A 55,761-nucleotide genomic window follows, 5' to 3' on the forward strand; every position below is an offset into this window, starting at 1 on the left:
ACGTCGGCCAGCGCCGCCGGCAAGCGATAGGCCAGGCCATCGCGTTCCAGCAGCCCCAGGTCCTGCAGCGATTGCAGGAAGGCCCCCAGGTGCGCGCCGCGCAGGCCGGTGGCTTCGGCGATGGCCGCGCGCTCGGCCGGGCCATGGTCCCGCAGCCAGTCGAACACGCCGCTGCGGAAACCGGCGCGCAGCACCTGGAAGTGCTTGTAGCCGTCGATGACGCGGGCGACCGCGGCCGTTTCCGGCGGCGGCACCGCGCTGGCGAGGGAGAGGGGCGTGCTGCTGGCTTGCAGGAGGTTCATGGCCGTTGCTCCGGTTCGGGTGGGTTCATGGCAGGAGTGGCGCCGCCTGCGGGCCGCCGGCCAGGATTTCTCCTGCCTGGGCGCGCGACAGCGCGACGCCGAAAAGGTCGCGGTAGAAATCCCGGGTGCGCTCGACCAGGTCGATGTGGCGCACCGCCTGCGGATGGAACTGGTGCGCGGCCCACAGCGCCATCAGCGGCTGCTCGGCGGTGCGGTTCCCCCAGCTGTGGGCACCGCAGGGCGCAACCAGCACGCGGCCCGTGCGCACCGCGCGCAGGCGGGCGAAACGCCGGTCGCGATGCACGCTTTCGAGTTCTTCCGACCCGGAGACGATCAGGATGTCCGGGTCCCAGGCCAACAGCTGTTCCAGGCCGAAGGCGCCGGCATGCGCGCCGCGGTCGGCGGTCACGCTGTCGCCGCCGCCGGTGCGGATCCACCACTCGGCGATCAGGTGCGGCCGGCTCAGCGTCTTCGGGTTGAAATAGAGCACGCGCGGGCGGGGCAGCGGCTGCGCGTGCAGTGCCGTCTCGACCTCGCCGACCAGGGCGTCGAAGCGCGCCACATAGCGCTCGGCGGCGGCGGGGTTGTCCAGCAGTCCGCCCAGCAGCGTGATCGCGGTCTTGACCTCGTCCGGTTGCGACCACGACAGCTGGAAGGCCGGCAGCCCGAGCCTGCGCAGGCTCTGCGCGGAGCTGCGGTCCATGGTCAGGACCAGGTCCGGGGCGGCGCCGAGCAGCGCTTCCAGGTTGGGAGTGCGGCCGACGTTGGACAGCGAAGGCCGCCCGATCAGGTGCGGCGCGAACCGGTACTGGTACCCCCAGCGCGGCTGGCGTGCGAATCCGGGCAGGCCGTTGACGATGTGCTCGCCGCGGCCCACCGCGAACACCAGGCTGTTGAGTACCGGCGTCGCGCCGAGGGTGACCACCCGCTCGATGCGTTGCGGCACCCGCACCGGATCGCCGGCCATGTCGTGCACCACCCGCGTCGGCGTCGCCCAGGCCGGGGCGGCGAGGGACAGCAGCAGGAGCAGCAGGCAGCGCCATCGCATGGGCAGGGTCCGCTTCACAGGCGGGGAACGCAGGCGACCGGTATGCCGTGCCGCGACAGCACGTCGATGGGCGTGCCGTACAGCGCCGAAAGTGCAGGGCCCTGGAGCACCTCGGCGGCACGTCCGCTGGCATGTACCCGGCCACCGTGCAGGGTGACCACGCCTGCATCCAGCAGCAGCGCGTGGTCGGGCTGGTGGCTGGTGACCAGCAGCGACAGGCCGTCGCCGGCAAGCCCGCGCAACACGCCCAGCACCCGCGTCTGGTTGCCCAGGTCCAGGCTGGCGGTGGGTTCGTCCATCAGGAACAGCCGTGCCTGCTGGGCCAGCGCGCGCGCGATCAACGCCAGCTGCCGTTCGCCGCCGCTGACCCGGTTGAATGCTCGCCCGGCGAGATGGGCGATGCCCACGCGTTCCAGTGCCTCCCAGGCGATGCGGCGGTCGCGCGTGCCGGGCATGGCCAGCGGGCGCAGGTGCGGGGTGCGTCCCATCAAGGCGATGTCCAGCAGGCTCAGCCCGCTGTCGCCGGCCGCCTGCGGGACGTAGGCGAGCTGGAGCGCACCGGCGCGGGTCGCGAGAGGAGGGGCGCCATCGATGCGCACGCGGCCGCTTTCCGGGCGCAAGGCGCCGATCAGGCAGCGCAGCAGCGTGGTCTTGCCGGTGCCGTTGGGGCCGAGCAGGCACAGGATCCGGCCTGCCTCCAGTTCCAGGTCGATGCCGTCGAGGACCGGCGCCTGTCCGGCGGCATGGCGGTACACCAGGCTTTCCACGCTCAGGACCATTGCCGTTTCCTCGACCGGGCCAGCAGCGCCACGAACAACGGCGCTCCCAGCAGCGCGGTGACGATGCCCAGCGGCAGTTCGGCGGCGAACGCGCCGCGGCACAGGTCGTCCACCAGCAGCAGGAACACCGCGCCGAGCAGTGCGGAGGCCGGAAGCAGCCGGGCATAACCCGGACCGACCAGCATCCGCGCCAGGTGCGGAACCAGCAGGCCGATCCAGCCGATGACGCCGGACAGGCTCACCGCCGCGGCGGTCATCAAGGTGGCGGCGGCGATCAGCAGCAGGCGCAGGCGGCGCACCGGCACGCCGAGGGTCGCGGCTTCGTCGTCGCCGGCTTCCATCACCTGCGTGGGCCAGCGCAGCAGGAACAGCAGCACGCTGCCGAGCAGCGAGAACGGCACGGCGAATGCCAGGTCGGGCAGGGTGACGCGACCGAGGCTGCCGAGCAGCCAGAACACGATGGCCGGCAGCGTGTCGAGCGGGTCGGCCAGGTACTTCAGCGCCGAGGTCATGGCCTGGAACAGTGCGGAGACCACCAGTCCGGCCAGTACCAGCACCAGCGTCGAATGCCGGCCCAGGTGGCCGGCGACGAAGATCGCCGCGGCCACCGCCAGCACGCCGCCGGCGAAGGCCAGGCCCTGCACGGCCAGCGCACCGCCGCCGAGCAGCATCGCCAGCGCCGCGCCGAATCCTGCGCCCGAGGTGACGCCGAGGATGCCGGGCGAGGCCAGCGGATTGCGGAACAGGGTCTGGTACGCGGCACCTGCCGCGGCGAGGTTGGCGCCGACCAGCATCGCCGCCAGCACCCGCGGCAGCCGCACCGACAGCACCACGTTCTCGACCATCGCCGGCTGCGAGGAGGGCCGCTCGAGCAGCGCCGACCACAACACCTCCAGGACCTGTGCCGGGGACAGCGGGTAATGGCCCAGCCCCATCGAGGCGACCGCCGCGCAAGCGGCCATCGCACCCAGCAGGACGATCGAAGCGCGGGCGCGTCGCTCGCCGGGGAACAGGTGCAGGCCGCCCTGTGCGGCGTTCATGGCGCGGCGCCCGCCGCGTGTCCGGCCCGTTGCGACCGCCTCGGGCGCAAGCTCGTGCCCGGCGGCATTGCGGCCGGAGCTGCCGTCAGCGGTTGCGAAGGGGCGCGCATGGTCGTGGAGATGTCCTTGGCCTTTCGGATCTGCCCGGGGGCGCTTGGGCCGGCGTTGCCACGATCCCCGGGAACGGATCGTGCGCGGCCTTCCATCCGGGAAGCGGTGGGGGGCGCACCGGAATGGTGTCGACTTTATAGCGGGGCGGTTGCATCGGCTTTGACCTGGGTCAAGCGAGGCGGCGAGCGCGCCGACGATGCCGGCATGGCAGCGCGTTGCCGGAAAGACCTTCCGGTGCTCCGCGGGCAGAAGAACACGCACGGGCTGCCGCCGGCAGCGGTGGACGCACGGCAGAGCGGCAACACCGGCCTGTCCGGTCGGCGGACGTCGCGATTGCGTGCCGGGCTTCCTTTGCTTTTCCGGAGCCACCGGCGATGCTGCTCGCCGGCGAGGAAGGAGCAACGATGGAGCGACGCAAAGTATTTTCCGCAGCGGTCGCGCTGGCCGCGGCCGGGGCGATCGCAGGCGCGTGGCTGGGCGGCGGCTGGCTGCCGCTGCACTACGCCTGCAAGCCGCTGGCCACGCTGCTGATCCTGTGGATGGCGGCGGTGGTGCCGGCGGACGATGCGCGCTATCGGCGGCGGGTACTGGCCGGGCTGGTGTGTTCGCTGGCCGGCGACGTGCTGCTGATGCTGCCGGGCGACCATTTCGTGGCGGGACTGGTGGCGTTCCTGCTGGCGCACCTGTGCTACATCGCCGCGTTCGTGCCGGGCATGCGCCGGCGCGATGCGGCATGGGCGGCGCTGCCGCTGCTGCTTTATGCCGGGATCAACCTTGCCGGCCTGTGGCCGTACCTGCCGCCGGCATTGAAGGCGCCGGTGCTGGCCTACGTGCTGGTGCTGGCGGCGATGGCGATGGCAGCGATCGCGCGCTGGCGCGGTGCCGCGCGGACTTCGCCGCTGCGCGGGGCGGCGGGATCGGCGGCGGTCGGCGCGTTGCTGTTCGTCGCCAGCGACTCGCTGCTGGCCTGGGACCGTTTCGCCGGCACGGTGCCGGCGCCGGCGCTGGCGGTGCTGGCGACCTACTTCCTCGCGCAGTGGTGCATCGCCCGTTCGGTCTCAACCGGCGCGAATCCGGCACGCTAGAGTAGCGGCCCAGTCCCACACGGAACCCACGATGGCCAAGACCACGGGCAAGCCCCGCACCGCCTATGTCTGCAGCGAATGCGGCGCCGAGTACAGCAAGTGGCAGGGCCAGTGCGGCGAATGCGGCGTGTGGAACGCACTGGCCGAGATCGTGCTGGAAAGCGCGGTCGCGGCGAAGTCGCCGGCCTCGCGCCGCAGCGGCTGGGCCGGCAAGGTCGAGGCGCCGAAGATCACCGCGCTCAAGGACGTGCAGCAGAGCGAGCACGCCCGGGTTTCCACCGGCATCGGCGAATTCGACCGCGTGCTCGGCGGTGGCCTGGTCGAGGGTGCGGTGGTGCTGGTCGGCGGCGACCCGGGCATCGGCAAGTCCACGCTGCTGCTGCAGGCACTGGCGAGGATGGCCGCGCAGTTGCCGGTGCTGTACGTCACCGGCGAGGAATCGCTGGCGCAGGTGGCCGGCCGCGCGGTGCGGCTGGACCTGCCGCTGGAAGGCCTCAAAGCGCTGGCCGAGACCGGCATCGAGCACATCCTGCAGCACGCCGCCGCGGCGCGGCCGAAGCTGATCGTGGCCGATTCGGTGCAGACGCTGTGGACCGAGACCCTGACCGCCGCGCCCGGCTCGGTCAGCCAGGTGCGCGAGAGCGCGGCGCGGCTGGTGCGCTATGCCAAGGAAACCGGCACCGCGGTGTTCCTGGTCGGCCACGTCACCAAGGAGGGCGGCATCGCCGGCCCGCGCGTGCTCGAGCACATGGTCGATGCGGTGCTGTACTTCGAGGGCGAGAGCGGCAGCCGCTTCCGCGTGCTGCGCGCGTTCAAGAACCGCTTCGGCGCGGTCAACGAGCTGGGCGTGTTCGCGATGGGCGAGAAGGGGCTGAAGGAAGTGCCCAACCCGTCGGCGATCTTCCTGTCCGGCGGCAGTACCCGCCAGCCCGGCAGCTGCGTGATGGTCACCCGCGAGGGCACCCGGCCGCTGCTGGTGGAAGTGCAGGCGCTGGTCGATTCCTCGCCGCTGTCCAACCCGCGCCGGGTCGCGGTGGGGCTGGAGCAGAACCGGCTGGCGATGCTGCTGGCGGTGCTGCACCGCCATGGCGGGGTGGTGGTCGGCGACCAGGATGTGTTCGTGAACGTCGTCGGCGGCATCCGCGTGCAGGAAACCGCGGTCGACCTGCCGGTGCTGCTGGCGGTGCTGTCCTCGCTGCAGGACCGGCCGCTGGCGGAAAAGACCATTGCGTTCGGCGAGGTCGGGCTGTCCGGCGAGATCCGCCCGGTGCCCAACGGCGAGGAGCGCCTGCGCGAAGCGGCGACGCACGGCTTCAGGCGCGCCATCGTGCCCAAGGCCAATGCGCCCAAGGCCGGTACGGTGAAGGGCATGGAAGTGATCGCGGTGGAGCGCCTGTCGCAGGCGCTGGAAGCCGCGGAATGAGCCTGTTTGCCCGAGGCGGGTCAGCGGCCGGATGCGCCGGCAAGCCTTGGCAAGCGCATGCATCCTCGGCGATGATCGCGCGCTCTCAAACGTGAATAGGGAAACCCAATGGATTGGATGCTGTTGCCGTTCAAGCGTTACGTCGATTTCGAAGGGCGCTCGCGGCGGACGGAATACTGGATGTTCCAGCTGTTGCTGGCGGTGGTTTACATGGTGCTGCTGGGGCTGATGTTCTTGGGCGTGGCGATGGGCAGCGAGCAGGAACCCGGTGGCTTGTTCTGGGTGGGCCTGGTGCTGGTGGTGTTGTTTGCGCTGGGCACCTTTCTACCTGCGTTGGCGGTGCAGGTGCGGCGCTTTCACGATCAGGACAAGTCCGGTTGGTTCGTCCTGCTCGGCTTCATCCCGTGGGTGGGCGGATTGATCGTGCTCATCTTCATGTGCCTGCGCGGGACCATCGGCCCGAACCGTTTTGGCGAGGATCCGTTGACGGATTGACCGGCGAGGCTGCCGGCCAGCGGCCGGCACCGCCTTCAGCGGCTGCGCCCGAGCACCAGTTCGATGACGAACTGGCTGCCGAAGAACGCCAGCAGCAGCAGCGCCATTGCGGTCAGCGTCCAGTGCACCGCCTTGGCGCCACGCCAGCCATAGCGGCGGCGGCCGATCAGCAGGGTGCCGAACACGATCCACGACAGCACGCTGAGCACGGTCTTGTGCACCAGCTTCTGTTCCAGCAGGTCGTCCACGAACAGCACCCCGGTCACCAGGGTCAGGGTGAGCAGGCTGAAGCCGACGGTGATGGTGCGGAACAACAGCGATTCCAGGTCGTTCAGCGGCGGCAGCGCGCGCAGCCACGGGCGGAAGTCGCGCTGGCGCAGGGCGCGTTCCTGCAGCCACAGCATGATCGCCAGCAGCGCGGCGATGCTCAGCGTGGCGTAGGCCAGCAGCGCCAGCCAGGCGTGCGAGGCCAGTTGCCAGCCCAGCGCCTTGCTCGGTTCATGGCCATAGGCGTGGTACACCGCCAGCAGGGTCGCCGCCATCGGGAACACCACCACGCCGAGTGCGGCCATGCGGCCGCGCGCACCGACCAGCGCGGTGACGCCCGCCATGCCCAGGCCCACCAGCGACAGCGCCGCGAAGAAGTGCATGTCCGGGCCGCCGTCGGTGCGCAGCGCGACCAGCAGGTGGTAGATGCCGTGCATCGCCGCCGCGCCGGTGGCCGGCCACAGCCAGGCACGCGAAAGCGGCGCCTGTTCGCCGCTCACCGCGCGGATCAACAGGGCGGTGGCGAGCAGGTACAACAGGATGGCGATGAGAACGATTGTCATTTTTCCAGTGTCGCACAACGGGATGGTGACGGACCGCGCCGGGGCGGTCAGGGCCGCCGGGCTGCGGCCACGGTGCTATTCTGGCGTCATCATCGGCGGCAGAGGAAATCCATCATGCATGCTTCGAGTGTAATGGGCCCGGTCGGACACAGTCCCTTGTGGAAGGTGTTCTGGTTGTACGGTGTGATCCCCAGCAACCTGCTGTGGGGCGTGGTGCTGTGGATGCTCTCGCACGGCGGCTATCCCGGCGCGACCCTCGGCCTGCTGGCGTTCCTGCTGCTGTACACCGCCTGGATCGTGGTCGCGGTATGGCGCGCGGCACCCAACGCCGGCGACCCGCGCTATGGCGTGGTGGCGCGCACGCTCACCGTGGCGTGGGCGCTGAACACGGTGCTGATGGTGTTCTTCCTCGGCCTGCAGCTGCTGCGCTGAGCCTCAGCCGAACTGGACGATGCCGCCGTCGCGGTCGAAGACGGCAAAGTCGGCGACGCGGCCGTTGTTGATCGCATTGACCATGAACCGCAAGGGCTGCGCCGCTTCGTCGCTGCCGGGTGCGATACCGGCGCGGCCGCTCAGGCTGCTGACGAACAACAGGTCCCAGTCCAGCCCGGTATTGGCCGATTCGGCCGCCAGCGCCTCGAAACTGGCCACTTCCGACGGCGCCTTGTCCACGCACAGGCAGGGCGACAGGGTGCCGCCCTCGCGGCGTTCGAAACGCTCGCGCTGTTCGGCGGTGGCGGCTTCGGGCAGTTCGACGCGGGCAAAGACGAACAGCAGGCGTTGAGGCTCGGGCTGCTGGCGGGCGGCGCGGAGCAGGTCGTTGAAGCTGGAAAGCTGCATGGTGTCTGGCGGGTTGCGGAACGGTGGCCAGACGCTAGCACGGGTATCGCCGGTTCCGGGGCGCGGCTCCCGGGAATCGGACGATGGCTTGATGCGGATCAAGCAAAGTTGACGTGGGCAGGACTAAGCTGTGCCGCAAGCAGGGATGCTCCTGCGACGTCTCCAAGTCCACTCGCCTGGGTTCTCCGGAATATGGCGGATGGGCCGTGGCATCGGCCACCGGGTCGGCGAGGAAACGAGCCGGCCTCCCAATATCGGAATGGAGTGAAGATGAAGGCTCTAGCCGATCGCCACGGGCGGTCCTTCCCGTACCTGCGCCTGTCGCTGACGGAGGCCTGCAACTACCGCTGCAGCTATTGCCTTCCCGATGGCTACCAGGCCGATGGCCGCCCGCGCTTCCTTGAGCGCGACGAGGTGGTGCGGCTGGTCAAGGCCTTCGCCGCGCTGGGGATGCGCAAGATCCGCCTGACCGGCGGCGAACCCAGCCTGCGCAAGGATCTGCCGTCGATCATCGCCGCGGTATCGGCGGTGCCGGGCATCGCCAGGGTCGCGCTGACCACCAACGGCTGCCTGCTGCCGCGCCACGTGGGCGTATGGCGCCAGGCCGGGTTGACCGCGCTCAATGTCAGCCTCGACAGCCTCGATCCGGCGCGTTTCCACGCCATCACCGGGCATGACCGCTTCGCCGAGGTCAGCGAGGGCGTGGAGCAGGCGCTGCGGCTGGGGTTCGACTCGGTCAAGCTCAACGCGGTGCTGCTGCGCGGGGTCAACGACGACGAGCTGCCGGGCTGGTTCGACTACCTGCGCCAGCGCGACATCGCGGTGCGCTTCATCGAACTGATGCAGACCGGCGACAACGCCGAATTCTTCGCGCGCCACCACGTGCGTGCGCAGGCGCTGGAGCAGCGGCTGCTCGACGGCGGCTGGCGGCTGCGCGAGCGCGCATCCGATGCCGGCCCGGCGCGCGAATACGAGCACGCCGGCTACCGTGGCCGGATCGGCATCATCGCGCCGTATTCGCGCGATTTCTGCGCCGGCTGCAACCGCCTGCGGGTGACCGCGCGCGGCGACCTGCGGCTGTGCCTGTTCGGCGACTTCGGCATCCCGCTGCGGCCGTTGCTGCAGTCCGACGCCGACCAGGATGCGCTGGTCGCGCGCATCGCCACCCAACTCGGCCTCAAGGCCGCCGGCCACGGCCTGCACCAGGGCAACACCGGCATCACCCCGCACCTGGCTTCGATCGGAGGATGAACCGCAACATGAGCATGGAACCCGCCGCCGCCTTCCACATGGCCGACATCCGCAACAAGCGGCCCACCCGCCGCCGCGCGGTGGCGATCGGCGAACTGCTGGCCGGGCCGGTGGCCTGGCCGATGATCGTCGAGCGCCGGCTGCCCAAGGGCGATGCGCTGGTCATGGCCGAGATCGCCGGCCTGCAGGGCGCCAAGCAGGCCTCGGCATTGATGCCGCTGTGCCATCCGCTGCCGCTGGAACTGGTGCGCGTGCGCTGCGAGCCGATCCCCGAACGGCAGGCCATCCGTGTCTACTGCGAGTGCGCCACCGAGGCGCGCACCGGGGTGGAGATGGAAGCGCTGGCCGGCGCCAACGCGGCGCTGCTGACGCTGTACGACCTGAGCAAGCCGGTGGAGCCGGCGCTGGCCATCGGCGGCATCCGCCTGCTGTTCAAGGAAGGCGGCAAGAGCGGGTTGTGGATCCACCCCGACGGCATGAGCGAGGCCGACCGCGCGCACTACCGGCCGCGCGATCTGGCGCGGCTGGACGGCGTGCCGTGCGCGGTGGTCACGCTCAGCGACCGGGCCAGCCGCGGCGAATATGCAGACGAATCCGGCCCGGTGCTGCAGCAGGGGCTGCGCCGCCTGGGCGGCGAGGTGCGCGATACGCCGGTGCTGGCCGACGGCATCGAGCCGTTGGCCTCGCAGCTGCAGGCGCTGGCCGCCGCCGGCATCCGCCTGTGTCTGTGCACCGGCGGCACCGGGTTGGGACCGAACGACCTGACGCCCGAGGCGTTGCGGCAGGTGGGAGGACGCCGGGTCGAGGGACTGGCGGAGATGATCCGCAGCGAGAGTGCCCGGCATACGCCGCTGGCCTGGCTGAGCCGCGCCGAGGTGGTGCAGGTGGGCGGGATGCTGGTGGTCGCGCTGCCCGGCAGCCCGCGTGCGGCGCAGCAGGGCATGGACATCCTAGCCCCGCTGCTGGCGCATGCGCTGGCGATGATCGACGGCAGGCCGCACGCATGATCGGCTACGACGAAGCGCTGGCGATCATCGACGGCAACTGCGCGGTGCTGCCGCGCGAGCGCATCCCGGCCTCGCAGGCCATGGGACGGGTGCTGGCGATGGCGGTCGACAGCCCCGACGACCTGCCGCCGTTCGCCAACTCGGCCATGGACGGATTCGCGCTGCGGGCGGGGACCGGCATGTTGCCGGCAGGAAGCGAATTCATCGTCGCCGGTGCCTGCGCCGCCGGCGACGGCCAGGCGCAGGGCGGCGAGGGCGCCTGGGAAATCATGACCGGCGCCTGCGTGCCCGACGGGCTGGATACGGTGGTGCCGGTGGAACAGGTGGAAGTGCTCGGGCGCGATGCGCAGGAGCGTCCGCAGCGGATCCGGCTGCGGGCCGATGTCGCGCCGGGCCAGCACCTGCGCCGGCGCGGCGAGGACGTGCGGCAGGGCACGCAGGTCGTCGCCGCCGGCCAGTTGCTGCGGGCGCCGCACCTGGCGCTGCTGGCGGCGCTGGGCGTGGCCACGGTGGAAGTGGTGGCGCGGCCGCGGGTGGCGCTGATCAACACCGGCCGCGAACTGGTGGACAACCCGGTGCAACCGCTGGAGCCGGGCCAGATCCGCGACAGCAACGGCCCGCTGCTGGCCGCGCGGCTGGCGGCGGCCGGGGCCGAGCTGGTGCACCAGCAGGTGGTGGGCGACGAGCCGCAGGCGTTCGAGGCCGCGCTGCAGGCGGCGCTGGCCGCCGGCGCCAACGTGCTGCTCAGCACCGGCGCGGTGTCGATGGGGCGCTACGACTTCGTGCCCGATACCCTGCGCGGGCTGGGCGCGCGGATCCATTTCCACAAGGTGCGGGTGCGCCCCGGCAAGCCGCTGCTGTTCGCGCGGCTGGCCGGCGGGCAGCTGTACTTCGGCCTGCCCGGCAACCCGGTATCCAGCGCGGTGGGGCTGCGGTTCTTCGTTGAACCGGCGCTGCGCGGCCTGCTCGGGCTGCCGCCGGAGCGGCCGCTGCGGGTGCCGCTGGCCACCCCGGCCGGCAAGCCGGTGGCGCTGCGCCGGCACCTGAAGGCGCGGCTGGTCTGCGACGGGCAAGGGCAGCTGCAGGCGCAGGTGCTGGCCGGGCAGGAGTCGTTCCGGATCGCGCCGCTGCTGCAGAGCAACGCCTGGGCGGTGATCGCCGAGGATGCCGGCGAGGTGCCGGTGGGCGGCCTGGTGGACATCTATGGCCCCGGGCATCTGCAAGGGGCGCAACCGGAGGGGATGGCGGAATGAAGGTGGAAGTGAGTCTGTTCGGCGCGTTCCGTGACTACGAGCCGAGCGCGCAGGTGACGCTGGAACTGCACGACGGTGCGCAGGTGTCCGACCTGCGCGCGGCGCTCCATGAACATGCGCAAGCGCATTGGCCGGCATTCCGGCCGGGGTTGCTGCAGTACTCGGCGTTCGCCAGCGAAACCAGCGTGCTGCGCGAGAACGAACCGCTGCCGGCCGATGGCCGCATGGCGGTGCTGCCGCCGGTCAGCGGAGGCTGAGCATGTCCAGGCATCATTGCGCGGTGGTCGACGTGGCCCGGGGGAAACTCGATGTGGCCGCGGCCATCGAATTCGTCTCCGACCCGGGATTCGGCGGCATCAACCTGTTCGTCGGCCGGGTGCGCGACCTCAACCATGGCCGTGCCGTCACCGGCATCAGCTACGACATGTTCGACGCATTGGCGCTGAACGGATTCGCCGAGATCGCCGCGCGCGCCGAGGCCGAATTCGGCCCCGGGCTCAAGCTGTACATCGCCCACGCCAAGGGCCGGCTGGCGGTGGGCGACCTGGCGGTGGTGATCGCCGCCGGCACCCCGCATCGCGACGAGGCCTTCCGCGCCTGCCGCCAGGTGATCGAGGCGGTCAAGCACACCAGCCCGGTGTGGAAGCAGGAACACTACGAGGACGGCGACAGCGTCTGGAGCGAGGGCTGCTCCCTGTGCGGGCACGAAACCGTGGCGGTCGACGCCGGCCAGGACCCGCCCGGACATGCAGGCCATGACCGGCACTGACACGGCCTGGACCGGCGTGGTGCTGGCCGGCGGCCGCTCCTCGCGCATGGGCCGCGACAAGGCGCTGCTGCAGTGGCGCGGACGATCGCTGCTGCAGCACATGCAGGCGCTGCTGCGCGAGGCCGGCGCCGCGCGGGTAGTGGTCAGCGGCGACCATCCCGGCGACCACGAAAGCGTGCCCGACCGGATCCGCGACATCGGTCCGCTGGGCGGCGTGGCCAGCGTGGCCGAGGTGCTGCCCGATGGCGTGCTGCTGCTGGTGCCGGTGGACATGCCGCTGCTGACGCCGGCGCTGCTGGCGGCGCTGGCGGCGGCCGACGGCGATTGCGTCTGCCATGACGGCTACATGCTGCCGATGCGATTGCGTCTCGATAACCGCCTGCGCTCCCGGCTGGGGCAGATGCCGCAATGGCCATCGTCGGCACGGTCGTTGCGCGGGCTTCACGCCGCCATGGGTGGAATCCACCTTGCGCTGCCGGCGGACGGCAGCGGGCAATTGGCCAACTGCAATACCCCCGGGCAATGGCAGGAACTGGCGAGATGAAGATCCAGATGCAGCGGCAGAGCCTGCGGTTGCGGGTCAGCGAGCAGCAACTGGCGGCGCTGCGGGCCGGAGAGGCGGTGGAAAACCTCACCCGGCTGGCTCCCGGCGCCGTCTGCCGGCAGGTGGTGACGGCAACCGACGATGGGCCGGCATGCCTGGAGATTTCTCCGGTGGTATGGTCGCTGCGTCTGCCGCGCCAGGCGCTGGAGGCCTATGCCGCACGACTGCCATGCCGGGAAGGCCTGGGATTTGCGTTACCGACAGGTGACGAAGAAGTGCTGCAGGTCAGTTTCGAGGTCGATGTGCGCGACAGCGTACGCCATCGTGGAACGGCAAAGCGGAAACCGGCGCCCGATGGCGACGATGAAAGGACGGTTTGATTAACGTCAAGGACGATGGCTGCGGGGCTCCATAAGCTGTTGGCAAGCAATGCACGGACGGGGTGAATCCCCGGCGGAGTGGGCCTAGATGGCCTCCTCCAGGCGGTCGCCACGATCTCCGGCAGGATTGACAGAAGGCGGATTCCATGGGTACGCGACAGGACGGTATCGTTCGAAGTAGTGGCGCGGTCATCGACGACTGGAGGCCGGAGGATCCGGCGTTCTGGCAGGGCGGTGGGCAGCGTATCGCCACCCGCAACCTGGCCATCTCGGTGCCGGCGTTGATGTTCGCATTCTCGGTATGGATGCTGTTCTCCGCGGTGGCGATCAACCTGCCGCAGGTCGGGTTCGCCTTCACCACCGACCAGTTGTTCTGGCTGACGGCGCTGCCGTCGCTTTCCGGCGCGACCCTGCGCATCTTCTATTCCTTCATGATCTCGCTGGTCGGCGGCCGCCGCTGGACCGCGATTTCCACCGCCTCGCTGCTGATTCCCACGCTCTGGCTGGGATTCGCGGTGCAGGACACGTCCACGCCGTACTGGCACTTCGTCGCCATCGCCATCCTGTGCGGGCTGGGCGGCGGCAACTTCGCCTCGTCGATGTCCAACATCTCGTTCTTCTACCCAAAGAGCAAGCAGGGCATGGCGCTGGGCGTCAACGCCGGGCTGGGCAACGTCGGCGTGTCGGTGACCCAGTTCCTGGTGCCGCTGGTGATCGGTGCCGGCGTGTTCGGCGCCATCGCCGGGCAGCCGCAGCTCACCGCCGACGGCAAGCAGATCTTCCTGCAGAACGCGGGATTCGTCTGGGTGCCGCTGGTGGCCCTCTGCAGCATCGCCGCCTGGTTCGGCATGAACGACCTCAGCGCGGCCAAGTCCTCGTTCGCCGAGCAGGCGGCGATCTTCAAGGAAAAGCACAACTGGCTGATGTGCTGGCTGTACATCGGCACGTTCGGCTCGTTCATCGGCTTCTCGGCCGGCTTCCCGATGCTGATCAAGTCGCAGTTCCCCGAAGTGAACCCGATGACCTACGCCTTCCTCGGGCCGCTGGTCGGCGCGCTGATGCGCTCGGTCGGCGGCTGGATGGCCGACCGCTGGGGCGGGGCGCGGCTGACGTTCTGGGTGTTCGTGCTGATGATCTCCGCGGTGTTCGGCGTGCTGCACTACCTGCCGCACGGCGGCCAGGGCGGCAACTTCCACGGCTTCCTGGCCTGCTTCATGGCGCTGTTCGTGCTGACCGGCATCGGCAATGCCACCACGTTCCGGATGATCCCGGTGATCTTCCGCACGCTGCACGAGCGCCGCTCGGCCGGCGGCGACGACGAGGCCAGGACGCATGCGATGCGCCAGGCCGGCATCGAGTCGGCCGCGGTGATCGGGTTCAGCTCCGCCATCGGCGCCTACGGCGGCTTCTTCATCCCCAAGAGCTACGGCTCCTCGATCACCTTGAGCGGCGGCCCGGAGTGGGCGCTGTACGGCTTTATCGCCTTCTACGTCACCTGCCTCGCCGTCACATGGTGGTTCTACTACCGCCGCGGCGCGGAAGCGCCTTCCTGAGCGTTGGTCGCCGCAGGCGCGCCCCCGGGCGCGGTTCCATCCGTGGAGTGACATCCAGCTGAAGTTTGCCAGGAGATGTATCGATGAGTTATTTCCTAGACCGCTTGCAGTTCTTCAAGCGCAATCCGGCTCCCTTTTCCGACGGGCACGGCGTCACCAGGAGCGAGGACCGCGACTGGGAGAACGGCTACCGCGCGCGCTGGCAGTACGACAAGATCGTGCGCTCCACCCATGGCGTGAACTGCACCGGTTCGTGCAGCTGGAAGATCTACGTCAAGAACGGGCTGGTGACGTGGGAAACGCAGCAGACCGACTACCCGCGCACGCGTCCGGACCTGCCCAACCATGAACCGCGCGGCTGCCCCCGCGGCGCCAGCTATTCCTGGTACCTGTACAGCGCCAACCGGCTGAAGTATCCGCTGGTCCGCGGCGCGTTGCTGCGGCTGTGGCGCGAGGCGCGCAAGACGATGGCGCCGGTGGATGCCTGGGCCAGCATCGTCAACGATCCGGAGAAGGCGAAGAGCTACAAGTCGCGGCGCGGCATGGGCGGCTTCGCCCGGGTGGGCTGGGAAGAGGCCAACGAGATCATCGCCGCCTCCAACCTGCATACGGTGAAGCAGCATGGCCCCGACCGCGTGGTCGGCTTCTCGCCGATCCCGGCGATGTCGATGGTGTCCTACGCCTCCGGCGCGCGCTACCTGTCGCTGCTGGGCGGCGTGTGCCTGTCGTTCTACGACTGGTACTGCGACCTGCCGCCGGCCTCGCCGCAGATCTGGGGCGAGCAGACCGACGTGCCCGAATCGGCCGACTGGTACAACAGCCGTTACATCATCGCCTGGGGCTCGAACGTGCCGCAGACGCGCACGCCCGATGCGCACTTCTTCACCGAGGCGCGCTACAACGGCACCAAGACCGTGGCCATCACCCCCGACTATTCGGAAGTGGCCAAGCTCACCGACCACTGGCTGCATCCCAAGCAGGGCACCGACGCGGCGCTGGCGTTCGCCTTCGGCCATGTGATCCTGAAGGAATTCCACGTCGACAAGCCGGCCGAGTACTTCATCGAGTACTGCCGCCAGTACACCGACATGCCGCTGCTGGTGCGGCTGGAGCGTCGCGCCGACGGCCGCCTGGTGCCCGAGCGCTTCCTGCGCGCCAGCGACCTGGGCGGGCTGGGCGAGAGCAACAACCCCGAGTGGAAGACCCTGGCCTGGGACGAGAACAACGGCGAGATCGTCGTGCCCAGCGGTTCCATCGGCTTCCGCTGGGGCGAGAAAGGCAAGTGGAACATCGAGCAGAAGGACAGCAGCGGGCGCGAGACGCGGCTGCGACTGTCGCTCAAGGATGCCAACGACGGCATCGAGGCGGTCAGCTTCCCGTACTTCGGCGGCATCGAGCACGACCGCTGGACCGCCTCCCGCTTCGACGAGATCCTCGAGCGCAACATCCCGGTGCGGCGGCTGCAGCTGGCCGACGGCAAGCAGTGGGAAGTGGCGACCGTCTACGACCTGCTGATGGCGCAGTACGGCGTGGACCGCGGCTTCGGCGGCGGCAACGTCGCCGCCAGCTTCGACGACGACCTGCCGGGCACCCCGGCATGGCAGGAGAAGATCACCGGCGTGCCGCGCGGCGACGTGATCGAGATCGCGCGCGAGTTCGCCAACACCGCGGCCAAGACCCGCGGCCGCAGCATGATCATCGTCGGCGCCGGCATGAACCACTGGTTCCACAACGACATGAACTACCGCGGCCTGATCAACATGCTGATCATGTGCGGCTGCATCGGCCAGACCGGCGGCGGCTGGGCGCACTACGTGGGCCAGGAGAAGCTGCGGCCGCAGACCGGCTGGCAGCCGCTGGCATTCGGCCTGGACTGGAGCAAGCCGCCGCGGCAGATGAACGGCACTTCGTTCTTCTACTTCAATTCCGACCAGTGGCGCTACGAGAAGCTGGAGATGAAGGAGATCCTGTCGCCGCTGGCCGATCCGGCCAAGTACAGCGGCAGCCAGGCCGACTTCAACCTCAAGGCGGTGCGCATGGGCTGGTTGCCGAGCGCGCCGCAGCTGGACCGCAACCCGCTGGGCATCGCCAGGGCGGCCGAAGCCGCGGGCGTCGCGCCGGCCGACTACGTGGTGCAGCAGATGAAGCACGGCATGCTGGACTTCGCCTTCGCCGACCCGGATGCGCCGCAGAACTTCCCGCGGGTGATGTTCATCTGGCGCTCCAACCTGCTCGGCTCTTCGGGCAAGGGCCACGAGTACATGCTGCGGCACCTGCTGGGCACCCGCCACGGCGTGCAGGGCAAGGACCTGGGCGAGCGCGGCGCGCTCAAGCCCGAGGACGTGAAGTGGCGCGACGAGATCCCGGAAGGCAAGCTCGACCTGCTGGTCACGCTGGACTTCCGCATGTGCACCACCGCGCTGTATTCGGATGTGGTGCTGCCCACCGCCACCTGGTACGAGAAGAACGACCTCAACACCTCGGACATGCACCCGTTCATCCACCCGCTGTCCAAGGCGGTGGACCCGGCCTGGGAGTCGCGCAGCGACTGGGACATCTTCAAGGGCGTGGCGCAGTCGCTCAGCGCGATGGCGCCGGGCGTGCTCGGCGTGGAGAAGGACGTGGTGCTGACCCCGGTGCTGCACGACACCCCCGGGGAGCTGGCAATGCCGCTGGGCGTGCAGGACTGGAAGAAGGGCGAGTGCGAGCCGATCCCCGGCAAGACCATGCCGTCGATCACGGTGGTCGAGCGCGACTACCCGAACCTGTACCGGAAGTTCACCTCGCTGGGCCCGCTGCTGGACCAGCAGGGCAACGGTGGCAAGGGCATGAACTGGGACACGAAGGACGAGGTCGCCTTCCTGGGCGATCTCAACCGCCGCGTGCTGGAGCATGGCGTCAGCCAGGGGCGTCCGAACATCGATACCGCCATCGACGCCTGCGAGGTGATCCTGCACCTGGCACCGGAAACCAACGGCCATGTCGCGGTCAAGGCATGGGAGTCGCTGGGCACGTTCACCGGCCGCGACCACACCCACCTGGCGGTCGGCAAGGAGCACGAGGCGATCCGTTTCCGCGATATCCAGGCGCAGCCGCGCAAGATCATCTCCTCGCCGATCTGGTCGGGGCTGGAGGACGAGCACGTCAGCTACAACGCCTGCTACACCAACGTGCACGAACTGATCCCGTGGCGCACGGTCACCGGCCGCCAGCAGTTCTACCAGGACCACGAGTGGATGATCGCCTTCGGCGAAGGCTTCATGAGCTACCGCCCGCCGGTCGACACCAAGACCATCGAGCCGTTGCACAACAAGCGCGGCAACGGCAACAAGGAGATCGTGCTGAACTGGATCACCCCGCACCAGAAGTGGGGCATCCACAGCACCTACAGCGACAACCTGATCATGCAGACGCTGTCGCGCGGCGGCCCGATCGTGTGGCTGAGCGAGACCGACGCGCGCGAGGCCGGGATCGAGGACAACGACTGGATCGAGCTGTTCAACGTCAACGGCGCCATCGCCGCGCGTGCGGTGGTCAGCCAGCGGGTGATGGCCGGCATGGCGATGATGTACCACGCCCAGGAACGCATCCTCAACGTGCCCGGCTCGGAGATCACCGGCACCCGCGGCGGCATCCACAACTCGGTCACGCGGGTGGTGCTCAAGCCCACGCACATGATCGGCGGCTACGCGCAGCTGGCCTACGGCTTCAATTACTACGGGACCTGCGGCACCAATCGCGACGAGTTCGTGGTGGTACGCAAGATGGACAGGATCGATTGGTTGGATGGCGAAGCACAGGGAGGTGCGAGTGCCGCGGGTGCGGGACGCGCGGGTGCGGCCGAAGCCGCGCCGGCTTCCGCCAAGGAGGTGGTGTGATGAAGGTCCGTGCCCAGATTGCGATGGTGTTGAACCTGGACAAGTGCATCGGCTGCCACACCTGCTCGATCACCTGCAAGAACGTATGGACCTCGCGCGAAGGCGTCGAGTACGCCTGGTTCAACAACGTCGAGACCAAGCCCGGCATCGGCTACCCGAAGGAATGGGAGAACCAGGACAAGTGGAACGGCGGCTGGGTGCGTACCGGCTCCGGCAAGCTGATGCCGCGCGCCGGCGGCCGCTGGCGGATGCTGGCCAAGATCTTCGCCAATCCCGACCTGCCGCAGATCGACGACTACTACGAGCCGTTCGACTTCGACTACCAGCACCTGCACAAGGCGCCGGAGCTCAAGCACCAGCCGACCGCGCGCCCGCGCTCGCTGATCAGCGGCCAGCGCATGCAGAAGATCGAATGGGGCCCGAACTGGGAGGAGATCCTCGGTACCGAGTTCGCCAAGCGCGCCAAGGACCGCAACTTCGACAACGTGCAGAAGGAAATCTACGGCGAGTTCGAGAAGACCTTCATGATGTACCTGCCGCGCCTGTGCGAGCACTGCCTCAACCCGGCGTGCGTGTCGGCGTGCCCGTCCGGCGCGATCTACAAGCGCGAGGAGGACGGCATCGTGCTGATCGACCAGGACAAGTGCCGCGGCTGGCGCATGTGCGTGTCGGCCTGCCCGTACAAGAAGATCTACTACAACTGGAAGAGCGGCAAGTCGGAGAAGTGCATCTTCTGCTACCCGCGCATCGAGATGGGCGAGCCCACCGTGTGCTCGGAAACCTGCGTCGGCCGCATCCGCTACCTGGGGGTGATGCTGTACGACGCCGACCGCATCGAGGCCGCCGCCTCGGTGCCGGCCGAGCAGGACCTGTACCAGGCCCACCTGGACATCTTCCTGGATCCGTTCGACCCGGAGGTGATCGCCGCCGCGCGCAAGGAAGGCATCCCCGACAGCTGGCTGGAAGCGGCCAAGGCCTCGCCGGTCTACAAGCTGGCCATCGACTGGAAGCTGGCGCTGCCGCTGCACCCGGAATACCGCACGCTGCCGATGGTGTGGTACGTGCCGCCGCTGTCGCCGATCCAGTCCGCCGCCGAGCGCGGCCGCGTGGGCATGAACGGCGAGTTGCCGGACGTGGCCTCGCTGCGCATCCCCGTGCGCTACCTGGCCAACCTGCTCACCGCCGGCGACGAGAAGCCGATCGTCACCGCGCTGGAGCGGCTGATGGCGATGCGCGCCTGGCGTCGCGCGCTCAACGTCGACGGCGTGGAGGACCACGCGGTGCTGCAGCAGGCCGGGCTGACCGCGGCGCAGGCCGAGGAGATGTACCGCTACCTGGCCATCGCCAACTACGAGGACCGCTTCGTGATCCCGAGCGCGCACCGCGAGTACGCCAACGACGCCTTCGGCGAACGCGGCGGCTGCGGCTTCACCTTCGGCGACGGTTGCCACGGCAGCAGCCCGGCCGACCTGTTCGGCCAGCGCAAGACCACCACGTTCGCGGTGCAGCCGCGGCGCAAGCCGGAGGTGGTCGAATGAGCCTGTTGAAGCTGGTGGGGGTGCTGCTGGACTATCCCCGCGACGAGATGTGGGAGCACCGCGACGAACTGCTCGCCGCGGCCGACCACCCGGCGCTGCCCAAGCATCGCCGCGCCGACCTGGCGCGGTTCGTGCGGGGGCTGCTGGATGGCGACCCGCTGCAGGCCCAGGACGACTGGCTGTCGCTGTTCGACCGCGGCCGCTCGATGAGCCTGCTGTTGTTCGAACACATCCACGGCGAATCGCGCGACCGCGGCCAGGCGATGGTGGACCTGATCGACGCGTACCGTCGCAACGGTTTCGAACTGGACGCGCGCGAACTGCCGGACTACCTGCCGCTGGTGCTCGAGTACCTGCAGCAGCGGCCACAGGAGGAGGCGCGCGACTGGCTGCAGCACGTGGCCCATATCGTCGCGCTGCTGGCCGCGCGCGCCGAAGAACGCAGGAGCCCGTACGCGCTGCTGTTCACGATCCTGCTCGAATACGCCGACGGCAAGGTCAACCTGGAGGTGATGCGCGAGCGCGCCGCCCAGGAGCCGCGCGACGACACTCCCGAGGTCATGGACCGGTTGTGGGAGGAGGAGGCGGTGCGCTTCGGTGCCGAAGCGCCCGACGAGAACTGCTCCCCGCCGACCCGCTCCCCCGCACGCCCCGCCGCAGCCAGACAGGTGCAGCCATGAAGCACTACCTCCACCAGTTCGCTTTCCAGATCTACCCCTACATCGCCCTGGCGGTGTTCTTCATCGGCAGTTGGGCGCGCTTCGACAAGTCGATGTACACCTGGCGCACCGGCTCCAGCCAGCTGTTGTCCGACCGCGGCATGCGCATCGGCAGCAACTGCTTCCACATCGGCATCCTGGCGATCCTGGGCGGCCATCTGGTCGGCCTGCTGACCCCGCACTGGCTGTACGAACACTTCATCACCGCGCCGCAGAAGCAGTTGATGGCGATGGTGGTGGGCGGCCTGTTCGGGCTGCTGTGCCTGGTCGGCATCAGCATCCTGACGGCGCGCCGGCTGTTCAATCCGCGGGTGCGCGCCACCGGCACCCTGGGCGACACGCTGGTGCTGCTGCTGATCTTCGTGCAGCTGCTGCTGGGGCTGTTGAGCATCTTCTATTCCGCCGGCCACATGGACGGCGGGGTGATGATCATGCTCGGCGAATGGGCGCAGCACATCGTCACCTTCCGCTGGGGCGCGGCCGACTTCATCACCGACGTGTCGTGGGTCTACAAGCTGCACGTGTTCCTGGGCATGACCCTGTTCCTGGTGGCGCCGTTCACCCGCCTGGTGCACGTGTGGAGCATCCCGCTCAGCTACCTGTGGCGGCCCTACCAGGTGGTGCGTCGGCGCCAGGCCACGTTGGACTACGGCAGCAAGGAGCGGTGATGAGCCCGGCCAGACCCGCGATGCGCACCCTGCCGATCACCATCATCGACTCGCAGCAGCCGGTGGCGCAGGAGGCGCACGCGCATCATCACGACCACGCCGAGGACGGGCCGCGTTCGCTCGGGCAGCCGGCGCCCTGCCTGCTGTTCGTCGGCGACAGCGCGATCAGCGAGGCCGACATCGCCCGCGAGATGCAGTTCCACCGGGCGATGCGCCCGGAGCAGTCGCGGGCCGATGCCGCGCGCGCGCTGGTGGTGCGCGAACTGCTGCGGCGCGAGATCGAGCGCCTGGGGCTGGAGGCCGAAGCGCAGCCGGTGGGCAGCGAGTCGGCCGAGGAGGCGCAGATCCGGGTGCTGCTGGAACGCGAGATCGAGGACCGGGTGCCGGACGAACAGGATTGCCGGCGCTACTTCGAACAGAACATCGAGCGCTTCCGCTCGCCCGACCGCATGCGCGTACGCCACATCCTGCTGGGGGCGGCTGCCGACGACGTCGAGGGGCGCTTCCGCGCGCGCAGCGAGGGCGAGCGGTTGATCGCCGAGCTGAAGGAGAACCCGGTGCTGTTCGCCGATTTCGCCCTGCGCCATTCCGACTGCCCGTCGAAGACCGGGGGCGGCGAGCTGGGCTGGCTGCAGCGCGGGCAGACCACGCCCGAATTCGACCGCCAGCTGTTCCGGTTGCGGGCCGGGCTGGCCGCGTTCCCGGTGGAGTCGCGCTGGGGCTACCACGTGGTCTGCGTCGACGAGGTGGAGCCGGGGCAGCCGCAGACATTCGAGCAGGTGCGCCAGCAACTCTCGGACTACCTGGAGCTGCAGTCGCGCCAGCGCGAGCTGCAGCGCTACCTGCTGCTGTTGCAGGAGCGCTACGACGTCCGCGGCCTGGAGGAGATCGAAGCGGCCGCGGACTGACCGCCAGCATTGCATGCAGGACTTTCGCCGGAGGCTCCGCCGCGGGAGGGGAGGGGGCATCCGGCAATGGGCCGGGGCGGCGGTATCCGCGGACCGGCGACACACTCCCCCACAACTGGAAACACGACCATGTCGGATCTTTCGCAGGTAAGCGGCGGCCAGCAGCAACGGGCGCTGTGGCTGAGCACGTTCGCCTTCACCATCTGTTTCGCAGTGTGGATGATCTTTTCGATCATCGGCATCCAGATCAAGCAGCAGCTCGGTCTCAACGACACCCAGTTCGGCCTGCTGATCGCCACCCCGGTGCTCAGCGGCTCGGTGCTGCGCATCTTCCTGGGCGTGTGGGCCGACCAGATCGGCGGCCGCAAGGTGCTGACGGCGGTGATGCTGTGCGGCGCCATCGCCACCTGGCTGCTCACCTACGCCCACACCTACATGCAGTTCCTGGTCGCGGCGCTGTTCGTCGGCATCGCCGGCAGCTCGTTCTCGGTGGGCGTGGCCTATGTCTCCAAGTGGTTCCCGGCTTCCAGGCAGGGCACCGCGCTGGGCATCTTCGGTGCCGGCAACATCGGCTCGGCGGTGACCAAGCTGCTGGCGCCGATGGTGATGGTGGCCGCCGGCTGGATGATGGTGGCCAAGCTGTGGGCGGTGGGCCTGGCGGTGACGGCGGTGCTGTTCTACCTGTTCAGCCAGGAGGATCCGTCGCTGGCCGAGCGCCGCAAGTCCGGGGTCAAGCCGATGCCCTTCAGCGAGCAGATGGCGCCGCTGAAGAACCTGCAGGTGTGGCGCTTCTCGCTGTACTACTTCTTCGTGTTCGGCGGCTTCGTGGCGCTGGCGCTGTGGCTGCCGCGCTACCTGATCGGCGCCTACGGCATGGACGTGGCCACCGCCGGCGTGCTGGCGGCCTGCTATTCGATCCCGGCCAGCCTGTTCCGGGTGGTCGGCGGCTGGATGTCGGACCGGATGGGCGCACGCAAGGTGATGTACTGGACCTTCGGCGTGTCGGTGATCTGCACCTTCCTGCTGGCCTATCCGGACACCCAGTACATCGTGAAGGGCATCGAGGGCGACATCGCCTTCCACCTGGCGATCGGCGTGGTGCCGTTCACCGTGCTGGTGTTCGTGCTGGGTTTCTTCATGTCGCTGGGCAAGGCTGCCGTGTACAAGCACATTCCGGTGTACTACCCGCAGTACGTCGGCTCGGTGGGCGGTGTGGTCGGCATGATCGGCGGGCTGGGCGGCTTCCTGCTGCCGATCGCCTTCGGCGCGCTCAACGACCTCACCGGCATCTGGACCAGCTGCTTCATGCTGCTGTTCGTGCTGGTGGCCTGTGCGCTGGTGTGGATGCACTTCGCGATCCGTCGCATGGAGCGCAGCCATTTCCCGCAGATCGGCGGCGAGACCGACCTGCCGGAGATCATGCAGGCGGCGGCGAGCGAGCGCGGCCGGCGTTGACCAGTGCCCGCCATGCGCGGCGCGAGGCGCCGAAGAAGGCGGCGCTCCAGGTGACCAGCGCCACGCACAGGAATACCACCGGCAGCGCCGCCAGGAAGGCGAAGTCCATCGCCAGCATCAGCTCGTGGGTGCTGGCGGCGTACATGCCCAGCGGGAACACCGCGCCCCAGTACAGCGGGTCGTACTGCAGCGGAAAGCGCTTGTAGAAATGGCGCCAGATGCCCAGCACCAGCAGCATCGGGATCCACCAGGTGCCGGTGGCCCAGTAGAACACCGTGAATCCCTTGAGGAAGGGCAGCAGCGACAGCAGGAACGGCGCCTGGCCGGCGTTGACGATCAGCAGCGAACCGGCCAGCGTCGAGATCGCCATCGCGCCCATGTTGATCCAGTACGGCGGCGACAGGTCGTCGGGCCGGAAGCGGAAGAAGGTGTAGCGGTAGAAGATCAGCGACATCATCCAGATGTAGAGCATTCCGCCCCACAGCCACATCGACAGCGCGAAGAAATTCATCTCCAGCTTCCACGGCTGGCCGATGCGCGCGGCCAGCAGCGCACTGAGCACGGTCACCGACTGGGTGGCCACCACCGCCAGCAGCCAGCCGCCGTTGATCCCGCGGTCCAGCGGCGGGTTGTTCTCCTTGATGGTGAGGATGGTGAAGATTGCATAGGTGAACAGCAGCCACAGCACCACCGCCAGCCCCCACAACGCCATCCCCAGCGCCAGGTTGCCGGTCAGCAGCAGGCACTGGCTGCCGAACACGCCGGTGGCGGCGACCACGGTGAAGTAACCCGGTCCACGCAGGTGGTCGCCGAGGTCGGCGGCCACCGCGCGCGGATGGCGCTTCAGCCGCAGCAGGTACAGCACCCACAGCAGCGGGTACAGCAGCGTATTGAGCGCGAACAGCGACCGCGACAGCCATTCCACGCCGAGCATGTGGCTGGCGATGGAGATGATGCCGGTAGCCATGACCATGCCGAAGTACGCCGGCGACAGGCCTTCCAGGGCAGAGGCAGAGGCAGGGGCGGACGGGGCGGTGGGCATCGACCTTTCCTTCGCTGCGGCAGTACGGCGATGGTGGCATATGCGGCGTGGCGGGGCCGCCGGCCGGATGCGGCAACCCTGCCGTGGGGCGACTAAGATCAACGGGTGTCGCAGCCCGGCATCGCCGGGGCAGCCGGCGACATCGAATCCAGGAACCGCAGATGCCAGACACCACCCTCCAGAACCTGCAGCCGTTGATCGACCTGCGCGGCAACGGCACCAGCCTCACCCCGGCGCGTGCGCGGCTGCTGGAGGCGCTGGCGCAGCACGGTTCGATCAGCGCCGCCGCGCGCGCGGTGGGCATGAGCTACAAGGGCGCGTGGGATGCGATCACCGCGCTGAATTCGCTGGTGGGCAGCCCGTTGGTGGTGGCCGAGACCGGCGGCGTGGGCGGCGGTGGCGCGCACCTGACCAGGACCGGGCAGCGGGTGCTGGCCTTCCACCGCGCCCTGGGCGCGCTGCAGCAGCGGGTACTTTCCGGTGCCGGCGACCTCGACCTCGATCAACTCCTCAAACGGATGGACAACCTCATGCTCAGGACCAGCGCACGCAACCAGTACGAAGGCACCGTCAGCGCCCTGCAGCGCGGTGCGGTCAACAGCGAGGTCACCCTGGCATTGCCGGGCGGCGACCAGGTGGTGGCGGTCATCACCAACCACAGCGTCGACGAACTGGGACTGGCGGTCGGTGGCAGCGCGGTGGCGCTGATCAAGGCTTCCTTCGTGCTGCTGGCCGCCGATGGCGTGCGCAGCAGCGCCCGCAACGCCTTGCCCGGCGTGGTGGTGGCATGCCGCAAGGGAGCGGTGAATGCCGAGGTGGAGCTGGAACTGAGGGCCGGGCTGCGGCTGGTGGCCACCATCACCAACGAGAGCGTGGATGCGCTGGGGGTGAAGGAGGGGGCGCGGCTGACGGCGCTGGTGAAGGCGTCGCAGGTGATCCTGGCGGTGGCGGCCTGAGGGCCGCTTGCGGTCTTGCGGGAGCCTGGCCGGCGGGCGTTTTTTCCATGCCCGCACCGCCTGCTTTCATGGCCGATGGTAGGCAGCGGTTGCGGGGATACACCCACGATCATCATGCATGCCGTTGCCGTTGCCGTTGCCGTTGCCGTTGCCGTTGCTGTTGCTGTTGTTGTTGCTTTGGTTGTTGCTTTGGTTGTTGCTTCGGCTGTTGCTTCGGATTTTGATCTTCCCCTGCCGTAAAGCGAGCCGAGCACCGCAGTGTCGGCGGGGCGAAGAGGCGCACGTGTTTGAGCGAAGCGAGTTGTGCGCCGGCCCCGCCGACGCGAGGAGCGCAGGGGACCGGCGGGCGCAGCCCGCCGGCTCGCGTCTCGGCTGTGCTTTCTTTTGGTTACTTTTCTTTGCACAAGCAAAGAAAAGTGACTCGCTCCCCGCGAAGCGGGAGCGAAAGCTTTTGCTCTTGCTTCTGGTTTTTGGCCGTTGCCTAGCTTTCCTTCGTTGGAGAAGACAGAAAGTCAAAGGCAGGTAAAAGCTTTCGCGCCTTTGGCGCGAGCTACTTTGACCAGCCATGACCAGCCATTCGGCTGTTGAAAAGCACTTCGGCTGTTGAAGAACTCTTCGGCTGTTGAAAAAGCGCTTGTCTTGGCAAAAGTAGCCAAAACCGCCGGCGCCGACGCGAGCCGATGCGGCTGCGCCGCACCGGTCCCCTGTGCTCCTCGCGGGCCGGGGGCCGGCGCACGACTCGCTTCGCTCGAACACGTGCGCCTCTTCGCCCCCGGCCCGCTGCGGTGCTCGGCTCGCTTTAAGGCACCAGGAAGTCAAAAGCCAGAGCAAGAACAACAGCCAAAGCCACGGCGCATGGGGGGCATGGGGCAGGCCTCTGCACAGAATCTGGTTCCCAAGCGCGGCAGTTGACGATGGGAACCCGAACTGTCGCGGGCAATTCCCCGGATCATCCCAACCCGCTGCCATGAATGACCGCTCCCGCATGATCTTCACGTGCAACCGGGCCTGCCTGTGCAAATGGACTTGCCGTAGGTAAAGGGATCTCGGCGATGGCGACAGCACCCGCATGCGCATGGATGCCCCCTGGCACATCGCGCCCCGATGCCGACCGGAGCGCGATGCCGTCGCCTCAGAAGCGGGTGACGACGTTGGCGAACCAACTGCGGCCGGGCATCGGATAGCCCTCGGACAGTTCGTACCAACGGTCGCCGAGGTTGCGTCCGCCGGCTTCGATCTCCAGCTTCTCCAGCGGCGACCACACCAGCTTGGCGCCGAAGGTGGCGTAACCGTGCAGCTCCAGGTAGCCGTTGCGGTTGCCCGGGCCGGAGTAAGCGACGATGCGGCCCTGTTCGGCCTCGGCGGTGACCACCGCGCGCCACTGCGGCGAGAACGCCCAGCTGGCATGGGCGAACAGGCGCTGGCGCGGACTGTCGGTCAACGGCACCGATGCGTCCTCCAGGTTGTCGCGGTCCAGCCAGGTGTAGCCGATGCCCAGTTGCCCGTGTTCGGCGAAGCGTTGCTGCAGCGACAGCTCCACCCCGCGGTGGCGGGCCTTGCCGATGTTCTGCGCCTGGTCGCAGACGGTGCCGCCGCATTCGCCGGAGGCGATCTGTGCGTCCTGGATCAGATCGTCGATGCGGCTGTAGAACAGCGCGGCCTCGGCCTGCGCACCGGGCCACGGCTGTCCGCGCCAGCCCAGTTCCACGTGCCGCGCGGTCTCCGGCTTCAGGTCGGGGTTGGGCAGGGCGCGGCCCATGCGGGCGGAATAGCGGTCCTTGATGGTCGGGAAGCGGGTCTTGTACGAGACGCTGGCGAACAGCTGGTTGTCGGCGGACAGGTCGTGCACCAGTTCCAGCAGGCCATTGCTGGCGTCGGTCTTGCCGGTGTTCCAGTAATACACCTCGCGCGCCTCGCGGCGTTCGTGGCTGCCGCCGATGCGCAACCGGCTGGCCTCGCCCAGGGCGAGGGTGTCCTCCACCGCGACGGCGGTGGTGACGTCGCGGTAGTCCTTGGTCGGCGAGCTGGGGTTGCGGTCGCTGTGGCGGTCGTCCTTGTAGTGCACGGCCAGGTGCAGGTCGTGGCCGGCGAAGGCCTGGCTGGCCAGCTCCACGGTGGCGCCGCGGGTCTTGTCGTCGTACATGCTGGGGAAGCTGGTGTTGTCCAGCGGGGTGCGGTAGCTGCCGTCGCTGTAGGCCTCCAGCCCGTTGCCATAGCGGTCCTCGTACAGGCGCAGCTTGAGCGTGTGCTTCTCGCCCAGGCCGATGTTGCCGATGAAGTACAGGCTTTCCTTGTCCCAGTATGGCCAGCGCCAGTAGCGGATGCCGCTGCTGGCGCGGCCGGTGTAGACCGGGTTGCCCTTCTCGCCGTCCTGCTTGACGTAGCCCAGCGCGTATTCGTCGCGCTCGTTGGGGGTCAGGCCGAGCTTGATCGAGACCCGGCGGTCTTCGCGATGGGCGTTCTGGCGTTCGTCGCCGGTGTCGGTGGGATCGGCCTTGTGGTCGACGAAGCCGTCCGGCAGCGGGAAGCCGTCGGCCTCGCTCCACGACAGCCCGGCCTGCAGGTACCACTGTCCCTGGTTGCTGCCGAGGTTGGCCGCGGCCTTGCGCTCGCCGCCGCTGTCGGCGCCGAGGCGGGCATCGCCCTCGAATTTCTCCTGCGGCCGGCGGCTGATCAGGTTGATCGCACCGCCCAGGATGTTGGGGCCGTACAGCGGCGAGGCCGCGCCCTTGGCGATGCGGATCTGTGCCAGGTCGAAGGTGGCGAAGCGGCCGAAGTCGACGTAGCCGTCGTAGGGCACGTACAGCGGGATGCCGTCCAGGAATACCGGCACCTGGCGCGGGTCGAAGCCGCGGACGTAGACCAGGTCCTCGTTGCGCGAGTTGCGCGACAGCGCCACGCCGGGCGTGGTGGCGACGGCTTCGCCGACGGTTTCGCGGTTGAGGCGATCCAGCTGTGCGGCGGTGATCGCGGTTTCGCCCGGTGGCGGCGACTGCGGGCGCTGCGCGTGCACGACCACGGCGCCCAGCTCGAAGATGCCGTCGTCGGCGGCCAGGGCGGGAGCGGCGGGCCACGCGCCGGCCAGGGCCAGGGCGATGGCGCCGTGCAGCAGGGCGGTGGAGGGCTGGGGGCGGCGCAGGCCGGTGCGGGGGGAGGGGTGGGGTTTCATCGTGGCTTCGCCATGTGGATGTGTATGCAGGGATGGGCGGTAGCGACCGCCCCGGCGGGGCGGGCCGGGAAGTCGGCGGGTCATTGCACGCGGCGGGCGTCCTGGTGGTCGCGGATGTCCGGGCCGGCGTGTCCGGTCGCGTCGGTCGGGCATATGCCGCGGAAGTTGTCGGCCTGGGACTGGGTGATGCCGGAGGCGCAGGCCATCTCGGCCGGGCCGCTGCCGCGTGGCGTCAGGGCCTTGAGCGCAGCGGCGTCCAGCCCGCGCTCGGCGGAGACCGCGCCGGTGCACCGTGCCGGGTGGCCGGGCGTGCCATCGATGGCCGGGTGGTCCGTCGCGGGGCCGGCCGCTGCCCGGGCGGCGGCGAAGGCGGGCAGCGGCGAAAGAGGGAAGGACAGCGGCTTCATTGCGTGGCTCCCGCACGGATATGAGGTTGTGTATATAGCGATGCCAGCATATGGCGCCGTCCGGCGCGGCGGGTTGACGCAGATCAAGCGGCGCGCGGGTGGGGCGGCGGACCGCGGCCGGTCCCGGCGATGCCCGCACCCCGGCTATACTTCCGTCTCTTTGTCCACCGTTTCCGCAGGTTGCAGCGCATGTTCGAGTCCCTGACCCAGCGTCTTTCCGGCACCATCGAGCGCCTGCGCGGCCGCGGCCGCCTGACCGAGGAGAACATCCGCGAGGCCACCCGCGAGGTGCGCATCGCGCTGCTGGAGGCCGACGTCGCGCTGCCGGTGGTGCAGGCCCTGATCGAGCGCATCAAGGTGCGCGCGGTCGGCCAGGAGGTGCTCAAGTCGCTGACCCCGGGCCAGGCGCTGATCAAGGTGGTGCGCGACGAGCTGACCGCGGTGATGGGCTCGGCCGCCAGCGACCTGAACCTGAACGTGCCGGCGCCGGCGGTGATCCTGATGGCTGGCCTGCAGGGCGCGGGCAAGACCACCACGGTCGGCAAGCTGGCCAAGCACCTGAAGGAAAAGCGCAAGAAGAAGGTGATGGTGGTCTCGGCCGACGTCTACCGCCCGGCCGCGATCGAGCAGCTGAAGACCCTGGCCGAACAGGTCGGCGTGCTGTTCTTCCCGTCCGATGCCTCGCAGAAGCCGGAAGCCATCGTCCGCGCCGCCATCGACGACGCGAAGAAGTCGTTCGTCGACGTGCTGCTGGTCGATACCGCCGGCCGCCTGGCGATCGACGAAGCGATGATGGCCGAGATCAAGGCGCTGCACGCGGCGATCAACCCGGCCGAGACCCTGTTCGTGGTCGATTCGATGACCGGCCAGGACGCGGCCAACACCGCCAAGGCATTCGGCGAGGCGCTGCCGCTGACCGGCGTGGTGCTGACCAAGACCGATGGCGACGCCCGCGGCGGCGCGGCGCTGAGCGTGCGCTACATCACCGGCAAGCCGATCAAGTTCATCGGCGTGGGCGAGAAGCCCGACGGCCTGGACGTGTTCCACCCCGACCGCCTGGCCAGCCGCATCCTCGACATGGGCGACGTGCTGTCGCTGGTCGAGCAGGTCGAGCAGCAGGTCGACAAGGACAAGGCGCAGAAACTGGCCGAGAAGGTCGCCAAGGGCAAGAAGTTCGACCTCAACGACATGCGCGACCAGCTCGAACAGATGCAGAACATGGGCGGCATCGGCGGGCTGATGGACAAGCTGCCGGGCCTGGGCCAGATCCCCGAGCACCTCAAGGCGCAGGTCGCCGGCAACAAGGAGGTGCCGCGGATGATCGCCATCATCGGCTCGATGACCAAGAAGGAGCGCCGCAACCCGGGCCTGCTCAACGGCTCGCGCCGCGCCCGCATCGCCCGCGGCTCGGGCACCACCCCGGCCGACGTCAACAAGCTGATGAAGCAGTACCAGCAGATGGAAAAGATGATGGGCAAGCTGGCCGGCGGCGGCATGAAGGGCATGATGCGCAGCATGAAGGGCATGATGGGGGCCATGGGCGGCCGCGGCGGACTGCCGTTCCGCTGAACCAGCCACGATGCGCCTTCCCCCTATGTAGGAGCGACGCCAGTCGCGACCGGGCTTTACCGGTAGAGCCCGGTCGCTCCTGCAAAAGCCGATTGGCGATGGAGAGGACCGGAGCACGATGAACGAAGCCATCCAGCGACGCGTGGATGCTTTCTGCCGGCGCTTTGGCCTGCGCCGGCCGATCCTGCTGGCGCCGATGGCCGGCGCCTGCCCGGTGGCGCTTTCGGTGGCGGTGGCCGACGCCGGCGGCATGGGCGCGATGGGTGCGGTGCTGTCGCAACCGCACGAGATCGGCGAGTGGATGACGGCGTTCCGCGCCGGTTCCGCCGGCCCGGCGCAGGTCAACCTGTGGATTCCCGACCCGCCGCCCGCGCGTGACGCGCAGGCCGAGGCCGCCAGCCGTGCCTTCCTCGGACACTGGGGGCCGCCGGTTGCGGCCAGCGCCGGCGATGCTGCCCCGGCCGACTTCGACGCGCAGTTCGACGCGCTGCTGGCGGCGCGCCCGGCGGTGGCCTCGACCATCATGGGCGTGTTCTCCGCGGCCCAGGTGCAACGACTGAAGGAGGCCGGCATCGCCTGGTTCGCCTGCGCCACGACGCTGGCCGAAGCGCTGCAGGCGCAGGCCGCCGGTGCCGATGCCGTCGTCGCCCAGGGGGCCGAGGCCGGCGGCCATCGCGGCGCGTTCGTAGCCGCTGCGGCGGAGCGGCAGCAGGTCGGCCTGTTCGCGCTGCTGCCGCGGCTGGCCGACCGGCTGGATGTGCCGGTAATCGCCGCGGGCGGGATTGCCGATGGCCGCGGCGTGGCCGCGGCGCTGCTGCTGGGGGCCAGCGCGGTGCAGGTCGGTACCGCGTTCCTGCGCACGCATGAAGCGGGAATCGCGCCGGCCTGGTCCGAGGCGCTGGCGCGCAGCGAGCCGGAAGACGCCTGGCCGACGCGCGCCTTCAGCGGGCGCCTGGGGCGCGCGCTGGCGACGCCCTACGTGCGCGCCGCCGCGGATCGCGATGCGCCGCCACCCCAGCCGTATCCGGTGCAGCGCGGGCTGACGGCGGCGATGCGCAAGCAGGCCAATGCCGACGACCGCATCGATGCCATGCAGGCCTGGGCCGGACAGGCGGCCTGGATGGCGCAGGCGCGGCCGGCGACCGAGGTGCTGGACGAACTCTGGGCACAGGCCCGGGAGCTGCCGTGAACCGGGTGTTCTGCAACGGCGCCGAGGCCGCCGCGGACGATCTGGCGGCCGCGCTGACCAACTACGGCCACTTCACCTCGATGCAGGTGCGCGGCGGCGCGGTGCAGGGGCTGGAGCTGCACCTGCAGCGGTTGCGGCAGGGCACGGCCGAACTGTTCGCCGGCACGCTCGATGATGCCCGGGTGCGGGCATGGATGCGGCAGGCGCTGGATGCCTGCGGGATGGCCGATGCCTCGCTGCGGGTCACCGTGTTCTCGCGCCGGTTCGATTTCCGCCGGCCGCTGCAGCCGCTGGCGGTGGACGTGCTGGTGTCCGTCTCCGGGCCGTTTCAGGCGTCGCCGCAGCCGCTTTCGCTGGGCGCGGTGGCGTACCGGCGCGAACTGCCGCACCTCAAGCACGTCGGGACCTTTCCGCTGTTCCAGCAGCGCCGGCAGGCGCTGCTGGCCGGCTTCGACGATGCCCTGTTCGTCACCGCCGACGGCCTGGTCAGCGAAGGCACGACCTGGAACATCGGGTTCTGGGACGGTCGGGACGTGACCTGGCCGCGGGCGCCGGCATTGCGCGGTACCGCCGAGCGCCTGCTGATGGACGGGCTGCAGGCCCGGGAACAGGGGCAGGTGCAGCGGGAGGTTGCCCTGGCGGAACTGCGCGACTTCTCCGGCGCGGTGGCCTGCAATGCGAGCGGCCTGTGGCCGGTGGCGCGGATCGACCGGGTCGGGTTCCCGGAGTCCGGAGCGTTCCGGCAACGGCTGCTGGCCGTACTGCAGGAGCGCCCCTGGGAGCCGCTGTGAGTCCGGACCCGCGGTGGCCGGCGGTTCAGTTTGCGCGCCGGGGACAGGCTTGGAATGGGCTGTCGCCGCCGCTATAATCGCTGGCTTACCTCGCCATCCTGGCGACTGGGCAACAAAGGAAACTCCCCATGGTCAAGATCCGACTGACCCGCGGCGGCGCCAAGAAGCGTCCGTTCTACCACATCATCGTCACCGACTCGCGCAGCGCCCGCGACGGCCGCAACATCGAGCGCGTCGGCTACTACAACCCGGTCGCCCAGGGCGCCGAGCAGCGCGTCGTGCTGGACACCGCGCGCGTCGACCAGTGGGTCGCCAACGGCGCCCAGATGACCGACAAGGTCCGCAACCTGTACAAGGAAGCGACCAAGGCCCAGGCCGCTGCGGCCTGATCCTGAAGGCTGCGCCGCAAGGCGCAGCCACCGGTCGACATGAAGAAAGATACCGAGCGCCGCATCCTGCTGGGCAGGATTGTCGGCGCTTTTGGTGTGCGCGGCGAGATCAAGCTCGAGTCCTGGACCGAGCCGCGTTCCGCCATTTTCCGTTACCAGCCGTGGATCCTGCGCACGCCCGCCGGCCAGGAGTCGGAACTGAGCGGCGTACGCGGCCGCGACTCCGGCAAGCACCTCGTGGCGGTGTTCCCCGACGTGACCGACCGCGACATGGTCGAGGCCATGCGCGGCACCGAGATCCACGTGCTCCGCAGCGCGTTGCCGCCGCCCAGGCCGGACGAGTACTACTGGGTGGACCTGGAAGGCCTGCAGGTGCGGACCGTCGAGGGCGTGGAGCTGGGGCAGGTGTCGCACCTGTTCTCCACCGGCGCCAACGACGTGATGGCCGTGCGCGGCGACCGCGAACGGCTGATCCCGTTCGTGCTGCCGGATTTCGTCAAGTCGGTGGACTTCGACGCCAACCTGATCGTGGTCGACTGGGACCCCGAGTTCTAGGCCGAAACGGCGGGAAACCCGGCGGCTCCTGTCGTATGGTGCCGGCTGGCACCGGCCTGTCGCCCTCCATTTCCTGGTCCGTTCCCACGCCATGCGCATCGACGTCATCACCCTGTTCCCGGAATTCATGGCCCAGTCCGCCGCCCTCGGCGTGGTGGGACGGGCGCAGGAACGCGGGCTGATGTCGCTGCATGGCTGGAATCCGCGCGACTACGCCGAAGGCAACTACCGCCGCGTGGACGACCGGCCGTTCGGTGGCGGGCCGGGCATGGTGATGCTGATCGAGCCGCTGCAGGCCTGCCTGGCGGCGGTACGCGCGGCCGATCCGCAGCCGGCGCCGCTGATCTACCTCAGCCCGCAGGGGCGCCCGCTGACCCAGGCGAAGGTGCGCGAGCTGGCGGCGCTGCCGCGGATGCTGCTGCTGTGCGGCCGCTACGAAGGCGTGGACGAGCGTTTCCTGGCCGCCGAGGTGGACGAGGAAATCTCGATCGGCGACTACGTGCTGTCCGGCGGCGAGCTGGGTGCGGCGGTGATCGTCGATGCGGTGACGCGGCTGCAGGAAGGGGCGCTGAACGACGCCGAATCGGCGGTGCAGGACAGTTTCGAGGGCGATGGCCTGCTCGACTGCCCGCACTACAGCCAGCCGGCCAGCCACGCCCTGGGGGAGGTCCCGGAGGTGCTGCGCTCGGGCAACCATGCCGCGATCGCGCGCTGGCGGCGCCAGCAGTCGCTGCTGCGGACCTGGCTGCGGCGGCCGGAGCTGCTGGACGAGGCGGCGCTGTCCAAGGCCGACCGCGCGCTGCTGGAGCAGGCCCGCCAGGCCCATGGCGGAGACGGCGCCCCCTAGCGCCGGGGCCGGAATATCGGCTACCATTGCGGATTCCCATCGGGCCCGTCTGCCCGGACGGGGCCACTAGAACAAACGTGCGGCGCAATCCGGCGACTGCATGAGCCCAAGCTGTCGAACGACACGCCCACCCCGAACAGAATCGGTGCAACCATGAGCAAGCTGAACAAATCCATCGTCGCGGAATTCGAATCCGCCCAGATCGCCCGCGAACTGCCGAAGTTCAGCCAGGGCGACACCGTCGTCGTCAACGTCAAGGTGAAGGAAGGCAACCGCGAGCGTATCCAGGCCTATGAAGGCGTGGTGATCGGCACCAAGAACGCCGGCCTGAACTCCTCCTTCACCGTGCGCAAGATCTCGCACGGCTACGGCGTCGAGCGCGTGTTCCAGACCCACAGCGCCATCATCGATTCGGTCGACGTGAAGCGTCGCGGCAAGGTCCGCGCCGGCAAGCTGTACTACCTGCGTGGCCTGGAAGGCAAGGCTGCCCGCATCAAGGAAGACCTGGCCGCCGCTGCGCAGGCCAAGCTGGCCCGCCAGGCTGCCAAGGCCGCCGAGTAATACCGGCAACCTCCGCGTTGTCTCCGCAACGGCCACCTTCGGGTGGCCGTCTGCGTTTGTGCGGGGTGCCAGGCAGGGCCGGGGCTGGCAGGGACGACAAGCGCGTCGCCGCGCGCCGGCCGGGCGCACGGCCGGGACATCGTGCCGGATGGCCCATGGCAGGGGTGTTCCCATCCGCTCCTCGGGCACCGGGAGGCAGGACCTTGGCCACCGCCTTCGCCGGCAGCATCGCCTCGCGTCGCGCCATGCCCGCGGTCTGGCCGATTCTCCCGCTGGAGTCCCTCCCACAGGCTGCTCCCCGATGAAAGCCATGAAGCATCTTGTTGTTCCGATGCTCGCAGGCCAGCCATCCATCGCGGAAACGGCCCACGACACTCGTCATCGCTTGATCCGGAAATGCACCGGTGCCGATCGGGCTACAGATCGGGATCGGCCACCGGCGAGGGTGGGGTGGCCGGTACTTCGGCCGGCGCCGCCAGTTCCTCGCGGTGCGATGGCAGCATCTTCGCCTTGCGCCAGCCGCCCCAGCGGTAGTACGCCAGCGACAGCAGCATCGCGCACAGCGAACTGACCGGGAAGCTCCACCACACCGCATCGGCGCCCATCGTGCCCTGCAGCAGCTCGGCGAACGGCACCCGCACGCCCCACAGCGAGGCGGCCAGGATCAGCAGCGGCGCCACCACCGCGCCGGTGGCGCGCACCACGCCGGAGATCACGAAGCTGACGCCGAAGAACAGGAACGACCACACCGCGATGTGGTTGAGGTGGCGGGCGACCTCCAGCGCATCGCTGCCGCCGGGCAGGAACAGCGCCAGCGTCCAGCGGTCGAGCAGGATCAGCGGCGCGATCAGGCTGCCGGTGAGCAGGAAGTTGTAGAGCACGCCGCTGCGGGCGGTACCGGCCACGCGGTCCCAGCGCCCGGCGCCCACGTTCTGCGCGGCCATCGACGAGCAGGCCGCACCGATCGCCATCGCCGGCATCTGCACGTAGGTCCACAACTGCAGCGAGGCGCCGTACGCGGCCGCGGTGTCGGTGCCGTAACCGTTGACCATGGTCATCATCATGATCATCGCCAGCGAGATCAGCACCATCTGCAGGCCCATCGGCACGCCCTTGAGCACCAGCGCGCGCAGGATCGTCGGATCGATCTTCAGCAGCCCGGCATCGCGGCGGCCCAGCCAGAGCATGTGGCGCCGGTGCCGCATGTAGTACAGCAGCCCCGCCAGGGCGATGGCCTGCGCGATCAGCGTGGCCCAGGCCGCGCCGGCGATGCCCAGCTCCGGGAACGGGCCGAGGCCGAAGATCAGCAGCGGGTTGATGACGATGTCCAGCGCCACCGACAGCAGCAGGAAGCGGAACGGCGTGCGCGAGTCGCCGGCGCCGCGCAGCGCCGCGGTGAGGAAGGCGAAGGCGTACAGCAGCGGCATCGCCAGGAAGATGATGCGCAGGTAGGCCTCGGCCAGCGGCAGCGAGGCGGCCGGGGTGCCCATCGCCTTCAGCAGCGGGTGCGACAGCCACCAGCCGGCGGCGGCGATCAGCACCGACAGGCCGATGAAGAACGTGGCGCTGGTGCCCATCACCTTGCGCGCCTGCGCGACGTCCTTGGCGCCGATGGCCTGGCCGATCAGGATCGACGCCGCCATGCCGATGCCGAACACCGAGCCGATCAGGAAGAACATGATGTTGTTGGCGTTGGCCGTGGCGGTCAGCGCCGCCTCGCCGAGGAAGCGGCCCACCCAGACGGCATTGACCGAGCCGTTGAGCGATTGCGCCATGTTGCCGGCCAGGATCGGCAGTGCGAACAGCAGCAGGTTGCGGCCGATGGGGCCTTCGGTCAGCGATCTGGACGGGGCGGCTGGAGGCATGGACAGTGCAGACCGGGTGAATGGGGACATTAGCACTGCGAAGGTGATGGCCGCAGCGCGCAGCGGTTTGTGCGACGGCCATCGCCGCCGCTACGATGGGCGTCGATGGCCGGCAGGGCGCCTGCATGCCCGCCGGCAGCCGGGTATTCCGCGAAAGGGAGCGATCATGTTGAAGCGTATGGGAGTTGTGGTGGCGGTGCTGGCGCTGTCGGCCTGCACCAGTTCCGAGCGGCTGATGGATGCGGGTGTGCGTCCGAGCGATCGCGCCGATTGCCTGGTCGGGAACGATCCGCTGGATACCGAACGCAACAGCGGCGTGCGCTCGCTGCGCAACAAACGCTGCGACCCGGACGACAGCCTGAACTGGACCCTCGGCCAGTCGCGCAAGGATTCGATGGAAGTGGATTTCAAGAAAAAGCATGAGTGAAGCGGAAACCCCGCAGGCCGCCGGCGTGCGCCTGGACGTATGGCTGTGGGCGGCGCGCTTCTTCCGCACCCGCAGCCTGGCCAAGCAGGCGGTGGAGACCGGCAAGGTGGAAGTCGCCGGGCAGCGGCCCAAGTCCTCGCGCACGGTGAGGGTGGGCGAGCAGCTGCGCATCAGCCGTGGCGAGGAGGTGTTCGAGGTCCACGTGCGCGGACTGAGCGACACCCGTGGCGCGGCGCCGGTGGCGCAGGCGCTGTACGAGGAAAGCGAAGCCTCGCGCGCAGGCCGCGAGCAGGCGCGCTTGCGGCGCATCGCCGAGCGCACCGGCTATCGTGCCCCCGAGCATCGCCCCGACAAGCGTGCCCGCCGCCTGATCCGCGCGCTGGGCGATATCGACGCACTGTAGTCGCGCTCCGGATCCAGCCGCGGGCGCACAAACGAAGACCGGGCCTTGCGGCCCGGTCGTCGTTGCTGCGGCAGTTCGGCCAGGATCAGTGCAGGTCGAAGCGGTCCAGGTTCATCACCTTGGTCCACGCGGCGACGAAATCCTTGACGAACTTCTGCTTGGCGTCGGCACTGGCATAGACCTCGGCCAGGGCGCGCAGGACCGCGTTGGAGCCGAACACCAGGTCGGCGCGGGTGCCGGTGTACTTGACCTCGCCACTCTGGCGGTCGCGGCCTTCGAATAGTTCGGCCTTGTCGTCGACCGGCTTCCAGGCCGTGCCCATGTCCAGCAGGTTGGTGAAGAAGTCGTTGCTGAGCACGCCGACGCGTTCGGTGAAGACGCCATGGCGGCTGCCGTCGAAGTTGGCGCCGAGGACACGCAGCCCGCCGATCAGCACGGTCAGCTCCGGTGCGGTCAGGGTGAGCTGCTGGGCCTTGTCGATCAGCAGGGTCTCGGTCGACGGGCCGCCGTGGATGCGGCGGTAGTTGCGGAAGCCATCGCCGATCGGTTCGAGCACGTCGAACGACTCGACATCGGTCTGGTCCTGGCGCGCGTCGACCCGGCCCGGGACGAACGGCACCTCGATCGCCACGCCGGCCGCGGCCGCCGCCTGCTCGATGCCGACGCCGCCGGCCAGCACGATCACGTCGGCCAGCGAAGCCTTGCCGGACGCCTGCTGCAGGGCCTGCAGCTTCGGCAGCACGCCGATGGCGAGCTGGTTGACCGGCCAGTCCTTCTGCGGCGCCAGCGCCAATCGCGCACCGTTGGCGCCACCGCGCTTGTCGCCGCCGCGGAAGGTGGAGGCCGACGCCCAGGCCACCGAGACCAGCTCGGCGACCGACAGGCCGGACTCGGCGATCTTCGCCTTCAGGTCGGCGATGTCGGCCACGCTGGGGTTGTGGACCGGCGCCGGCAGCGGGTCCTGCCAGATCAGGTCTTCCTTGGGCACTTCCGGGCCCAGGTAGCGCGCCTTCGGCCCCATGTCGCGGTGGGTCAGCTTGAACCAGGCGCGGGCGAAGGCTTCGTTGAAGGCCTGCGGGTCGTTGAGGAAGCGACGCGAGATCTTTTCGAACCCGGGATCGAAGCGCAGCGTGAGGTCGGTGACCAGCATGGTCGGCTTGCGCTTCTTCGACGGGTCGAACGGATCGGGGATGATCTCCGGCGCGTCCTTGGCCTCGAACTGGATGGCCCCGGCCGGACTGCGGGTCTGCACCCATTCGAAGTTGAACAGGTTCTCGAAGAAGTTGTTGCTCCACTGCGTGGGGGTCTGGCTCCAGGCCACTTCCAGGCCCGAGGTGATCGCATCGGCACCGACGCCGCTGCCGTAGCTGCTGGTCCAGCCCAGGCCCTGGGCTTCCAGCGGCGCCGCTTCGGGGTCGACACCGACATGGTCGGCCGGGCCGGCGCCGTGGGTCTTGCCGAGGGTGTGGCCACCGGCGATCAGGGCGACGATTTCCTCGTCGTCCATGGCCATGTTGCCGAAGGTGGCGCGGATGGCCGGTGCGGCCGAGGCCGGGTCGCCGCTGGCGTTGGGGCCTTCCGGGTTGACGTAGATCAAGCCCATCTCGGTGGCGGCGAGCGGGTTCTTGGCCAGGCTCTCCGGATCGCGGTGGGCCAGCCAGGTCTTTTCGTCGCCCCAGTTCACGTCGAGGTCGGGCTCCCACACGTCCTCGCGGCCGGCGGCGAAGCCGAAGGTACGGAAGCCGGAGTTCTCCAGCGCCACGTTGCCGGCCAGTACCATCAGGTCGGCCCAGGAGATCTTCTGGCCGTACTTCTGCTTGAGCGGCCACAGCAGCCGGCGCGCCTTGTCCAGGCTGACGTTGTCCGGCCACGCGTTGAGCGGCGCGAAGCGCTGCTGGCCGCGTCCGGCGCCGCCGCGGCCATCGACCGTGCGATAGGTGCCGGCACTGTGCCAGGCCATGCGGATGAACAGGCCGGCATAGCTGCCCCAGTCGGCAGGCCACCAGCTCTGGGAGTCGGTCAGCACGGCCTTGAGGTCGGCCTTCAGCGCGGAATAGTCGAGCTTGCCGAACTCGGCACGGTAATCGAAGTCTTCGCCCAGCGGGTTGGAGCGGTTGGAATGCTGGTTCAGCAGGTCCACGCGCAGCTGGTTCGGCCACCAGTCATAGTTGCTGGTGCCGGCACCGGCGATCTGCTTGGGGGCCTCGTGGAACGGGCACTTGGCGGCAGCGGGGGTGGGGGTGTCGATCGGTGCCGGGGTGGCGTTGTCGGTTGGCGTGCTCATGGCGGGCTCCTCCGTTGAAGACCTCGACGATATACGCCATCGATGACGGCGGATATTCGAATGATCCTACGATCTCGATAGATATTTACTATGGAAACTCACGTGCTCCGATAGGCGGAGGCTCGTATGGCAGAAGCCCCTCGACGATGGCAGCGAAGGGCGTCCCGCAACGGCAAACGGTGCCTTGCGGCCTCCGCCGCGTCGGTCCAGGGTGGCGCCCGCTCAGGACTTGCCGAACAGGCCGCCACCGAGTTTCAGCAGGTCGCCGACGCCGAGCTGGCCGTCGCCGTCCTGGTCGAGCACCTGGCCGAGCAGGCCGGAAAGGCCGCCGTCGGCGCGCGCCTGCTGGTGTTCCTGGCCGAGCGCCTGGCTCAACTGCCCGGCATCGGCGTTGCCGCCGCCGACGAAGCGCTGGGCGAGGAACGACAGCACGATCGGCGCAAGGATCTGCAGCAGTTGCCCGGACTTGCCGCTGTCCAGCCCGGTGGCCTGGCCCAGCCCGCTGGCGGCCTGCGGCGCGTTGCCGCCGAAGATGTGGCCGAGGATGCCGGCGCCATCGGTCTGCCGCGTCGTGCTGCCACCGAGCACCGAGCCCAGCAGGCCTCCCAGGTCGAGGCCGCCGGCTGCGCCGGCATGGTCGCGCTGCAGCGCACCAAGCAGTGCCTGTGCGCCGTCTGCTTGCTGGGTGTTGCGGCCGAGCGCGCCCAGCAGCAGCGGCAGGGCGGTGGCCACGGCCGATTGCGCCTGTGCCGGTTCCACGCCCAGCTGCGAGGCGATCTGCTGGATACCGGGGCCCTGCAGCTGCTGCAGCAGGCTGCTGGCGAGCGGAGTGGTGTTCATGGGAACTCCTGACCGATTGCCGGAACGGCGGGATACCGAGCCTAGCAGATCGTTCTGGCGCGGATATCCGTGCGCGAATGCTTTTGTCGAGGCAGCGCCGCGAGCCGGTGAGACCGCGTCGTTGCCTTGCCGGCGCGCCCGTGCCCGCCGCGGAGAGGCGGGATGCGAATGGCTGGATTCAGAGCGGCCAACAAAACTCGTCATTCCCGTGCAGGCGGAGGGTAGTGCCTGGGTTTTCCCGGGCGAAAGTCGCGGGTACCCATCGCCAGCTGTTGCACGGTGCTTCCCGTTCGACCCGCCATGACCCGCCATTCGGCTGTAGGAAAAAGCGTTCTCGGCTGTCGAACCGCACTTCGGCTGTTGAAAAGCGCCCCGGCCGTTGAAAAGCGTCTCGCGGAGACGACGGCAACGGTTTCGTCGACAGGTCCAGGAGCCGCCGACAAGAGCTCGTCTCCCCCGCGAAAGCGGGCAGCGCTTTTCAACGGCAGGCAGGCGGGTCATCCAGTGCCTTTGTCTTTCCCGGGGGTAATGTCGCCGGGTGACCGGTTGCCCCGCTGGCGGAAAAGCATTTCCCGCCTGCGGGAGGCGACCGCAAGGGTTCTGCCGGCATCTCTCGATGCGTCGAGCCTGGCGTGCGATGCCGTTGCGCAGCGTGCCTGGCGCGGAGCTGGCCGTCATGCAGCCACTGCCCGCAAGCGAACGCGCCCGCGGCAGACGTTATGCTGGCCGGCCCATCGCCGAGCCCATGGATGACCGTCCGCGCCGCCCGCCTGCTGCACCTGCTCGATGAACTGCGCCGCCGGCGCAAGCCGGTGCGTGGCGCCTGCCTGGCCGAGCAGCTCGGGGTGAGCCTGCGCACGCTGTATCGCGACATCGAGGCGCTGCGCGGGCAGGGCGCGGACATCGTCGGCGACCCGGGCGTCGGCTACCAGCTGCGCGCCGGTTTCCTGCTGCCGCCGATGATGTTCTCGGACGAGGAACTGGAGGCGATGGTACTGGGCGCGCGCTGGGTGTCGCGGCATGCCGACCCGGAACTGGCCGCGGCGGCCGACCGGGCGATGGATCGCATCGTCGGCATCCTGCCCGAGGCGCTGCGGTTGCAGGTCGAAACCAGCGGCCTGTTCGCCGACTGGAACGCCAGCGAACCGGAACCGTGGCTACCGGTGCTGCGTCGCGCGATCCGCGAGGGGAACGCCGTGCGCATGCAGTACGCCGACGCCGAGGGGCGCGTCACCGAGCGCGTGACCTGGCCGTTCGCGATGGCCTTCCTCGCCCAGATGCGGGTGCTGGCGGCGTGGTGCCAGTTGCGCGGCGATTTCCGCCACTTCCGCGCCGACCGGGTGCTGGCGCTGGAAGACACCGGCACGCGCTATCCCGGGCAGCGCCACCAGCTGCTCAAGCGTTGGAGGGAACAGCGTCTGCGGCGCCGGGTCGATTGACTGCTGACACTGGCTGTCAGCAGCCCCGGTGCACACTGCTGGTTCCTTCCAACACGGGCACCCGCCATGACCGCCACGCTGACCTTCTATACCAATCCCCTCTCGCGCGCCCGGCTCACCCGCTGGATGCTGGAGGAAACCGGGTTGCCCTACGACGAGGTGGTGCTGGAGTTCGGTACCACGATGAAGTCCCCCGAGTACCTTGCGATCAATCCGATGGGCAAGGTGCCGGCGATCCGCCACGGCGACATGGTGGTGACGGAGAACGCGGCCATCTGCGCCTATCTGGCCGACCTGGTGCCGGAGAAGGGGCTGGCGCCGCCTCCGGGGTCGCCCGAGCGCGGTGCGTACTACCGCTGGCTGTTCTTCCTGGCCGGGCCGCTGGAAGCCTGGCTGACCGCCAGGAGCACCGGCACGCTGGCCCCGGCGGTGGGCGCCGGCTACGGCGAAGAGGGCGACGTACTGCGTACGCTGGAGCAGGCGTTGCAGGGCAGGACGTATCTGGCGGGCGACCGTTTCACCGCCGCCGACCTGTACGCGGCTGCGTCGTTGTCGTACTACATGATGATCGGCGCGATCGAGAAGAACCCGGTATTCGAAGCCTACGTCGCGCACCACGTCGGGCGCCCGGCCGCCGTCGCCGCCAACAACCGCGACAACGCGCTGGCGGCGGAGCATCCAGCGGCCGGATGAGGGGCTGTTGCCATTGCCCTGATGCAGCGGAGGCGGCCGGACGGCCGCCTTCGCGCTTTCGGGAGGCGGCGCCGTTGCAGGAGCGACGTCCGTCGCGACCGGGCTTTCCCGGCACGGCCCCGGTCGCGACGGACGTCGCTCCTGCAGGGGAAGCATCGTGGTGACAGCGGTGCCTTGAACCGGTACAGCGTTTCCATCGCTGGCTTCCGCGTCGGTTCGTCGGTGGCGAAGCATCTGGCGATGGAGGCAAGGCAACAAGATGCGCCGTCGTCATGATGCAACGAAGGCGGCCGGATGGCCGCCTTCGCGCTTTCGGGAAGCGGCGCCGTTGTAGGAGCGATGTGAGTCGCGACCGGGGCTTTCCCGGCACGGCTCCGGTCGCGACTGACGTCGCTCCTACAATGCCCTGCGGTCACAGCAGCGACTTCATCCGGTACAGCGCTTCCAGTGCCTGCTTGGGCGTCAGTTCGTCCGGGTCGATGGCCTGCAAGGCATCCAGCGCCGCCGATGAAGGCGCGGCGAACAGTCCGAACTGCTGCGGTGCGTCCAGTGCCTGCGGCGCCATGGCCGCCGACAGCGTCTCGCCGCCGCGCTGTTCCAGCTCCGCCAGCCGCCGCCGCGCCTGCGCCACGGTGGCCTTGGGCAGGCCGGCCAGCGCCGCCACCTGCAGGCCGAAGCTGCGGTTGGCCGGGCCGTCCTTCACCGCGTGCATGAACACCAGCGTCTCGCCATGCTCCACCGCGTCCAGGTGCACGTTGGCGATGCCGCTGGGGCCGCCCTCGAAGCTTTCGTCGGCCAGCGCGGTCAGCTCGAAGTAGTGGGTGGCGAACAGCGTGTAGCAGCGGTTGACGTGCGCCAGGTGGCGCGCGACCGCGTCGGCCAGCGCCAGGCCGTCGTAGGTGGAGGTGCCGCGGCCGATCTCGTCCATCAGCACCAGCGAGTGCGCGCTGGCGTGGTGCAGGATGTAGCTGGTCTCGGCCATCTCCACCATGAAGGTGGACTGGCCCTTGGCCAGGTCGTCGCCGGCGCCGATGCGGGTCAGGATGCGGTCGATCGGGCCGATCACCGCGCGTTGCGCCGGCACGAAACTGCCGATGTGGGCCAGCAGCACGATCAGCGCGTTCTGGCGCATGTAGGTCGACTTGCCGCCCATGTTCGGACCGGTGATGACCAGCATCCGGCGATCCGGATGCAGGTCCAGGTCGTTGGGCTCGAACGGCTGCTCGCGCACCGCCTCGACCACCGGATGGCGGCCGCGGTCGATGCGCAGGCACGGGGCGGTTTCCAGTTCCGGCTGCGACCAGTCCAGCGCCTGCGCGCGTTCGGCGAAGCAGGCCAGCACGTCCAGTTCGCTCAGCGCCGCCGCGCAGCGCTTGAGCGGCTCCAGGTGCGCGCCCAGGGTGTCGAGCAGTTCCTCGTACAGCAGCTTCTCGCGCGACAGCGCGCGCTCGCGCGCGGACAACACCTTGTCCTCGAAGCTCTTCAATTCCTCGGTGATGTAGCGCTCGGCGTTGGTCAGGGTCTGGCGGCGGGTGTAGTGCACCGGCGCCTTGTCCGACTGGCCCTTGCTGATCTCGATGTAGTAGCCGTGCACGCGGTTGTAGCCGACCTTCAGCGTCGGGATGCCGCTGCTCTCGCGCTCACGTGCTTCGAGGTCGATCAGGAACTGGTCGGCGTGGGTGGACAGCCGGCGCAGTTCGTCCAGCTCGGCGTCGAAGCCCTCGGCGATCACGCCGCCGTCGGACAGCTTGAGCGGCGGCTGCTCGGCGATGGCGGACGCCAGCAATTGCGCGCTCTCGTCGTGCGAGCCGAGTTCGGCGCGCAGCTGTTGCAGGCGTGGCGAATCCAGCGTTTCCAGTTGCGCGGCGATGGCCGGCAGCATGCCCAGACCATCGCGCAGGGTGGAGAAATCGCGCGGCCGCGCCGAGCGCAGCGCCATGCGGGTGAGGATGCGCTCGATGTCGCCGAGCGCGCGGAAGCTTTCGCGCAGGTCGGCATCGGTGCCGCGATCGATCAAGGTTGCCACCGCATGATGGCGCTGCTGCAGCACCTCGCGCAGCCGCAGCGGGCGGTGCAGCCAGCGCCGCAGCAGGCGGCCGCCCATCGGCGTGATCGTGCTGTCGAGCACGCCCAGCAGGGTGTTGCGGGTGTCGCCATCGACGCGCGTGTCCAGCTCCAGGTGGCGGCGGGTGGCGGCGTTCATCGCGATCGCCTCGCCGGCAGTTTCCATCGCGATCGCGGTCAGGTGCGGCAGGCGCTGCTTCTGGGTTTCCTCGACGTAGCCGAGCAAGGCGCCGGCCGCCGCGGTGGCGCGTGGCTTGTCGTCGATGCCGAAGCCGGACAGGTCGTACAGCTTGAAGAAGGAGAGCAACTGGCGGCGGCCGCTGTCGGCGTCGAACAGCCACGGCGCGCGACGGCGCACGCCGCTGCGCTGGCGCAGGAATTCGGGCCAGTCCTCCTCGTCGGGCACCAGCAGCTCGGCCGGTTCCAGGCGCGCGAGTTCGGCCTCCAGCGCGTCGTCGGTTTCCACCTCGTTGACCAGGAAGCGGCCGCCGGCCAGGTCGGCCCACGCCAGCCCGTAGCCCTGCCGATTGCGCGACACCGCCATCAGCAGGGTGTCGCGGCGCTCGTCCAGCAGCGCCTCGTCGGTGACGGTACCGGGGGTGACGATGCGCACCACCTTGCGTTCGACCAAACCTTTCGCCAGCGCCGGGTCGCCGATCTGCTCGCAGATCGCCACCGATTCGCCCAGCGCCACCAGCCGTGCCAGATAGCCTTCGTAGGCGTGCACCGGCACCCCGGCCATCGGAATCGGCGCGCCGGCGGAATTGCCGCGCTGGGTCAGGGTGATGTCGAGCAGCCGCGCCGCCTTGCGCGCGTCGTCGTAGAACAGCTCGTAGAAGTCGCCCATGCGGAAGAACAGCAGCAGGTCCGGGTGGTCGGACTTGGCTGCGAAGAACTGCTTCATTAGGGGGGTATGTTCTTGCGTACCTGTTGGCTTCGTCCTAACTGCTTTGTTATCAGTGATTTGTGAGGTGTCTGGCACTTGTATCGCGAGCTCAAAAGGGGGGTAAAATCGGTTTTATGGCGACCTCGATGGCCCATGCATGGACCACAATCGAAGGGCGAGGCGCCGGGCATGGTCCGCATGGACCATCGTTTAGCCACGCCAAGAGACGCGGACCATGGCAAAAGTCGCCTTGAAGAAGTATCGCCTGACTCAGGCTCAACTGCGCTCCCTGACGATCGCAAAGTGGCCCGAGCTGGACCAGCAGGGGAACGTGGTGATCGTATCCAACCCTACGGGCAAGCCGTATCGGTTTGTCGACGGTACGCCCGGCGCGCCCGTAGGCTTTGGCTTTTATGTCGGTCCCATGGGGGCCTTCTATGAACTGCGTATCCAGCACAACGGCGTGCGCCGCCGGCTAGCTCTGGGGTCAGTCCAAGAGCTTACCTTGGCCCGCGCTCATGAGCTGGCTGGGGCGCAACGTCACCACATCCGGCATACGGGTGAGGATCCGCGAGAGCGTGTACGCACGGAAGCCGCCCGGCAGAAGGCGCGGGGCAAGACGGTGGGTGAGGCCTTGGAGGACTACATCGCGCACTTGGAAGACCGGCTGGCACGTGGCCGGGCCAAGGCGGGGGGCGTGGAAGGCGTCAAGGACGCGCTGGCCCGGTTGCAGCGCCCGGAGGTCAACCTGGCCGACAAGGCCATCGCCGCACTGACCGCTAAGGATCTTCTGGCGGCATGGAATGGGCTGCGACACACGTGCATGCTTCAGTCCAACCGGCTGTCGCCCGGCACCAAAGCGTTCCTGACCAAGCAGGGCGAGTGGTGGAACTTGAAGCTGGAAGACCTGGTGCGGCTGGGGCTGACAGGCAAGACGTTGGCCCGTGCCCACGCGGCCGGACTGTCTGCCACGGAGCAGACCATGGGCAATGCGTCACGCGCGGTGGCCAGGGCAATCAAGGCTGAGCGCGTGGCTGCTGCCAATGCGGGGCGGCAGCCGGCCTTGGTCCACAACCCGTTTGAAGCGTTGGCCGACGACGAACGCTATCGTTCTTCTAAGGAACTGGCCAAGCACTACTCCGCCGCCAAAGTCCGGAACCCATTGGGCACGGACGATAGCGCCACCGGCAGTCAGACGTTGCCCACGGTCCTCAAGGCTTTGGTGGGCAGGCGCGATATGCAAAGCGGCCACAACGCCGTGGGCGTGGACTATGTGCTGCTGACCCTGCTGTGGGGCACCCGCCGGAGCGAAGCCGCCAAGCTGCGGCGCTATGAAAGCTGTTCGCCCGATGAGTTGGACCTGCGACTTGCGTCGTGGGCGTGGCTGGCGCCCAGGCCTAACGCCAAGAACCCGACGACCGGCCTGCGTGGCTCGCAGGTGTTCCTCCACGACACCAAGAACGGCCAGTTCCAGTTGCTTCCGGTGGCCTACTTCGCCGAGCGCATTCTGCGGTGGCGGTTCGACGACAGCGTTATGAAGGAGCGCGCACTGACCAAGGCCTTGGCCCAGGCGCAGCGGGAGAAGGACGCCAAGAAGATCGCGCACATCCAATGGCAGCTCAAGAACCTGGCGCGATGGGTGTTCCCGGCACGGAACCCCAAGTCGAAGGAGGGCCACCACACCGACAGCAAAGCGATCTTGCATAACGTGCGCCTGGACGCGGGGCTGCTCGATCCGGAGCGCGGCATCGACATCGGGCTGACCCCTCACGACCTGCGCCGGACGCTGGGGCGGTTCGCCGGCAAGTTGCTTCCTGGCCATGTGGTCAGCCAGTTGCTCAACCACCATACCGACCGGGACGACACGGGGAAGATGGCCAAGGTCACTGAGCGGTACAGCGAGCAGGAGTGGCCGGCCCTCCAGGAAGCCATGGCCAAGGTAGAGGAGGCGATCATTTCCACCAGTCCCCGTGTCTGGAATATCCTCAAGGGCCCGGACAAGCAGATGCTCGACGAGCACCGCGATCCTCCATTGAAGTTGCCCTCCAGGCGAGCCCTTGGCTATCGAAGCAAAGCGCACACCGCAGGAAGCCAGAGCCGCGCTAGCCAAGCGCCGGGCGGCGGCTGACGCTCGCGCCAAGGCTGCCATTGAGGCCCTGCGCGCGGCGGGTGACCTGCGTCGGCACCAAGCAGCCGCCGATGCCTTGGAAGGGCTACTGACTCGAGCTACCGGTCTGCGCTTCGGAACGCTGGCCGACCTGCTCGCGCCGCAGCCCTGGACGTTCGACGCGGACGGCGCAGTGCTGGGTCACCTGCTTACCGTGGATGAGGAGGTGTTCCTGGCAGCGATTGCCGACGGCCGGCTGGACGGTCTCCCCTTGGGTGAGGCGTTCGGTTTGCCGTGGGCCAACCTGGAAGAGCGGGCGGCGTGGACGCGGGTGTATGCCGACGCTTTGCGCGCGATGGCTGACGAGGCTGAGGGGCAGTTGGAGGCGCAGCGCAGGCGGGAGGCGCTGCAACAGATAGCCAAGGGGAGAACGGGGGCGTGAAGACCCTGATCGCGGCCGCCATCCTGGCCAGTTTGGTGACAGCCTGCGGTGGGAGTGGCGGCGGTAGGTATGCCGACTATGACGACAGCCGGAACTACCACGAAGACGACACTGATGCGCGTACCGAGGCAGCAGAGGAAGCCCGGCAGGCGGTCTACAGCGAACGAGGTGCAGACAGCGACGGCGCCGGTGCGGACACAAGTAGCGTAGACGCCTACGACGTTGAGGACTCAGGGAACTACATCTGCACCCAGGATTGCTCAGGCCACGAGGCTGGCTTCGAGTGGGCACAGGAGAACGACATTACCGACGAGTCGGACTGTGGCGGAAACTCGATGTCCTTCATCGAGGGGTGCGAGGCTTTCGCACTGGAGCGCCAGGAGCGGGCCGACCTGATGGCCCAAGAAGAAGCAGAGGCTGCAGCCGAAGAGGCGTACGACAGCTACGAGGATAGCGAGGACAGCGGTCGGTACTGAGTGTTGTCCTGGGGGCTCAGAACCCGATGTCCATGCCACGGCTCCGCTTCCTGGCTTGCTCGATTGCCTCAGCCTCTGCGGCTAGTTCCAGCTCGTGCTCCAGTACGCGCGCCGCCTCCGGCACCCTGGCCATCCACTCGGGACCAACGCGCTCGACGGCCTCGGCCATCGTGTAGTCCATCTTGGCCAGCCACTCGGGTTTGTTGAGCACCAGGGCGGCCGTCAACTTCTCACCCGTGGATAGCACTCCGAAGTGGCCATCACGGGCGGCGCGCGACTTGTCCAGGATCTGCTCGAGGACGAAGTCGGTCATTGGCCCTTGCCGCCGTTCGGGAACTTGCGCTTGAGTGCTGCCCGGAAAATGTCGCGGGCCTCGGCGATGGTGACCCCGTATTCGTCTGCGATAGCCAACAGCTGGTCGGCAAACTTACGGCGGCCGGCCTCGATCCGTTCGGCCAGCGCCTTCTTTTCCTGGCTGATCTTCCTCAGAGCTTCCTGGCGGTTGTACGCGTTCCACTCTTCCTGAAGCGCTTCGATTTCCGCGAGCGAGCGACCATCCTCGATGGCTTCTTCGACGGTGCGCCTTGGCTTGGTCAACTTGCGACGACCTTTGCTGGGCTCGTCGGGAGTGCCGGTCAGACTGTCGATGCCTTCCTCGGTTCCTGTCAGGTCGTCCCTCGATGAAGTGCCAAGCGCATTGACGGCCTTATGAGTCTCCGTGGCCTCAGTTGCTGTGGGCTTGGAAGCACCGAAGGCCTGTTGCTTGATCTGGGTTGTGTCGATGTCGGTCATGGCGTCACCTGTTGTCAAAAGGGATGCCAGCAGCATGTGAGAAAGCTGAAAACGCGCAAGACCAACGCCGACGGCGGCAGCCGAGGCGCCAGAGTGCAGCCGCGGCAGCGGCCAGAAGCAACCGGCCGCCGTTAGGCGGCCAAAGTCTTGGGGCGGCGACGCGACATTTGTCGCGGCCGCCAACAAGCCGCCCGAGCATAGCGAGGGCGGCTTCGATTTTGCGGAAGCAGCGGCAGCGGGCGGTCGGCCAACCTGTCAGGCGGCTGGTGGACTGTCTTGATCTTTGGGCAGTGCTGGCGGGTCGACCAGGACGCAGCGGGAAAGGAAGCGCGACAGATCGCCGACCAACCGGGCGCGGTCTGCGTCGGCCGGGGCGAAGTGGGGCGGAAGGCGCGAGACGATGTCGTCGGCGAACTTGGCAGCGTCGGCAGGCGGAATTGGCGTGCGGTTAGGCATGGCGCAGATGGCTTTGGTCGTTGGAATGAGTCTGCGGCGGGAGGCGCGTTTGGCAAGTCAGCAGGCCAGCGTCTGATGAGTCGTTGTGGCGGCTGGCTGAGAACAGGGAGCGCTAGAAGGCAACGCTGGACAGATGGGAAAGGTGGGCGCAGCGTGTTGTCGCGGGATAACGACGAGTGGGGGCGAGGCTGGGCTGGCTGGGCAGGGGGGCGCAGCTTGGCTGGCGGCGACGCCAGACGATGGGGCTGTCTGGCGTCGGAACGGCCGACGATGAAGCCGTCGACCGCAAAAGCCAATGACTAGGTCATTGCTGACAAGCAGCAATACACGAATGCACCTCCGGTGTTTCGTGTGGCCTGCGGCCGGCTTGAAAATCAAAGACTTACCCCCGTAACACCCCCGCTATTGCGCTTTTCAAAACCCACCGCAAACTGGAATGGGAGCATTCCCGCCCCAGTCTCAATGAGCACCCTGATCCAGTTCCGCGTCAGCGGCGAAGACGAAAAAGCCATCCTTGACGCAGCCCGCCATGCGGGCATGCGACCGGCCGACTACGTCCGCCATGCCGCCAAGCTTTCGGCCCACCGTCCCGACACCGCGCTGGACCGGATCGAGCGGCGCCTTGCAGAACTGGAAAGCAAGCTAGCCACTCCCGCCGCGCCAAGCCCAGTCACGACCCATGGCCCAGCCACCTTGGTCAAAGGCTTGGAGGCGACCGACCTGATCTTGGAGCTGCGGCGTGAACAGATCGCCGGCATCAACGCCATCCTGCGCCTGCTGGACGGCGAGCCACTGCCCGACATTCCACACCGCCGGACGACGGCCGGCCTGAGCGAACACTGATAGGTGGCTGACCCATGGCCGTCTTGAAGTCGACCCGCCTACGATTGAAAACCAGCGGCAGCGTCGACGCCGTCCGCGAGTACCTGCGCACCACGCGTGAGTACTACGCCCAAGCGGGCGAGAGCGCCAACGGCAGGCCCATCCTGCCCGACGCGGAATGGTGGGACAGCACTGCGGCCGACCGGTTGGGCTTGAACGATCGAGGGCGCGATCAAGACGAGGACTTCGCCAAGTTGCTGGCTGGGTACCACCCCCGCACGGGGGAGCCCTTGGTCCAGAACGCGGGCGAGGCCGGCCGCTGTATGGGTCTGGACCTGACGTTCTCGCCTCGCAAGGAGTACACGCTGGCGCTCATTGCTGCCACGCCTGAGCAGCGCGAGCAGATGACCCAGGCCTTCCACCTGGCGCGCGACAAGGCGCTGGGGCTGATCTCCAAGGGCGTGAACACCCGAGCCGGGAAGGGCGGAAAGCGCCACGTGGCCATCGACGGCTTGGTGATCCGGGCGGTGGATCACATCGATAGCCGAAGCGGTGACCCCCAATGGCATTGCCACGCTGTGGTGGCCAACGTCGCCTTGGACGCTGATGGCGAGTGGCGGTCGGTCGATTTCAGTGACCTCATGCAACAGACCGGCAGCCTCCAGGAGGCCGCCCAGGAGGTGTTCGCCCGCGAGCTGGCCGAAGGGTTCCAACGACTGGGCTTCGGCATTGAGCGGACCCGGATCCTGGACGAAGACGAGCGCGACACGGGCAAGGTAGCCAACAAGATCGCCGGCATTGAGCAGTCCACCTGCGACGCGTTCTCGTCTCGGCGCGCTGAGATCAAGGAAGCGATCCAGGCCGCGGCCGAGAAGGGCAAGACCCTGACCGGGGGAGAGGCGGCCATGAAGACCAGGGCCGCCAAGCACCTGAGCGCCAGCGAGGTGCTGGTGGCTGCGCGCAGCCGTCTGGAAGAGCTGGCGGCGCTCACGCCCGGCCACTTCGTCCGGGCGGGCGACCTGCTGGGGCGGGAGTCGACGGAGCTGGAAAAACAAAAGAGCGCCCGCCAGTGGTTCGACGAGTTGCATGCCACCGATAGCCACTGGAACCGCTCGGCCCTGATCGCCAAGCTGGCCCGCGAGCTTCCGTTGGGCACGGGCCTGGACATCCCGGAAGAGGCCGACCGGTTGCTGGCAGAGTGGGAGGCTAACGGCACGATCATCCGCTTGAAGGACGACCCCAAGCGGAAGCAGGCACGTTGGTGTTCGCGCGACCAGTGGTTCCTCGAGGTGGGCGTGTTGCCCGCGGCTAGGGCGCGGGTGGAAGATCCGGGGCTGCGTCTGAGTCGGTCGGCTGCCAGGACGGCGATCACCATGCACGAGGCGGCTATGTCCGAGCGCTTCGGCAAGGAGGTTCACCTGACCGACGAGCAAAAGGCCAGCGTGTATCACGTGCTATGCGAGACGGGTGGCCTTGCCTGCATCATCGGCCAGGCCGGCACCGGCAAGTCCGCCAGCGCTGGTGCCTACATCCGTGCATTCGAGCTGGCGGGGCGACGAGTCATCGGCACGTCCACCAGCCAGGCGGCCACCGACAATCTCAAGAAAGAGGCCGGGATCGAGGGCTACAACTGCGCCGAGCTACTCCATGCCCTGGACAGCGGGAAGCTCACACTGGGTCTGGACGATGTCATCGTGTTGGACGAAGCAGGCATGGTGGGCGCCAAGACGTTCCGCCGGATCCAGGAGCACGTGGACAAGGCGGGTGGCAAGCTGGTGGCCGTGGGCGACCCCAAGCAGCTGGAAGCCATTGAGGCGGGCGGTCCGTTCGCTGAGCTGTGCGAGAAGTTCGGAGCCGCGGAGATCACCCAGATCCAGCGGCAGCGGAACCCCGAGGAGCGGGCGCTGGCCGAGTCGTTTTACGACGACAAGAAGACAGGTCAGGACATCGTGGACGAGATGCTGGCCAAAGGTTTCCTCCGGCAAGAGAAGCGACAGGTCAAAGCGCTGGCGGACGCCTACCTGGCCGACGAGCGGGGCGTCCAGGACAAACTGATCGTCGTACACACGCACAAGGACGCCGCGGCCGTGGACCACTACGTCCGCCGCGGCTTGAAGGCCAATGGCGTGCTCCACGAACGGGCTGTCGAAACACTGACCCTGGGGTCGGGCGAGTACGAGCGACAGCTGGAGGTGTGCCTGGGCGAGCGTATTAGGTTTCAGAAGAACGACCGCAAGGACAAGGACGGCAAGCGCCGGTGGAACAACAACGACATCGGGACGGTCATCGGGTTCAAGCGAGCAACGAGCAAGCGCGGGCTTGTCTTGAAGATCAAGATGGACGACGACGGCCGGGTGGTGGAGGTCGACACGGCCAAGTTCCAGCGCTTCGGCTACGCCTACGCGCGTACCGCCCACAGTGCCCAAGGCTTGGGTGCGGAGAGCGTGTACTGGCTGGCTCGGGGCGGGATGATCGACCGCAACGCCGGCCTGGTGGCCATGACGCGCACCAAGAGCAACTTCCACGCTTTTGCCTCTCCCGAAGAGGTGGCCAAGCTGGCCGGTGCCCTGGATGAGTGGGGTAAGAAGGAGACAGTCAAGGAGCTGGCCCGGCGGCGGAACGCGCCGGAGGTAGCGGCCACCTTGCAGCAGCCATTGCCGACCGCGCTGGGCGAGAAGGAACACCCGCTGGCCAGCGGCGTGCAGCAGGTCAAGGCGGCCGAGACGATCAAGAGCCTTGATCATGCCCAGGAGGTTCAGCGCGCCGGTCGCGAGTTCGATCAGGCCATGACCATATGGCACGAGCGCTGCATGGAAGAGGGTGCGGTGGTGTTGGGCCGGCTGGAGGCCTTGAAGGCACCAGACGGCGATATCCAACGTTACAAGGACATGTGCGGAGGCGATGACCCCTACATCGAGGCGTCGTTGAAGAATAAGTACGACAAGGCCATGCGCGAGCTCAAGCAGCTTGAAGAGCGAAAGGCCGTACTGACGCGTGCGTCCCCAAAACATCTGGACAAGCACGGCCGAGAGCTCATGGCTTGGTTGGATGGCTTCTACATCGGCGGAAGCGAGGCGGCCCGGCGCGATAAGGATCTGCGGAACGCTCCCACGCGGCTACCCACGCTACGGGAGCGGGCGGTGTACCGTCGGCTGGCTGTTCTAGAACGCAGCCAGATCAGTCTGGACGACATCGGCACGCCCTTGGAGTACGCCCATCCTGCGCCAGAGCCCGCCCAGCCCGAGCCGACGACGGCACCTGTCGGCGACGCCGGCTGGAAGAAGGCCCAGCAGATCATGGTCGACCAGGAGGTGTTCTTCACCCGCTTGGCCGAACGACAGCGGCGCAAGATCGAGCGCGATCGCCAGCAGCGTGCGCGGATCGAGAAGGCCGGCGATGACCTGGCCAAGCAGACGGTAGTGTTGGGCGCTGGCACCACAGTGTCGCCGGACAAGATCGACTGGGAGACCTCCCACTTCCCGGATCGGGATAAGCACACCCCGATCGACCCTGGATCCATGGCCCAGCCTTCCCCGACAGGGCGAAACCCTGCGCCGGTGCCCAGGAAGCGGCCGGGCATGTTGCCGACACAGCCTCGGTTACTGACGGCGCCGGAGCCGCCCAAGCCGCCGGGGTGGGAAATCCCGATGTGACGCCTCTACCTGGCATACCCCGCCCCGCCCGGACATCTGGTGGCGGCAGCTGGCTCTGGGTATCGTTGCTAGCAACGTCATACATCCGCAAGGAGGGGGCTGTGCCGCGTAAGCCAACCATTTCGTACAACACCGGCCTCGGAGCTGACGGAAAGCCGAAGGCGATTACCGCCGAGTACTTTCTGGCCACGAATCAGGACGTGATGCGGTTCTATTGCTTCGATGAGCCTGCGGAACAGGGCAGTGAAGGGAAGTGGGAACTTATCGACTATTTGGATCGCACCCGTCTACTCAGTGCCGGTGACAAGGCAACGGCCAAGACCTGGGCTAAACGCCTAGGACTCAAGTCTTGGACCTATGTCCGCGTCTGATCTCTTAGGCGGGCTGCCCGAGCCGCAGCACGGGCCGACCTATCTGGCGAAGCGCTTCGCAGTCCTGACGGGGCGGCACGCCTGCTACAAGTGCGGTCGAACAACGAAGGTCAGTGCCATTGGACTTGCTGGGTACGACGAGCGGGACAATGAAAGTGATGTGTCCATCCCCGTCGATGGCGCTTTGTTGCTGACCCAGGTTACGGCCCTAAACAAGGGGGCTGCTGGCCCGTTGGCAGTTCATGCGCCCTGGCTGCGACTGGGGCACTCCCGCACGGCTGACGCTTCCTATCTGGCCAACCACTGCGAGTACTGCGGCGCTCTCATCGGATCGTGGTTCATCAGTAAGCCAGGTGAAGCATTCTTCCCGCTATCAGGCGAGGAGGCTGC

The 55,761-nt window shown here is 68.4% G+C and carries 52 protein-coding genes and 1 riboswitch (1 of these 53 only partly in view); of the genes, 37 read left to right on the forward strand and 15 right to left on the reverse strand.

Features of this window, described 5'->3' with window-relative positions:
• The 4 genes in view from OK345_RS08340 to OK345_RS08355 are tightly spaced (at most 25 nt apart) and all read right to left on the reverse strand, a layout consistent with a single transcriptional unit that may run on beyond the window.
• A protein-coding gene (locus OK345_RS08340; protein ID WP_265127469.1) for a hypothetical protein crosses the window boundary here: on the reverse strand, nt 1-302 show its start. The gene continues 727 nt to the left of window position 1, outside the view; the window shows 302 of its 1,029 coding nt (coding positions 1-302); its start codon is at nt 300-302; its stop codon lies beyond the left edge, outside the window.
• 25 nt (nt 303-327) lie between these two features.
• Complete coding sequence (locus OK345_RS08345) at nt 328-1,350, reverse strand: ABC transporter substrate-binding protein (RefSeq protein WP_265127470.1); 1,023 nt, start codon at nt 1,348-1,350, stop codon at nt 328-330.
• A 14-nt stretch (nt 1,351-1,364) separates the two neighbouring features.
• Nucleotides 1,365-2,129 carry an ABC transporter ATP-binding protein gene (locus tag OK345_RS08350; RefSeq protein WP_265127471.1) on the reverse strand — a complete coding sequence of 255 codons (765 nt, stop codon included), beginning with the start codon at nt 2,127-2,129 and terminating at the stop codon, nt 1,365-1,367.
• Nucleotides 2,120-3,169: a FecCD family ABC transporter permease gene (locus tag OK345_RS08355; protein WP_265127472.1), complete on the reverse strand. Its 1,050-nt coding sequence runs from the start codon at nt 3,167-3,169 to the stop codon at nt 2,120-2,122. Before OK345_RS08355 ends, OK345_RS08350 begins: the two co-directional genes overlap by 10 nt.
• 515 nt (nt 3,170-3,684) lie before the next feature.
• Between OK345_RS08355 and OK345_RS08360 the strand changes: the two genes are divergently transcribed.
• The 3 genes from OK345_RS08360 to OK345_RS08370 all read left to right on the forward strand — a co-directional run bounded on the left by OK345_RS08360 (nt 3,685) and on the right by OK345_RS08370 (nt 6,283).
• Nucleotides 3,685-4,365 (forward strand): lysoplasmalogenase, encoded by a 681-nt coding sequence (locus tag OK345_RS08360; RefSeq protein WP_265127473.1) that lies wholly within the window; start codon nt 3,685-3,687, stop codon nt 4,363-4,365.
• 31 nt (nt 4,366-4,396) lie between these two features.
• Nucleotides 4,397-5,788: a DNA repair protein RadA gene (gene radA / locus OK345_RS08365; protein ID WP_265127474.1), complete on the forward strand. Its 1,392-nt coding sequence runs from the start codon at nt 4,397-4,399 to the stop codon at nt 5,786-5,788.
• Nucleotides 5,789-5,896: 108 nt separating this feature from the next.
• A complete protein-coding gene (locus OK345_RS08370; RefSeq protein ID WP_265127475.1) occupies nt 5,897-6,283 on the forward strand; it encodes a DUF805 domain-containing protein in 387 nt (128 codons plus the stop codon).
• A gap of 35 nt (nt 6,284-6,318) precedes the next feature.
• On the opposite strand, the gene OK345_RS08375 is transcribed toward OK345_RS08370, so the two are convergent.
• Nucleotides 6,319-7,113: a cytochrome C assembly family protein gene (locus OK345_RS08375; protein WP_265127476.1), complete on the reverse strand. Its 795-nt coding sequence runs from the start codon at nt 7,111-7,113 to the stop codon at nt 6,319-6,321.
• Nucleotides 7,114-7,227: 114 nt separating this feature from the next.
• On the opposite strand from OK345_RS08375, the gene OK345_RS08380 reads away from it, so the two are divergent.
• Nucleotides 7,228-7,545 carry a hypothetical protein gene (locus OK345_RS08380; RefSeq protein WP_265127477.1) on the forward strand — a complete coding sequence of 106 codons (318 nt, stop codon included), beginning with the start codon at nt 7,228-7,230 and terminating at the stop codon, nt 7,543-7,545.
• A gap of 3 nt (nt 7,546-7,548) precedes the next feature.
• Here the strand turns inward: OK345_RS08380 and OK345_RS08385 are convergent, their stop codons facing one another.
• A complete protein-coding gene (locus tag OK345_RS08385; RefSeq protein WP_265127478.1) occupies nt 7,549-7,953 on the reverse strand; it encodes a ribonucleotide reductase subunit alpha in 405 nt (134 codons plus the stop codon).
• A gap of 149 nt (nt 7,954-8,102) precedes the next feature.
• A riboswitch (molybdenum cofactor riboswitch) is annotated at nt 8,103-8,235 on the forward strand.
• On the opposite strand from OK345_RS08385, the gene moaA reads away from it, so the two are divergent.
• The 14 genes from moaA (at nt 8,224) to OK345_RS08455 (ending at nt 23,876) form a co-directional block, all read left to right on the forward strand.
• Nucleotides 8,224-9,204: a GTP 3',8-cyclase MoaA gene (gene moaA / locus OK345_RS08390; protein WP_265127479.1), complete on the forward strand. Its 981-nt coding sequence runs from the start codon at nt 8,224-8,226 to the stop codon at nt 9,202-9,204. (Overlaps the previous riboswitch by 12 nt.)
• Before the next feature lie 8 nt (nt 9,205-9,212).
• Nucleotides 9,213-10,211, forward strand: coding sequence for a bifunctional molybdenum cofactor biosynthesis protein MoaC/MoaB (gene moaCB / locus OK345_RS08395; protein WP_265127480.1), 999 nt, complete (start codon nt 9,213-9,215; stop codon nt 10,209-10,211).
• Complete coding sequence (locus OK345_RS08400) at nt 10,208-11,464, forward strand: molybdopterin molybdotransferase MoeA (protein ID WP_265127481.1); 1,257 nt, start codon at nt 10,208-10,210, stop codon at nt 11,462-11,464. The genes moaCB and OK345_RS08400 overlap by 4 nt, the downstream gene beginning before the upstream one ends.
• Entirely contained in the window at nt 11,461-11,721 is a 261-nt protein-coding gene (locus tag OK345_RS08405) for a MoaD/ThiS family protein (RefSeq protein ID WP_265127482.1), read from the forward strand. Before OK345_RS08400 ends, OK345_RS08405 begins: the two co-directional genes overlap by 4 nt.
• Before the next feature lie 2 nt (nt 11,722-11,723).
• Nucleotides 11,724-12,233: a molybdenum cofactor biosynthesis protein MoaE gene (locus OK345_RS08410; protein ID WP_265127483.1), complete on the forward strand. Its 510-nt coding sequence runs from the start codon at nt 11,724-11,726 to the stop codon at nt 12,231-12,233.
• On the forward strand, nt 12,220-12,777 hold the full coding sequence (gene mobA / locus OK345_RS08415; RefSeq protein ID WP_265127484.1) for a molybdenum cofactor guanylyltransferase: 558 nt from the start codon (nt 12,220-12,222) through the stop codon (nt 12,775-12,777). Before OK345_RS08410 ends, mobA begins: the two co-directional genes overlap by 14 nt.
• Complete coding sequence (locus OK345_RS08420; protein WP_265127485.1) at nt 12,774-13,157, forward strand: hypothetical protein; 384 nt, start codon at nt 12,774-12,776, stop codon at nt 13,155-13,157. Before mobA ends, OK345_RS08420 begins: the two co-directional genes overlap by 4 nt.
• A 146-nt stretch (nt 13,158-13,303) precedes the next feature.
• The gene (locus tag OK345_RS08425; RefSeq protein WP_265127486.1) at nt 13,304-14,710 is read left to right on the forward strand and encodes a NarK family nitrate/nitrite MFS transporter; all 1,407 of its coding nucleotides are present in this window, start codon (nt 13,304-13,306) and stop codon (nt 14,708-14,710) included.
• Between the two features lie 83 nt (nt 14,711-14,793).
• Complete coding sequence (locus OK345_RS08430; protein WP_265127487.1) at nt 14,794-18,588, forward strand: nitrate reductase subunit alpha; 3,795 nt, start codon at nt 14,794-14,796, stop codon at nt 18,586-18,588.
• On the forward strand, nt 18,588-20,126 hold the full coding sequence (narH, locus tag OK345_RS08435) for a nitrate reductase subunit beta (protein WP_265127488.1): 1,539 nt from the start codon (nt 18,588-18,590) through the stop codon (nt 20,124-20,126). Before OK345_RS08430 ends, narH begins: the two co-directional genes overlap by 1 nt.
• Complete coding sequence (narJ, locus tag OK345_RS08440; RefSeq protein ID WP_265127489.1) at nt 20,123-20,806, forward strand: nitrate reductase molybdenum cofactor assembly chaperone; 684 nt, start codon at nt 20,123-20,125, stop codon at nt 20,804-20,806. The genes narH and narJ overlap by 4 nt, the downstream gene beginning before the upstream one ends.
• Nucleotides 20,803-21,513, forward strand: coding sequence for a respiratory nitrate reductase subunit gamma (narI, locus tag OK345_RS08445; protein WP_265127490.1), 711 nt, complete (start codon nt 20,803-20,805; stop codon nt 21,511-21,513). The genes narJ and narI overlap by 4 nt, the downstream gene beginning before the upstream one ends.
• Nucleotides 21,513-22,421, forward strand: a complete 909-nt coding sequence (locus tag OK345_RS08450) for a peptidylprolyl isomerase (protein WP_265127491.1) — start codon at nt 21,513-21,515, stop codon at nt 22,419-22,421. Before narI ends, OK345_RS08450 begins: the two co-directional genes overlap by 1 nt.
• Before the next feature lie 129 nt (nt 22,422-22,550).
• On the forward strand, nt 22,551-23,876 hold the full coding sequence (locus OK345_RS08455) for an MFS transporter (protein WP_265127492.1): 1,326 nt from the start codon (nt 22,551-22,553) through the stop codon (nt 23,874-23,876).
• Here OK345_RS08455 and OK345_RS08460 read toward each other — a convergent pair.
• Nucleotides 23,839-24,918: a tellurite resistance/C4-dicarboxylate transporter family protein gene (locus tag OK345_RS08460; protein ID WP_265127493.1), complete on the reverse strand. Its 1,080-nt coding sequence runs from the start codon at nt 24,916-24,918 to the stop codon at nt 23,839-23,841. The genes OK345_RS08455 and OK345_RS08460 overlap by 38 nt on opposite strands.
• 161 nt (nt 24,919-25,079) lie before the next feature.
• On the opposite strand from OK345_RS08460, the gene OK345_RS08465 reads away from it, so the two are divergent.
• Both OK345_RS08465 and OK345_RS08470 read left to right on the forward strand, forming a co-directional pair.
• The gene (locus tag OK345_RS08465; protein ID WP_265127494.1) at nt 25,080-25,874 is read left to right on the forward strand and encodes a TOBE domain-containing protein; all 795 of its coding nucleotides are present in this window, start codon (nt 25,080-25,082) and stop codon (nt 25,872-25,874) included.
• Nucleotides 25,875-25,988: 114 nt separating this feature from the next.
• Nucleotides 25,989-26,114, forward strand: a complete 126-nt coding sequence (locus OK345_RS08470) for a hypothetical protein (RefSeq protein WP_265127495.1) — start codon at nt 25,989-25,991, stop codon at nt 26,112-26,114.
• 892 nt (nt 26,115-27,006) lie between these two features.
• On the opposite strand, the gene OK345_RS08475 is transcribed toward OK345_RS08470, so the two are convergent.
• Both OK345_RS08475 and OK345_RS08480 read right to left on the reverse strand, forming a co-directional pair.
• Nucleotides 27,007-29,043, reverse strand: coding sequence for a TonB-dependent receptor plug domain-containing protein (locus OK345_RS08475; RefSeq protein WP_265127496.1), 2,037 nt, complete (start codon nt 29,041-29,043; stop codon nt 27,007-27,009).
• 80 nt (nt 29,044-29,123) lie between these two features.
• A complete protein-coding gene (locus tag OK345_RS08480) occupies nt 29,124-29,450 on the reverse strand; it encodes a hypothetical protein (RefSeq protein ID WP_265127497.1) in 327 nt (108 codons plus the stop codon).
• A gap of 189 nt (nt 29,451-29,639) precedes the next feature.
• Here OK345_RS08480 and ffh point away from each other — a divergent pair, with 189 nt between their 5' ends.
• From ffh to rplS, 7 genes are all read left to right on the forward strand, one after another.
• The gene (gene ffh, locus OK345_RS08485; RefSeq protein WP_265127498.1) at nt 29,640-31,019 is read left to right on the forward strand and encodes a signal recognition particle protein; all 1,380 of its coding nucleotides are present in this window, start codon (nt 29,640-29,642) and stop codon (nt 31,017-31,019) included.
• A 118-nt stretch (nt 31,020-31,137) separates the two neighbouring features.
• The gene (locus tag OK345_RS08490; protein WP_265127499.1) at nt 31,138-32,208 is read left to right on the forward strand and encodes an NAD(P)H-dependent flavin oxidoreductase; all 1,071 of its coding nucleotides are present in this window, start codon (nt 31,138-31,140) and stop codon (nt 32,206-32,208) included.
• Entirely contained in the window at nt 32,205-32,999 is a 795-nt protein-coding gene (locus OK345_RS08495) for an aminotransferase class IV family protein (RefSeq protein ID WP_265127500.1), read from the forward strand. Before OK345_RS08490 ends, OK345_RS08495 begins: the two co-directional genes overlap by 4 nt.
• A gap of 128 nt (nt 33,000-33,127) precedes the next feature.
• Nucleotides 33,128-33,388: a 30S ribosomal protein S16 gene (rpsP, locus tag OK345_RS08500; protein ID WP_265127501.1), complete on the forward strand. Its 261-nt coding sequence runs from the start codon at nt 33,128-33,130 to the stop codon at nt 33,386-33,388.
• A 39-nt stretch (nt 33,389-33,427) separates the two neighbouring features.
• Nucleotides 33,428-33,943: a ribosome maturation factor RimM gene (rimM, locus tag OK345_RS08505; RefSeq protein ID WP_265127502.1), complete on the forward strand. Its 516-nt coding sequence runs from the start codon at nt 33,428-33,430 to the stop codon at nt 33,941-33,943.
• Between the two features lie 91 nt (nt 33,944-34,034).
• Nucleotides 34,035-34,790, forward strand: coding sequence for a tRNA (guanosine(37)-N1)-methyltransferase TrmD (trmD, locus tag OK345_RS08510; protein WP_265127503.1), 756 nt, complete (start codon nt 34,035-34,037; stop codon nt 34,788-34,790).
• A 153-nt stretch (nt 34,791-34,943) separates the two neighbouring features.
• Complete coding sequence (gene rplS, locus OK345_RS08515) at nt 34,944-35,351, forward strand: 50S ribosomal protein L19 (RefSeq protein ID WP_265127504.1); 408 nt, start codon at nt 34,944-34,946, stop codon at nt 35,349-35,351.
• 416 nt (nt 35,352-35,767) lie between these two features.
• Here rplS and OK345_RS08520 read toward each other — a convergent pair whose 3' ends face one another.
• Nucleotides 35,768-37,216: an MATE family efflux transporter gene (locus OK345_RS08520; RefSeq protein WP_265127505.1), complete on the reverse strand. Its 1,449-nt coding sequence runs from the start codon at nt 37,214-37,216 to the stop codon at nt 35,768-35,770.
• Here OK345_RS08520 and OK345_RS08525 point away from each other — a divergent pair.
• A complete protein-coding gene (locus OK345_RS08525; RefSeq protein ID WP_265127506.1) occupies nt 37,215-37,643 on the forward strand; it encodes a hypothetical protein in 429 nt (142 codons plus the stop codon). The genes OK345_RS08520 and OK345_RS08525 overlap by 2 nt on opposite strands.
• Nucleotides 37,636-38,046, forward strand: a complete 411-nt coding sequence (locus tag OK345_RS08530; RefSeq protein ID WP_265127508.1) for an RNA-binding S4 domain-containing protein — start codon at nt 37,636-37,638, stop codon at nt 38,044-38,046. The genes OK345_RS08525 and OK345_RS08530 overlap by 8 nt, the downstream gene beginning before the upstream one ends.
• Before the next feature lie 85 nt (nt 38,047-38,131).
• On the opposite strand, the gene katG is transcribed toward OK345_RS08530, so the two are convergent.
• Both katG and OK345_RS08540 read right to left on the reverse strand, forming a co-directional pair.
• On the reverse strand, nt 38,132-40,330 hold the full coding sequence (katG, locus tag OK345_RS08535) for a catalase/peroxidase HPI (RefSeq protein ID WP_265127509.1): 2,199 nt from the start codon (nt 40,328-40,330) through the stop codon (nt 38,132-38,134).
• Between the two features lie 222 nt (nt 40,331-40,552).
• Nucleotides 40,553-41,170, reverse strand: a complete 618-nt coding sequence (locus tag OK345_RS08540) for a DUF937 domain-containing protein (protein ID WP_265127510.1) — start codon at nt 41,168-41,170, stop codon at nt 40,553-40,555.
• 749 nt (nt 41,171-41,919) lie between these two features.
• On the opposite strand from OK345_RS08540, the gene OK345_RS08545 reads away from it, so the two are divergent.
• Nucleotides 41,920-42,609: a helix-turn-helix transcriptional regulator gene (locus OK345_RS08545; protein ID WP_265127511.1), complete on the forward strand. Its 690-nt coding sequence runs from the start codon at nt 41,920-41,922 to the stop codon at nt 42,607-42,609.
• 66 nt (nt 42,610-42,675) lie between these two features.
• Entirely contained in the window at nt 42,676-43,302 is a 627-nt protein-coding gene (locus OK345_RS08550; RefSeq protein ID WP_265127512.1) for a glutathione S-transferase family protein, read from the forward strand.
• A 412-nt stretch (nt 43,303-43,714) separates the two neighbouring features.
• Here OK345_RS08550 and mutS read toward each other — a convergent pair whose 3' ends face one another.
• Nucleotides 43,715-46,270, reverse strand: coding sequence for a DNA mismatch repair protein MutS (mutS, locus tag OK345_RS08555; RefSeq protein WP_265127513.1), 2,556 nt, complete (start codon nt 46,268-46,270; stop codon nt 43,715-43,717).
• 217 nt (nt 46,271-46,487) lie between these two features.
• Between mutS and OK345_RS08560 the strand changes: the two genes are divergently transcribed.
• Genes OK345_RS08560 through OK345_RS08570 form a run of 3 tightly spaced genes read left to right on the forward strand, consistent with a single transcriptional unit; the run spans nt 46,488 to nt 49,277 of the window.
• Complete coding sequence (locus OK345_RS08560; RefSeq protein ID WP_265127514.1) at nt 46,488-48,380, forward strand: integrase family protein; 1,893 nt, start codon at nt 46,488-46,490, stop codon at nt 48,378-48,380.
• On the forward strand, nt 48,310-48,801 hold the full coding sequence (locus tag OK345_RS08565) for a hypothetical protein (RefSeq protein ID WP_265127515.1): 492 nt from the start codon (nt 48,310-48,312) through the stop codon (nt 48,799-48,801). The genes OK345_RS08560 and OK345_RS08565 overlap by 71 nt, the downstream gene beginning before the upstream one ends.
• The gene (locus tag OK345_RS08570; protein WP_265127516.1) at nt 48,798-49,277 is read left to right on the forward strand and encodes a hypothetical protein; all 480 of its coding nucleotides are present in this window, start codon (nt 48,798-48,800) and stop codon (nt 49,275-49,277) included. The genes OK345_RS08565 and OK345_RS08570 overlap by 4 nt, the downstream gene beginning before the upstream one ends.
• 16 nt (nt 49,278-49,293) lie before the next feature.
• On the opposite strand, the gene OK345_RS08575 is transcribed toward OK345_RS08570, so the two are convergent.
• Nucleotides 49,294-49,590 carry a hypothetical protein gene (locus OK345_RS08575; RefSeq protein ID WP_265127517.1) on the reverse strand — a complete coding sequence of 99 codons (297 nt, stop codon included), beginning with the start codon at nt 49,588-49,590 and terminating at the stop codon, nt 49,294-49,296.
• The gene (locus OK345_RS08580; protein WP_265127518.1) at nt 49,587-50,069 is read right to left on the reverse strand and encodes a hypothetical protein; all 483 of its coding nucleotides are present in this window, start codon (nt 50,067-50,069) and stop codon (nt 49,587-49,589) included. The genes OK345_RS08575 and OK345_RS08580 overlap by 4 nt, the downstream gene beginning before the upstream one ends.
• A gap of 918 nt (nt 50,070-50,987) precedes the next feature.
• On the opposite strand from OK345_RS08580, the gene OK345_RS08585 reads away from it, so the two are divergent.
• From OK345_RS08585 to OK345_RS08595, 3 genes are all read left to right on the forward strand, one after another.
• Nucleotides 50,988-51,368 (forward strand): hypothetical protein, encoded by a 381-nt coding sequence (locus tag OK345_RS08585; RefSeq protein WP_265127519.1) that lies wholly within the window; start codon nt 50,988-50,990, stop codon nt 51,366-51,368.
• 14 nt (nt 51,369-51,382) lie between these two features.
• Complete coding sequence (mobF, locus tag OK345_RS08590; protein ID WP_265127520.1) at nt 51,383-55,000, forward strand: MobF family relaxase; 3,618 nt, start codon at nt 51,383-51,385, stop codon at nt 54,998-55,000.
• Between the two features lie 101 nt (nt 55,001-55,101).
• Entirely contained in the window at nt 55,102-55,371 is a 270-nt protein-coding gene (locus OK345_RS08595) for a hypothetical protein (RefSeq protein ID WP_265127521.1), read from the forward strand.
• Nucleotides 55,372-55,761 lie beyond the last annotated feature (390 nt).

The sequence above is a fragment of the Xanthomonas chitinilytica genome (assembly GCF_026107455.2).
Lineage (GTDB): Bacteria > Pseudomonadota > Gammaproteobacteria > Xanthomonadales > Xanthomonadaceae > Stenotrophomonas > Stenotrophomonas chitinilytica.

Bases quoted from the DNA above. Each gene is read 5' to 3' on its own strand.
- OK345_RS08345 (WP_265127470.1), bottom strand. From the start codon at position 1,350: ATGCGATGGCGCTGCCTGCTGCTCCTGCTGCTGTCCCTCGCCGCCCCG.
- OK345_RS08350 (WP_265127471.1), bottom strand. From the start codon at position 2,129: ATGGTCCTGAGCGTGGAAAGCCTGGTGTACCGCCATGCCGCCGGACAG.
- OK345_RS08355 (WP_265127472.1), bottom strand. From the start codon at position 3,169: ATGAACGCCGCACAGGGCGGCCTGCACCTGTTCCCCGGCGAGCGACGC.
- OK345_RS08360 (WP_265127473.1), top strand. From the start codon at position 3,685: ATGGAGCGACGCAAAGTATTTTCCGCAGCGGTCGCGCTGGCCGCGGCC.
- radA (WP_265127474.1), top strand. From the start codon at position 4,397: ATGGCCAAGACCACGGGCAAGCCCCGCACCGCCTATGTCTGCAGCGAA.
- OK345_RS08370 (WP_265127475.1), top strand. From the start codon at position 5,897: ATGGATTGGATGCTGTTGCCGTTCAAGCGTTACGTCGATTTCGAAGGG.
- OK345_RS08375 (WP_265127476.1), bottom strand. From the start codon at position 7,113: ATGACAATCGTTCTCATCGCCATCCTGTTGTACCTGCTCGCCACCGCC.
- OK345_RS08380 (WP_265127477.1), top strand. From the start codon at position 7,228: ATGCATGCTTCGAGTGTAATGGGCCCGGTCGGACACAGTCCCTTGTGG.
- OK345_RS08385 (WP_265127478.1), bottom strand. From the start codon at position 7,953: ATGCAGCTTTCCAGCTTCAACGACCTGCTCCGCGCCGCCCGCCAGCAG.
- moaA (WP_265127479.1), top strand. From the start codon at position 8,224: ATGAAGGCTCTAGCCGATCGCCACGGGCGGTCCTTCCCGTACCTGCGC.
- moaCB (WP_265127480.1), top strand. From the start codon at position 9,213: ATGAGCATGGAACCCGCCGCCGCCTTCCACATGGCCGACATCCGCAAC.
- OK345_RS08400 (WP_265127481.1), top strand. From the start codon at position 10,208: ATGATCGGCTACGACGAAGCGCTGGCGATCATCGACGGCAACTGCGCG.
- OK345_RS08405 (WP_265127482.1), top strand. From the start codon at position 11,461: ATGAAGGTGGAAGTGAGTCTGTTCGGCGCGTTCCGTGACTACGAGCCG.
- OK345_RS08410 (WP_265127483.1), top strand. From the start codon at position 11,724: ATGTCCAGGCATCATTGCGCGGTGGTCGACGTGGCCCGGGGGAAACTC.
- mobA (WP_265127484.1), top strand. From the start codon at position 12,220: ATGACCGGCACTGACACGGCCTGGACCGGCGTGGTGCTGGCCGGCGGC.
- OK345_RS08420 (WP_265127485.1), top strand. From the start codon at position 12,774: ATGAAGATCCAGATGCAGCGGCAGAGCCTGCGGTTGCGGGTCAGCGAG.
- OK345_RS08425 (WP_265127486.1), top strand. From the start codon at position 13,304: ATGGGTACGCGACAGGACGGTATCGTTCGAAGTAGTGGCGCGGTCATC.
- OK345_RS08430 (WP_265127487.1), top strand. From the start codon at position 14,794: ATGAGTTATTTCCTAGACCGCTTGCAGTTCTTCAAGCGCAATCCGGCT.
- narH (WP_265127488.1), top strand. From the start codon at position 18,588: ATGAAGGTCCGTGCCCAGATTGCGATGGTGTTGAACCTGGACAAGTGC.
- narJ (WP_265127489.1), top strand. From the start codon at position 20,123: ATGAGCCTGTTGAAGCTGGTGGGGGTGCTGCTGGACTATCCCCGCGAC.
- narI (WP_265127490.1), top strand. From the start codon at position 20,803: ATGAAGCACTACCTCCACCAGTTCGCTTTCCAGATCTACCCCTACATC.
- OK345_RS08450 (WP_265127491.1), top strand. From the start codon at position 21,513: ATGAGCCCGGCCAGACCCGCGATGCGCACCCTGCCGATCACCATCATC.
- OK345_RS08455 (WP_265127492.1), top strand. From the start codon at position 22,551: ATGTCGGATCTTTCGCAGGTAAGCGGCGGCCAGCAGCAACGGGCGCTG.
- OK345_RS08460 (WP_265127493.1), bottom strand. From the start codon at position 24,918: ATGCCCACCGCCCCGTCCGCCCCTGCCTCTGCCTCTGCCCTGGAAGGC.
- OK345_RS08465 (WP_265127494.1), top strand. From the start codon at position 25,080: ATGCCAGACACCACCCTCCAGAACCTGCAGCCGTTGATCGACCTGCGC.
- OK345_RS08470 (WP_265127495.1), top strand. From the start codon at position 25,989: ATGCATGCCGTTGCCGTTGCCGTTGCCGTTGCCGTTGCCGTTGCTGTT.
- OK345_RS08475 (WP_265127496.1), bottom strand. From the start codon at position 29,043: ATGAAACCCCACCCCTCCCCCCGCACCGGCCTGCGCCGCCCCCAGCCC.
- OK345_RS08480 (WP_265127497.1), bottom strand. From the start codon at position 29,450: ATGAAGCCGCTGTCCTTCCCTCTTTCGCCGCTGCCCGCCTTCGCCGCC.
- ffh (WP_265127498.1), top strand. From the start codon at position 29,640: ATGTTCGAGTCCCTGACCCAGCGTCTTTCCGGCACCATCGAGCGCCTG.
- OK345_RS08490 (WP_265127499.1), top strand. From the start codon at position 31,138: ATGAACGAAGCCATCCAGCGACGCGTGGATGCTTTCTGCCGGCGCTTT.
- rpsP (WP_265127501.1), top strand. From the start codon at position 33,128: ATGGTCAAGATCCGACTGACCCGCGGCGGCGCCAAGAAGCGTCCGTTC.
- rimM (WP_265127502.1), top strand. From the start codon at position 33,428: ATGAAGAAAGATACCGAGCGCCGCATCCTGCTGGGCAGGATTGTCGGC.
- trmD (WP_265127503.1), top strand. From the start codon at position 34,035: ATGCGCATCGACGTCATCACCCTGTTCCCGGAATTCATGGCCCAGTCC.
- rplS (WP_265127504.1), top strand. From the start codon at position 34,944: ATGAGCAAGCTGAACAAATCCATCGTCGCGGAATTCGAATCCGCCCAG.
- OK345_RS08525 (WP_265127506.1), top strand. From the start codon at position 37,215: ATGGACAGTGCAGACCGGGTGAATGGGGACATTAGCACTGCGAAGGTG.
- OK345_RS08520 (WP_265127505.1), bottom strand. From the start codon at position 37,216: ATGCCTCCAGCCGCCCCGTCCAGATCGCTGACCGAAGGCCCCATCGGC.
- OK345_RS08530 (WP_265127508.1), top strand. From the start codon at position 37,636: ATGAGTGAAGCGGAAACCCCGCAGGCCGCCGGCGTGCGCCTGGACGTA.
- katG (WP_265127509.1), bottom strand. From the start codon at position 40,330: ATGAGCACGCCAACCGACAACGCCACCCCGGCACCGATCGACACCCCC.
- OK345_RS08540 (WP_265127510.1), bottom strand. From the start codon at position 41,170: ATGAACACCACTCCGCTCGCCAGCAGCCTGCTGCAGCAGCTGCAGGGC.
- OK345_RS08545 (WP_265127511.1), top strand. From the start codon at position 41,920: ATGACCGTCCGCGCCGCCCGCCTGCTGCACCTGCTCGATGAACTGCGC.
- OK345_RS08550 (WP_265127512.1), top strand. From the start codon at position 42,676: ATGACCGCCACGCTGACCTTCTATACCAATCCCCTCTCGCGCGCCCGG.
- mutS (WP_265127513.1), bottom strand. From the start codon at position 46,270: ATGAAGCAGTTCTTCGCAGCCAAGTCCGACCACCCGGACCTGCTGCTG.
- OK345_RS08560 (WP_265127514.1), top strand. From the start codon at position 46,488: ATGGCAAAAGTCGCCTTGAAGAAGTATCGCCTGACTCAGGCTCAACTG.
- OK345_RS08575 (WP_265127517.1), bottom strand. From the start codon at position 49,590: ATGACCGACTTCGTCCTCGAGCAGATCCTGGACAAGTCGCGCGCCGCC.
- OK345_RS08580 (WP_265127518.1), bottom strand. From the start codon at position 50,069: ATGACCGACATCGACACAACCCAGATCAAGCAACAGGCCTTCGGTGCT.
- OK345_RS08585 (WP_265127519.1), top strand. From the start codon at position 50,988: ATGAGCACCCTGATCCAGTTCCGCGTCAGCGGCGAAGACGAAAAAGCC.
- mobF (WP_265127520.1), top strand. From the start codon at position 51,383: ATGGCCGTCTTGAAGTCGACCCGCCTACGATTGAAAACCAGCGGCAGC.